Genomic DNA, 57,671 nt, shown 5'->3' with positions numbered 1-57,671 from the left:
AGCGCGTCGCGGCCGAGCTGTCGCGGCAGAGCGCGAAGCTCCGCGCGACCCTCGGCATACCGCGCTACCGCTCCCTGACGGGCGACGCCCGCGAGCTTGCCCGCGACCTGGTGACCGACGCGGCCCGCAAGAAGCTGGTCCAGCCGGCCTGCGCGCCCATGGGCGTGGAGGACCTCACCGGCGTCTCGCAGTCGAGCTTCACGGCCAACGGGTTCCAGGGGAGCTTCACGTTTCAGAACCCGAGCGGCACGGCCTACTTCGACCGCTCGACGCTCGCCGCGCTCAAGAGGCTGCTCGGGTGCGGCCAGCGCATCGGCACCGTGTGCCCGAGCTACGGGGGCAGGCCGTGATCGGCGAGGAGGTGACGGTGCTGTCGAGCACGGAGACGGGCAGGGACGCCATGGGCGAGCCTGTCGTCGAGTGGGAGGCCACCGTCGTCACGGGGTGCCTCGTGCGGCCCCTGGCGGGCTCTGATGTGGGGGATGCCGTCCGGCCTGACGGCATCGAGGCGAGCTACTCCATCGCGTTCCCCAAGACGTACGCGGGGCCGCCGCTGGCGCGCTGCCGCATCGCCCTGACGGGGCGCGGCATGCCAGCCGACCCCGACACCGCGCTGCTGGTCGTCGGTTCCCCCGACATCACGAACCCCTGTCCCACGGCGTGGAACATGACGGCGACGGCGGGGAGGGTCCATGGCTGACAAGATCAAGTTCGGGCGCTTCGTCCACAGCGACGCGGGAGTCATCGCCGTCACGAAGGGCGCGGGCGTCCGCGCCTGGGTGGCGACCGAGACTGCCCGCCTCGCGGCGAGGGCCAACGCCGAGGCCGCATCACACCACGTGCCGTCAGGCTACCGCAGGTCCCTCGAGAAGAAATACCCGGGGACATTCGACAGCGCCCCCTACGCGGGCGTCGTCAAGTCGGGCTCCTGCGACACCTTCGGCGTCGTAAGCGCCGCGACCCCGGCAGGCGCCTACGACCAGAACCGCAACCACACGCTCGATCACCTGCTCTAAGGAGGAAACGTGCCGAGACTCAACGTGATGGGCGAGCTCAGGGCGATTCTCGAGTCCGTCCTGGGCGGCGTGCCCGTTCAGGTCGGCCTGCCCGGGGAACGGCCGGGGACCGTCGTGGTGGTCCGCCGGTGCGGGGGCGCGCGGCAGGACGCGCTCGTGGATTCGACGCAGGTCGAGGTCATCATGTGGGCCCCGACAGAGGCCAGGGCCGAGGAGCTCGCCGAGCTCGTGGGCGACGCGATGTCGCACCTGCCGTTCGCGCGGGGCTTCTGCGCCTGCGAGGAGCTCGAGATGCGGACCGACTACGACTACCTCGCCCGGTCCCCGCGCTGGTACGCGCTGTACCGACTGAAGACATACCAACCGAAAGAAGGATAAATGGCATCCAACAACGAAGAGGCCAAGATTGCCCTCGCGTCAGAGGACGCGACCCCCGCGGCCGATATCGACCCCTCGCTCGTAACCACCGGCTCACCCGTCGAGGGCGGCTGCGTGTACACGAGCTTCAAGGCCAAGCCGACGCTCCCGGCCGACGCCATGACCAAGATCTCCACGCTCACCGACCTCGTGTCGCTGGGCGACCTGTCGCCCGACGGCTTCACGGCCTCCAAGGGCGTGACGGTCAACGAGTTCAAGGGCTGGCACCAGTCCATCGTGCTCACCAAGGTCTCCGAGGAGAAGCACCAGTACAAGATGGTCTTCATCGAGTCCGTCCGCTCCTCCGTCGCCAAGCTGCGCTACGGCGCCGACAACGTCGAGACGAACGAGGACGGAACGTTCAGCCACATCAAGTCCGTCGCCAACTCCGACGTGCGCGTCCCGCTCGTCATCGACGAGCTCGAGGACACTGGCAACCTCCGCCGCACCGTCATCCCGCGCGTCTCCATCGACTCCTACGACGACGTCGAGCACAAGCCCGGCGGACTGGTCCAGTACGGCTTCACCTTCACGGTCCTCAAGACCGCGGACAAGCCGCTGTTCGACATCTACCGCGCTAAGCCCGCCGCGTAGACAGGGCCATAACGAAAACGCCGCCCCGGTTTTGCCGGGGCGGCCCTTTATCTGGGAGGAAAGATGAACAAGGACTACCTGGCAATGATGGACGAGGGCGAGCTCGAGGCATACGCCAAGGTCCTCGGCTTCACGACCGCCGCCGCGCAGACGGCGGCCGACAAGGCGAAGCTCATCGAGCAGAAGCGAGGACGCTGCGCCGAGCTGACCGTTCTCGGCATCGCCATGAGCATTCCCGTCAAGCGAGCGCACGACCGCCGCTTCATCGACGCCATGAACAAGGAGGACCGCACGACCGAGGAGCTCGACGGGGCGTTCCGCTTCCTCCTCGGCGACGAGCAGTACGCGAGCCTCATGGAGGCCGTGACCGAGGACGACGGCACGCAGGACGACGATGCGCTGGGCTACGCCTACAACAAGCTGCTCTACTCGGCCGAACTAAAAAACTTCTAGAGCTCGCCGACCTTGAGGAACGCCACCTGCCCCTGCTCAGGCACGACTTCAGGGTCTTCTACGGCTGTTGCTACGACGAGGTCGGCGCCGCCGAGGCGTACGACCTCGTGAGGACGCTGCCGGACGGGTCGCTCACCGTGGCGGCCCTCCACCCGGAGCGCAGCTGGACCCAGGAGCAGCACCTGACGGCGGACGTCGTGGACAGCGTCTACGCGGCGGCGACCGCGCTGTGCGGCGGCAAGGCATCGGAAGCCCCGAGGGTGCCCCGCCCGCGGGACGTGGCCGCCGCCGGCGCCGCGGTAGAGCGCGCGGCGTCGGTTCGTGCCCGCATCGAGAACACCGAGTGGGTGGAGGTGACGGATGGCTGAGATCGGACGCGCGGACCTGCTGATCGTCCCCAGGTTCGACAACCTTACCAAGTCGGTCGAGTCCGCGCTCGGCAAGTGCGAGGGGCAGGCGAGCAAGTCCGGCTCCAGCCTCGGCAAGAGCACGGGCTTCGGGTTCGGGAAGGGGCTGGCCGGCTCCGGCGCGATGATAGGCGCCTTCTCGACGCTCACGTCGAAGGCCATGGACTCCATCTCGTCCCATGTCGGGTCGGCGATCAGCCGCTTCGACACGCTTAACAACTACCCGAAGGTCATGCGGTCCCTCGGGTACTCCGCCGATTCCGCCAACGCGTCTATCGGCAAGATGTCCGACCGCCTGTCGACCCTGCCCACCAGGCTCGACGACATGGTCTCGGTCGTCCAGGGCATCACCGCCACGGTCGGCGACCTCGACAAGGCCACCGACGTCGGACTCGCGCTCAACGACATGCTCATCGCCTCGGGCAGCTCGACCCAGCTGTGCGCGGCGGCGATGGAGCAGTTCCGCCAGATCCTCTCCAAGGGCAAGCCCGAGATGGAGGACTGGCGCTCGCTTACGACGGCCGCGCCTGGCCAGATGGACCAGCTGGCGAAATCCATGCTCGGCCCCACGGCAAACGCCAACGACCTGTACGCAGCGCTCGGTGGCAGGGGCAAGGACCCGACCATCACGCTCGACCAGCTCATGGACAAGATGGTCGAGCTCGATACGCAGGGCGGCGCGAGCTTCGCGTCCTTCAAGGACCAGGCCGAGACCGCGGCCGGCGGCGTCCAGACGAGCATCCAGAACATGTCGAACTCCGTGACCAAGGGCGTCACCGGGACGTTCGAGGCGATCGGCAGAAACAACATCGCCGGGGTGCTCGACGACGCGAAGGGCGCCGTGAACGGCTTCTTCAAGGTCGTCAACGGCGGAGTCTCCGCATCGATGCCCCTGGTCAAGCAGCTCTACGGCGGGTTCAAGGGCCTGGCGCCCGAGATCGTCTCGGGCGCGGCGGGCATCGCGGCGTGGCAGAAGGCGGTGCCCGTCCTCTCCGGCGTCGCGAGCGGCGTGGGCAAGGCCACCGAGGCGTTCAAACTCGCTCGCGGGGGCGCCGGAACATTCGCCGAGTCGCTCGAGGCGGTGGGCATCGGCTTCAATCCGGTCGCGATCGGCTGCACCGTCGCGGCCGCCGGCATCGGCATACTCATCGAGAAACAGGTCGAGTGGCAGGCCCGCACGGACGCGCTCAACAAGGCCACGACCGGCCTGGTCGACGCGGCCTCAAACACCGTGGCGCTCGATTCCTACGCCGGCAGGGTCGAGAATGTAGGCAAGAAGTCCAGCTTATCCGCCATGTCCGTCGACGAGCTCGCCGAGTCGATCGGCAAGCACGTCGACGCCATGAACGAGAACACGAGGGCCGCCGAGTCGCAGATCGCGCAGCTCAACACCGCGCAGCAGATCATCGACAACTATGCCGGCAAGACCGACCTGTCCACCGACGCCCAGGGCAGGCTCACGTGGGCGCTGCAGCTGCTCAACGACCAGCTCGGGCTCAACATCTCGGCGCAGGACGTGGCGAACGGGCAGTACGTCGACGCGGACGGCAACGTCAAGAACCTCAAGCAGTCCATCGACGAGCTCGTCGCATCCAAGAAGAAAGACGCCGAGGTGAGCGCCCTCACGGCGAACCTCACCGAGGCGTACCAGGCGCAGTCCGAGGCGGCAAACACGCTCGCCTCCAAGACGAAGCCCTACCAGGACCGCCTGAAGGAACTCGCCAAGACCTACCCGGAGCTCACCAAGGGCGAGCTCGAGGCGCTCGCCTGCACCGAAAAGGTCGGCAGGGAGTACAACGAGGCGAAGAAGCAGTTCGACTCCGCCTCGGAGAGCATCGACGTGCTCAACGGCAAGCTCGGAGACGCCGCGCTGACCTCGCAGGAGGCCGGCAGCACCTTCGAGCACTTCGCCCAGGCGCAGCTGACGCTCTTCCAGGCGCAGCTCTCGGCCAACGGCGAGACCCTGTCCGCCGTCTCCGGCTCTCTCACGCAGCTCGGCGTCGACACCGAGCAACTGGCGAGCCTCAGCGACGACCAGCTCGCCAAGCTGGCTCAGGACTACGACGGTACCGCCCGCTCCATCGTCGACGACCTCGACGGGTGGGGCGTATCGATGGACGAGGGCGCCGCCTCGACGGTCCGCGCCGCGAGCCAGATCCAGGCCGCGCTCGAGGACATGGGCGGCAAGTTCAAGAAGGCGTTCTCGAAGGAGAACATCGACTTCGGCGCGTTCTCGGACGCCTGCGCCGCCGCCGGCGTGTCGACCGAGACGCTCAACAGCATCGGCTCCGCCAACCTCGCCGCGCTCGCCGGCAACTTCAACGGCAACATCGACCAGATGGTGTGGGCCGTCCAGAACTACAACGCGCAGCCCATCGTCGACAAGAACGGCAACGTTACCGTCAACCAGGCCCAGCTCATGGACGCCCAGGGCAACGTTTACACCTGGAACGGCTCGCAGCTGATGGACAAGAACGGCGTCGTCGACGTGAGCGTCGGCGACCTGCGCGACGCCCAGGGCAACCTCGTGACTTGGAACGGCACGGCTCTCCAGTCCAAGAGCGCCAAGACAAAGGTCGACAAGAAGGAAGTCGACAGGGCGCAGACCTCGGTGGACAAGCTCAACGGCACCAAGCTCAAGAGCAAGGAGATGACCGCCAAGGCGAGCTACGGGACGCTGCCGAAGTGCCAGTCTGCGATGCAGGCGGTGATGAACGAGCCGTTCCACTCAAGGTCGGCGACGATCACCACGACCTACGTGACCGTCAACAGGACGCGCAACGAGAAGGCCGCAGGCGGCATACGGCACGCCGATGGCGGCATCCGCATGCACGCGCACGGAGCCATCGTCGACGCGCCGGTGACCGGCTACCCGCTCGACTGGGTGGGCGAGGACGGCGCCGAGGCAATCGTGCCGCTCACCAACCGAAAGTACTCGGAGCCGTTCGCGGCGACCATCGCCGAGCAGATGGCAAAGCTCGGGGGCCAGCGCGGCGACGTCTACAACATCTACCTCGACGGGTCGGCCCTCGAGGTCGACGAGCGCGTCGCGGAGGCGCTCAGGGCGCTGGTCTCCGAACTCAAGAGGACCGTCAGGACCGGAAGGGGGTAGCAGATGGCATCAGCGCAGACGACCAGGGGAGGCGTGACGTACTACACCGTCAACCTCTCCACGTCCGTGTCGAACGTGAACGACACCACGGCCCGCATCTACTGGACCGCCACCGTCGACTTCGGAGACTGGTACTACTACGGCGTGCGCCTGCACGTCAAGGTCGGCGGCGTCTGGCGCGCGTCGGGCGACGGCTACACGACCTCCTCCTGGAAGCGCGCCGTCACCGTCAGTGGGTACACCGACGCGGAACGCAAGGACAACGACTACGACGTCTGGGTCGAGGCGTACACCGAGTCCGTGGCAGTCAACGGCTACGGCGGGGTCGGCGCGACGACCTCCTGCGGCGAGGGCGCCAGGATCGGCAAGGTCCCGGCATACGAGCCCGCGGCCCCGACCGACCTCAGGGTCACGCGCTCGACCGACGGGACAACCGAGCTCGAGTGGGTCAACCACCCGGACGACGATGCTAGGAAGTACTACGACGGCATCAACGTCTACCGCCATACCAACGGCGGCGACACCGAGAACCCCTACAACAGCGTCACGATCTCCAACTGGCGCGACACGTCGACATCGGCAAACAATTACTACGACTACGACGTAAGGGCGCGCTGGCGAGGCGGCACGTCGGAGAGAACGAGCTCCGTGCGCGTCTACAAGACGCCCTCCCCACCGGCATCGGTCTCGCTATCGCGCTCCGGCGACGGCGAGGTCTCGCTGGTCGTTAGGGGTCCCGATATCCCGTTCTGGATTAGCGGCTTCGATGTCCGCGCGACCTCCGACGGCGGCAGGACCTACAAGCCCCGCGCCCTTACCGCCGACAGACAGGAGCCGGGCGTCTGGACCATGACCGACCCGTCTGCCGTGGCGGGAGAGAAGGTCGTCTACGAGGTCCGCACCTACCGCGAGGAGCCCGTGGCGGGCGCGGGGGACACCGTCTTCTCCGCGTGGACGGCATCCAACGCAGTGGCGACGATCTGCCCGCCGTACGCGCCCGCCGTCTCCGGGGTCGACCCCGCCTACCCGACTGGGTCGACGGCGACCATCGGCTGGACGCGGAACCACCCCGACGGGACAGCCCAGACGGCGGCGCAGATTGAGCTGGTCGGGCCCGATGGCAAGACCGTCCCGCACCACATCACCGGGCCCGCGTCGACGACATCCCTGACCCTGTCCGCGAAGGGCACCTACCGGCTACGCGTCCGCACCAAGGGCGCCGACCCCTCATGGGGAGCGTGGTCGGAGTACGCGGTGTTCAGGGTCGCCGACCCGCCGCAGGCGTTCTTCACGACCCCCGCGGAGGACGGCGAGGCCGTCGTCGAGCTCCCGCTGCGCGCCGCCTGGACCGCTGTCGACGAGACCGGCATCACCTACCAGCGCCTGAGGCTGCTGCGCGGCGGCTCCGCGGTCATCGACACATCGGTCGCCGCGGGCGCGCGGTCGCACGAGATCGCCTCCGGCCTGGAGAACAGGTCCGCGTACGTCCTCGAGCTCACCGTCCGCGGCGGCTCGAGCCTGTCCACGACCGTCACCCGCTCGTTCTCGACCGACTGGCTCGTGCCCGCCACGCCCATCGTCAACGTCTCCTACAGCGACGCGCTCGCAGCCGTCGTCACGGTGCGCGACGGCATCTCGGAGTTCTCCGTCAGGGACCACAAGCTGCGCGGCCCCATGGCCATGACGCCCGAGGGCAACATCCGCATCAGGGGCGGCATGTCCATAAAGGGGACGCGCGCAACCGTCCACAGCCTCCCGCCGTGCGCCTCGTTCGATATCGAGCGCGTGCTCGCGGACGGCTCGAGGCTCCTGCTCGCGAGCGGCCTCAAGTCCGGGCAGAGCGTCATCGACCGCCTGCCGCCGCTCAACGTCGGGTTCTCCTACGTCGCGCGCGGCTACGCGGCCTCCGGAACCACCTCGACGACCGAGGTGGGGACCGTGTGCCCGTGCGACGGGTTCGCCCTCAACTTCGGGCCGGACGCCTCCGAGGTCGTCGTGGGCGACAGGAACATGGGCGGCCCGCCGCAGTACTCGGCGAGCCCCGAGCGCGAGCGCGACCAGTTCCACTTCGTCGGCGGCGGCCTGCCCATGGGGTTCGAGAGCGGCAACCTCTCGATGAAGGAGTCGATGGAGTTCACGATCGAGGAGGACGACTACCTGCGCGTCCGCGGCCTGTTCGGCCGCTACGGAAGCGCCTGGGTGCGACCCCATCTGGGCGACCGCGGCTTCGCCGCCGTCACGGGGACGCTCACCAGGTGCGCGCCTGAGGACTACAGGGTGTCCGTATCGACGAAGAGGGAGCGATGGAGGGAGCCCAACGGTGTCGGATGATATCTGGCTCGCGTCGTTCAGGACCTCCTACCGGTACGCCCGCGTTTCGCGGTCGACCGGCCTGGAGGCCGGCGCCATCGAGTGCTTCACCGGCGGGAGCATCAGCCGCAACCAGGACACGGACACCTATGAGTCCGCATCGCTGGACTACGTCGGCAGGCTCGACATGGGCAACGACTTCGTGCGCATCTACCTCGACGCGGAGGACCCGATCTCGGGCGCGTCGCGCACCGTGTGCCTGGGGACCTTCGAGTGCTCGACGCCGTCCCGCACGGTGAGCGGCGAGGTGGCGACCGGCATCGCGACGCTCTACGGCAGACTCCACGACCTCGCGAAGGACGACTTCGACGAGCCGTACACCGTGCCGGCCGGCGCAAACGCGGTCTCCGCGGCCAAGGCGATCGCGGAGGGGTGCGGGCTCGAGGTGATCGCGGAGCCGAGCGACTACACGCTGTCGACGGCATGGGTCTTCGGGATCGCCGCCACGGCGGACACGCCGGACAACAAGCTGGGCGCGGTCAATAGGCTGCTCTCCGCTGCAGGATTCAGGAGCGCGTCGACCGATGCCTACGGGCGCGTGCTGTTCAGGCGTTACCTGGAACCGGCGGCGAGGCCGATCGACCACACCTTCTCAGAGGGCGAGGACTGCCGGGTGCTTCCCGACCTCACCGACGAGCAGGACGACTTCGACGCGGTGAACGTGGTGCACGTCGACTTCGCTACCCAGGGCGAGAGCGTCAGGGGAACGGCCTCGGACGACAGCCCGCAGAGCGAGTGGTCGACCGTCTCCACGGGCCGCCGCATCGTGAAGCGGTACCAGTACAGCGACCTCCCGTCAGGGGAGAGCGTCATCGCCGGCGGCTCCTACCCGCTCGCCGGAGACGGCACCCACGACAGCGCGACCTTCAGGTGCAGCGGCGGCGGGGGGACCATCGAGACCGTCGGCGTTTCCGGGTGCCCGATCGGCGGCATCAGCCAGGCGATCCGCATCACGAAGGGGTCGGGCTCCGGCGAGATCGGCATCGCCCAGGACAAGATATTCCTCAAGAAGGGCCAGCCGTACACCGAGTCCGTTTACCTCTACGCGTCGCAGAGGGTGCAGGTGAGGGTCCAGCCAATCTGGCGCGAGGACGACGGGGGAGAGACCGCGACGGTCGCCATCGGGCCAGGCTGGACGAGGCTGTCGCTCACGGCCACCCCGGCCAAGTCCGAGGAATACAGCGCGGGCTACATCTACCTTGCCGCTAGCGCGCCGACCGGATCGTACATCGACGTAGCGCAGGTCAAGGTCGAGGAGGGCGTTGTGGCAACGCAGTTCGCGGTCGAGGCTGCGAACGAGAAGGCGGCGAGCCTGCTCGCCACCGAGTGCTCGGTCATCCGCCGCCCGATCATCACGGCGATCTTCAACACGTCGGCGGACGTCTACTCGGCGTGCGCCATCAGGCTGCCGTCTGTCGGGATCGAGCTCGCCCGCGCCTGCATCCGGAAGATGGACCTCGAGCTCTCGATGGGATGCCCCATGAGGATCGAGCTCCGCATGTACATGAGGGGTGATGCCTCGTGAGCGCCATGCCGTCCCTGGCCGCGGACCTTGCCGATATCGTCGCCGGCCCTTCGGCGCCCGGCGTCTCGATCGCCTACGGCACCGTCGTCGCGGCGGACTCCAGGACCGTCGACGTGCGCATCGGGGGCTCGGTTGTCGCCGGCATCTGCATGACGACGTCCTGTCGGGGCGCGGCGCCCGGTCAGCGCGCCATCCTCATCGGGTCGCCGCCGCTCTGGACGGCGATCGGGATCATCGCTTGATTATCGTGCGGGCGCAGGCCCGCGGAAGGGAAGCCGCATGGCCAACAACAGCGACGGGTCCGCCGTCTACGAGGTGAAGGTCGGGGAGGACGACTATATCGACGGCCTCGACGTGACGGAGAGCGACGGTAGCATCACCACCTACCTGTTCCGCCCGGCAAACTACGACGAAGTCGAGGCGGCGCGAAAGAGGGCCGAGAGCGCCGCGTTGCTGGCGAGCAGCGCCGCAGGCACCGCAAAGACTCAGGCATATGACGCCAACGTCGCCGCCGGAGCTGCCAGAACGGCCGCCGCGAAGTGCTCGACTGCCACCGAGAACGCCAACGCCGCCGTTCAGAAGGCGAATGCCGCGAACGATACCGCAAGCGCCTCGACTGCGCTGGCGAGCAATGCGGCCGCCGCGGCCAACGGCGCGGCGTCTCATGCCGAGGCCGCCGCGAACCAGGCGCTGCAGATCGCGAACTCGGTGGCGCAGGGCGCCGGCGGCGAATCCGATATCGCGGAGCTGCGCCGTCAGAACGGCCAGCTCGCGACGATGCTCGCCGACGCGACGGGGAAGTTCATCTACATGGACGGGACCGTCTACTGCCCGGCATCCAAGGCGTCGGTGTCCGGCGACACGGTGTCGTTCGGCGGCACGTGCTCGGTCTCGGGCAGCACGGTAACCCTTGCCTAAGGAGGATAAATGGCAAATGCAAAGACACTGGTCGTCGGCGGCCAGTCGCTCAACGTCATCGACGATACCGCGCGCAGCAACGCGCAGACGGCGCTCAACAACGCCGAGTACAACCGCCAGGGCCAAATCGGCAAGTACGGCGGGCAGAACATCGCCACCATCTTGGCGGGAGAGATCGGCAGCGGCAGCGTGTACGACGCGCTGCACAAGCGAGCGGCGGTCGGCAACTTCGCGGGCCTTCGCGTCGGGGACTACATCGACGTGCCCCTCGTGAGCGCATCCGCCGTCGCGGCCCAGCAGTCCGTGCGCTTCCTGCTGGCCCACATCGACCCGTATCTTTATTGCGGCGACAACAGCAAGGGCCACCACATCGCCTTCGTGGCCTCCGCGCCCATCGCCGTGGCCAAGACCGTGACCGGCGTTGCCAACGACAGCTTCCTGATGTGGAACACGACCAACACGAACCAGGGCACCGCCGACCAGAAATGCCCCTACCCCAACAGCAACCTCAAGGCGTGGGAGACGGCCTTCGAGGCGTGCCTGCCCGAGAGCCTGACCAAGTACCTGCTGACCCAGCGCGTCCTGCTTGAGGAGCGTTACAGCGCCAGCGGCGCGCTCAACGACTCCAACTCGTGGAGCTGGCAGGATATCGGCAAGGTGTTCTCGCTGTCCGAGATGGAGGTGTACGGCTGCCCGGTGTGGGGCACCAAGGGCTACAGCGTCGGCTTCGACTGCCAGTTCGACCTGTTCCGCGACACGGCGCACCGTCTCAACGGAAATCGGTGCGGTTGGTGGCTGCGTTCCGTCATGGGTGGCTCGTCGTCCTACGTGTGCTGCGTCTACAACGACGGCGATGCCGACTGCGCCTCCGCGACGTACGTCTGGGTTCGCCCCCGCCCCGGCTTCCTCGTCGGCTAGCCAGCCGAGTGCTCTATACTCTGCTTTTAGGCGACCGCCTTGCGCGGTCGCCTCTCGCCCGCGAAGCGGGCCGGTTTTTTCGCCAGTTTCCCCAGGAGGTGCACGTGAGCGGCGTCTACCAGCGAAACCGCGAGGTTTCAGAGTACAAGTTCTTCACGCAGGCCATCGCCATCCGCGTGGAGGTCAACAAGCTGATGGCCTCCTCCTCGGTGGTGCCCAAGGCGTACCGCCTGCTCAACGCGGTGCCGACCGTCGAGACGGCGCGCAGCATCGTGTACAACGTCAACCGCGCCGACTGCTTCTACCCAAACAGCTCGTTCAACGCGCTGGAGCGCAAGCGGTACCTGACGCTGGCCATAGCCGACTGCGAGCAGCTGATGCTCGACATGCAGTGTCTCATGGACATTGGGCTGCCCGTGAACGCGAACCGCTTCGAGCAGCTGGCGAACATGGTCGAGGAGGAGATAAGGCTGCTCAAGGGCGCGCGCAAGAACGTGCGCGTGACCGGGAAGAAATCGACCGAGGAGCGCATAGCGGAGGCCGAGGCCGAGCTTGAGCGCCTTCGTTCGCTATAATGGGCGGCGGTCGCGCCTTGTATATCGGTACAATTGGTGGCTGCGTTCCGTCATGGGTGGCTCGTCGTCCAACGTGTGCTACGTCAACAACAACGGCAATGCCAACTACAACTCCGCGACGAACGTCTGGGTTCGCCCCCGCCCCGGATTCCCTTATTGCCAGACCGAGTAGGCCCCAGAGCCGAAAGCAGAGCGCGGAGAGGAAGGAAGGCGCGACCGTCGGGCATGCGCCCGTAAATACGCACCCCGCGAGGGTGGCCGGACGCTGCTTGCATGGCGCGGCGCTCCGTGGCTTCGCCGCGTTTCATGGCCATACCTCAAGCGGCTGCCAGAGCCACACTGAGAGCCGTGCGGGGTGCCTTCTGTGAATTCCGAACAAAGGCGGGCGGCGCGCCGAAAGCGCCGCGAGGAGAAGCGCGCGAGGGCCAAGGCCGAGCGCGTGAAGGCGTGCACGCTTGAGTCCGTGGCCGACCTCAACAGCCTGTGCAGGGCGTCGAAGCAGGCTGCGCGCGGCGTGATGTGGAAGTCGTCGACGCAGCGGTACATGAAGGACTACCTGCGAAACGCCGTCAAGTCACGCCGCGACCTACTGGAGGGCCGCGACATATGCCGAGGCTTCATCCGCTTCGACCTGTGGGAGCGCGGCAAGCTGCGCCACATCAGCGCCGTGCACTTCCCAGAGCGAGTGATTCAGAAGTCGCTTTCTCAGAACGCCCTCGTACCCGCGATAGTCCCGACACTCATAACGGCCAACTCCGCCAACATCAAGGGGCGCGGCACCGACTACGCCCTGAAGCTGCTCAAGCGCCACCTGGCCGACCACTGGCGGCGGCACAGGCGCGAGGGATACATCCTTTTGGGCGACTTCTCAGATTACTTCGCCCGCATAGCCCACGCGCCCGTCAAGCGGCAAGTGGCCGACGCGCTGCTGGACCCGCGAGTGGTCGCCCTCGAGCACCGCCTGATAGACGTCCAGGGCGAGGTGGGCCTGGGTCTGGGCAGCGAGCCGAACCAGATATGCGCGGTGGCGCACCCCAACCGCATCGACCACTACGTGGTCGAGATGCTGCGCCCCGAGGCCTACGGGCGCTATATGGACGACTTCTACCTGATCCACGAGAGCAAGGAGTACCTGCAGGTGTGCCTGCTGCTGATAGGGCGCAAGTGCGCCGAGCTGGGCATAGAGCTGAACCCGCGCAAGACGCGCGTGGTGAAGCTGTCGCGCGGGTTCACGTGGCTGAAGAAGCGCATCTTCTACACGGAGACGGGCCGCATAGTCGTGAAGCCGTGCCGAGACTCCATAACGCGGGAGCGCCGCAAGCTCAAGAAGATGGCCCGCATGGTCGCCGATGGCATCATGACCCCCGAGCAGGTTGAGCGGAGCTACCAGAACTGGCGCGGCGGCATGAAGCGGCTGGACGCGCACCGCAGCGTGCGGGCCATGGACGCGCTGTACCGCAGCCTGTTCGAAAATCTCGCGCGGGAGGGGGGGGGGGGGCTCAATGCAGGCCAACCCGAGGGACGATTCAAGCGGAGGCAAGCCCTCGCAATAGCGGAGAACCGGCAACTCAAAGCAGCGGCCTAAGCGAAGCGGCCGCGAAATAACAGAAGCATCGAAGGCGTGCCGCGGCGCGCCTTCTTTCTTTGCGCCCATCGAAGCGGCCCGGCAATCTCACGGCGCCAATACGATGGCGACACATTCCCCGACAAGAGAGGAGTCCGCATGGACACTGAGGAAGACATGCCGCGCCCCAACGAGCTTCAAGACGGCACCATGGCCAAGGTCAACGCCCTGCGCGATCTGCTGTCGCAGATCGGCGACCCCGACGCGGCGCACGACGCGGGCGTTATCGACGATGACGAGTACGTTGAGCGGAAGGCGCGAAAGCTCGCCTACACCGCGGCCGTCGCCGCCTACGGAAAGGGTGAGGCCCCGGACGTGGACAAGCTGCTTGAGCAGATGCGCGAGAAGGTCGCCGAGCCCAGCCAAACCGAGACCAACACGGCAAACATCGACTACCTGATGATGACGGTCGGGGGTGAACAGTAATGGCGGTACGCGTCAAGGCTGCAACCACGGTGGCGCACTCGAAGAACTATGACAAGGTGAGGCGCTACTACGAGCGCGGCCTCTGGACCAAGGCCATGGTGCATCGAGCCGTGGACTGCAAGTGGATCACATGCGACGAATATGAGGAGATCGTCGGAGAAGAGTACGCGGAGGAGGTTTAGGGTGCCGGCGCTGAGCATCGGGGAGGCAACGTCGGTCCTCTCGGCCGCCGTTGTGATTGTCACGTTCTTCATCGGGCGCGTCTCCGTATCCAAAACATCGTCTGCCAAGGAGCAGCGGACCGAAGACAAGCTCGACAGCCTTTGCGGCGACACGAGCGAGATCAAGGACGGCGTCAAGGAGATCAACCGCAAGCTCGACGACCACGGCGAGCGCCTCACGAAAGTCGAGCAACAGGTCATCACCTTGTTCAACCGGCTCGACCGCGTCGAGAAGAATTACGACCTGCATCACGGTATCGGCGGGTCAGATTAGGAGCTGAAAAATGAAAATCAACTGGGCCCTTCGCTTCAAGAATAAGCAGACGCTCGCGGCATTGGCCGCCACCGTAATCAGCGCAGCCTATCAGGTGCTCGGAATCCTCGGAGTCGTGGCGCCTATCTCTCAGGGGTCGCTCATCCAGCTCGTCGGAATCATCCTGACCGTTCTCGCCGGCTTCGGCGTGATCGTCGATCCGACCACCAAGGGCGCGTCGGACTCGAAGCGTGCCATGTCGTACAGCGAGCCCCATGCCGCATATGACGCCAAGGCGGTTGAGTAGGCCATGGCCATCACACAGCGCGAGGCCTTCGCGCAGGTCATGGAACACCTCGTCTCCCATGATGGGGGCGGCGGTCACGGATACTCGCAGGCCAACCGCATGGGGGACGGAACGACCGAGACGATTTGTCTGTCCGACGGCACCACCGTCACTATTGCCGGTGGCGATCGCGACTGTTCCTCGGCCGTAGTGACCGCCCTCCGCGCGGTCGGCGTCAATACCTTCGGAGCCTCGTATACCGGAAACATGCGGGAGCAGCTGCTCAAGACGGGTCTTTTCGGCTGGCGTAAGATGGGCGTCAAGTCCGCCCAGCGTGGAGACATCTACCTCAACGAGAAGTGCCACACCGCCGTGTGCGTCTCTCCCTATGGATCAGCTCGCGGCGACCTCTTGGCCCAATTCTCCATTTCTGAAAAGGGGACCGTCACCGGCACCAAGGGCGACCAGACCGGGCGCGAGTCCAACATCAAGGCGTACTACAGCTACCCATGGGACGGCACGCTCTACTGGCTTGGCGACGGCAAGACACTGAATGGGTCAAATACGGAAGTCGCGGACAATACGGTCCCGAGCCTCGGAGACACGCGATATTTCGGCCCGAAGATGGCCAAGGAGCTGCAACGCCAGCTCGGCACGACTGCCGATGGCGTGATCTCCGGTCAATGGCCGGCGAATGAGCGATACCTTTGGGCATGCGACCGCGGCGTAATCGAGTACGTCAAGGGCGGGGTTGGCTCGAATGCCGTCCGCGCCCTGCAGGACAAGGTCGGATGCAAAGTCTATCCCGTGGTCGGCGGTGTTCAGGCGCGACAGATGGGTTCGGGAACGGTCTTCAAACACCAGCAGTGGCTTATCGCTCAAGGTATCTCGTGCGGATCATCGGGTGCGGACGGATACCAGGGCCGCGACACCAACGTCGCCATCGGCCAAGCGCTCGTCAAGCAACTCTATCGATAGGTGTGCATATGAATCCGTTTGATATCTGTTTTATTGTCGGCGCTGCTGCAGGACTGCTGACCGGTCTTCTCGGATGGGCAATCGTGCGCGTCGGCAGCCAAAAAGACTTTAGAAATTGATAGATGCAGCCCCTCCCCGGCATGAACTGACGGGGAGGGGCTTTATGCATTGCCGGGTATCCGTCAATATCCGTTCTGCAATGCAGTTTCAGTGCGGTGAGAGAGTGTGGAAACATAACTACCTGCGATTTTGCTGCTACAAGGCACTCCATAACATCACGTTCAAGACTCTTAATCCCAAGGTCCAGGGTTCGACCCCCTGACGGCCCACCAAAGATTGTTAAGACGGTCAACTTCGGTTGGCCGTCTTTTTTATTAACCTCGCATGAGGCTGAACCCGTAAGGGCACAGACGCTTTACAAGTCGAGCCTGCCCTGGGGGTCGGTGAATCCGTCTGTACCCTCCTTGAGCTTTTTCTCGTCTGCTTTCACGCGACGTTCGAGCTTCTTTGTATCTTCGGCAGGCGGTAGGTTCTCGGGTACAATTCCGCGGTCGATGAGGCTGCCACGCACGCTTGTGTTGTTCTCGACGTGCTCTTGCTTGATCTTGTCCAGACCGTACAGGTCGTGTTCCTCGGCGTTGAAGGCCGTCATCGAGTTCGTAAGGTCCTTTGCTTTGATGAGGACATCGGCTAACCTGTCCGCCAATGCCGCGCTCTTGGGTATGCCGAGCTGCTGCTTCATTTCCGCCGTGCTTCTGCCGCCGAATAACGCTTCATCGCCCTTCGACTTGATGATCGCGAATCCTTTGGAGTCCACGCCGCGTTTGAATGCAATACCCGAGAGCTGTTTCTCTGAATCGGATAGCGAGTGGCGCGCCTGTAAGCGCTGAATCTCTGCGAAGCGCTGCTCTATGAGCTCTTGGCGGCGCGTCTGCACGGCAAAGTATGCTTGGGCGAGTGCAATCTCTGGCTTGTTTGAATCTCCGTTCTGGGCGATTAAATAGCATGCATAGCGCGTAAGCTTGTAGTCTTTAACCGCACGAGCGGCGACACCGGCAGTTACCATTTTCGTGGTGTCACGAAAATGGGAATCAACTGGAGTTTTATTTGTTTCGCACGAGACTTTTGCCCTCTTAACAACTTCGGCGAAGTTCTCCCATCGAGTGTATCCCATGGGTTCCATTAAATCGCGTGCGAGCCAATACTCAACGCCGTCTTCCACATTGGCGTAGCTATCAAGTTTGACACGCCACTTCTCGATATCTCTACTGTCCATATCTCCTCCTCGCTGGTCTATTGTCTATGCAGGCTTTGCACGCTCTGTATTCGGAATAAGGATACGCTGCCGTGCGGACACGAATGGGCCCCGTGCCACTTCGAGCTCACGGGGCCCATAGATATCGATTAGTTGTGTTCTGCTTTAGATAGGTGTCCAGTTTAATTCGCTCGATAGTGCGAGCCCAGGCTTTCGGTTCGGTTGCGCATGGCTTTGACCATTTCCTGTGCTAGTTGAATCTGCGACTGTATGCGGGCGAGCGCAGCGATTTCGCTGTCGTTGGCATGCGGCTTATTTAGAGCTGTGGCATCATCTTGAATGTTTTCAAGCTCGTGTAGTGCCTCGGATAGGCCTGTTTCGGTCCTGTTGATCATGCAATAGGTGCTCATCGTGTGCCTTAGGCTGTGTGTCAGGCGTTCGGCATCTGTTGCGGCTATGCCGTACTGGGGGAGGGCGATATCCGCCTTCAGGGCTGTCTCGGGCTCTTTCTGTGCTGCTTGGGCTGCCGATGCGCCTGCGATGCGCCCGAACACGATGCCGTTGGCGCTTGACAAGCCACCAATGCGGTCGGCGCCGTGCATGCCGCCTGTCGCCTCGCCGCAAGCGTAGAGGCCCTCAACGCCCGTTTGCGCGGTCTTATCGATCTTGATGCCGCCGTTAGCGGCGTGGGCATACATCGCAACGCGCATCTCGTCAGTCGGGGCGATGCCGTGCTCGTCTTGCAGCCAGGTGGCAAAGGTCTGCACAAACTCTGGGACATCCTCGCGGGGAAAGTCGTAGTGGAGTGCCAGGCCTTCGACACCTGCCTGATCGATGACGAGATCGATGGCGCTGGAAGCCAGGCGCGAAGTGAAGGGACCGTATCCGGAGCGTTGCTCAAGCAGGTCGTCCAGCTTGTCGTCGGCAATATCTACCGGCTGGTCTACATGTACGTAGCGCCAGGTTTTCTCGTTGAAGACCAGGTTGCGCTTGGGCTCGATGAAACCGGGCATCATCTGCATGAACTCTATATTAGTAAGTGTTGCGCCGTGCGCCAGCGCGATGGCCTGCGAGGAGCTGAGCACATCAGCCGACGTAAGGCTGCGCTCGAACAGGCCGCCTGTGCCACCGGTTGCGATGATCGTGGCCTTGGCAGCAAAGGGCACGATTCGATTTTCGGTGAGGTCGTAGAGCACGGTTCCGGTTATTCTACCGTTCGTGTCCTCAACAAGGTCGATAAGCTCATAGCGGGGGAGCAGGCGAATGCCGAGTGACTCGATTCGGGTCGTCAGAGCGTCCTCAAGGGGCTTGCGGGTGAGGCCGCGCCACATGCGCGTCTTGTGGTCAAAGCAGGGGATAAACTGCTTTTGCTGGGCGCTCTCGGCATTTTGTGGGCGTTGAAGTTCAACACCCAGATCCCGTTCGAGCCATGTAATTGCCTGGGGAATGCCGCGGACAAACGTCTGGACAAGCTCGGGGTCGGCGACGCCGCCACCAACGGTCTGGATGGTGTCGATGAGGTCTTGTTCGTCGTCTTCGTTAACGGGTCCGATAAGCCCCAGGCCCCAGGTTCCGGGGAAGAAGCTCGATCCACTCATAGTCTTGCCGGCGCTTGCCACAGTGACGGTTGCACCCGTGCGTGCCGCTTCGATGGCGGCGCAAAGTCCCGCAATGCCAGATCCAATTACCAGTACATCAGTCGATTCCATCGGATTCCTTTCTCGTCCGGCGCATTGTCGCACGGGTGATCGGCAATGGGGCCGCAAAGACTCGGCAAATCGGTAAAGGGCACATATGGCAGGTGGGCGTCATGGGCGTTCTGATGCTCCATTTCATCACATCTCGTATATCGCCCCAACTGATATATTGGCGTTAGCCACCCTGCAGCAGCGCAAACAAAAAGAGCCGCTACCTCGAAAGGTAGCGGCTCCAAAGCTCAACTATATGAGCATCGCACGGGCGCGATTAGGCTTTGAGGGCCTCCTCGACGGCGACAGCGCAGGCGACGGTGGCACCGACCATGGGGTTGTTGCCCATGCCGATGAGACCCATCATGTCGACGTGCGCAGGCACGGAGGAAGAACCGGCGAACTGGGCGTCGGAGTGCATGCGGCCCATGGTGTCGGTCATGCCGTAAGAGGCAGGGCCGGCGCCCATGTTGTCCGGGTGCAGGGTACGGCCAGTGCCGCCACCAGAAGCGACGGAGAAGTACTTCTTGCCAGCCTCGAGGCGCTCCTTCTTGTAGGTGCCAGCGACGGGGTGCTGGAAGCGCGTGGGGTTGGTGGAGTTACCGGTGATCGAGATGTCGACGTTCTCGTGCCACATGATGGCAACGCCCTCGCGGACGTCGTCGGAGCCGTAGCAGTTAACGGCAGCGCGGGGACCATCGGAGTAAGGGATGGTCTCGACGACCTTGAGCTCGCCCGTGTAGTAGTCGAACTGGGTCTTCACGTAGGTGAAGCCGTTGATGCGGGCGATGATCTGGGCGGCGTCCTTGCCCAGACCGTTCAGGATAACGCGCAGCGGCTTCTTGCGAGCCTTGTTGGCGTTCAGAGCCAGGCCGATAGCACCCTCAGCGGCAGCGAAGGACTCGTGGCCGGCCAGGAAGGCGAAGCACTCGGTGTCGTCGGAGAGCAGCATAGCGCCCAGGTTGCCGTGGCCCAGACCGACCTTGCGGTCCTCGGCGACGGAGCCGGGAACGGTGAAGGCCTGGATGCCCTCGCCGATGATGGCGGCAGCCTCAGAAGCAGTCTTGGCGCCACGCTTGACAGCGAGAGCGCAGCCGAGGGTGTAGGCCCACTCGGCGTTCTGGAAGGCGATGGACTGGGTGTTGTTGACGATCTCACGCGGGTTGAAGCCCTTGTCGGTGCAGATCTGCAGAGCTTCCTCGAGGGAGGCGATGTCGTTGTCGGCGAGGCACTTGTTGATCTTGTCAGCGCGGCGCTCGTAACCTTCGAACGTAACAGTCATAGTTATTTCCCTCCCTTTCTACTCGTGAACCGGGAACACGCTGGCGACGGAGTGAGTCTCCTCGTCGGTGCGCGGGTCGATGTACTTGGCAGCGTTCTCCCACTGACCATAGTGGCCCATAGCGCCAGCGATGGCCTCCTCGGGGGTCTTGCCGGCCTTGACGGCGTCGGTGAACTTGCCGAGGTTCAGGAACTCGAAAGCGATGATCTCGTTCTTGTCGTTGAGAGCCATGCGGGTGACGTAGCCCTGAGCGAGCTCGAGGTAACGAGCGCCCTTGGCCTTGGTGCCGAACATGGTGCCGACCTGAGAGCGAAGGCCCTTGCCGAGGTCGTCGAGGGAGGCGCCCACGGGCAGGCCGCCCTCGGAGAACGCGGTCTGGCTGCGGCCGTAAACGATCTGCAGGAAGATCTCGCGCATAGCAACGTTGATGGCGTCGCAGACGAGGTCGGTGTTGAGGGCCTCGAGGATGGTCTTACCGGGAAGGATCTCGGAAGCCATGGCAGCAGAGTGGGTCATGCCCGAGCAGCCGATGGTCTCAACGAGGGCCTCCTCGATGATGCCGTCCTTGACGTTCAGCGTGAGCTTGCAGGCGCCCTGCTGAGGTGCGCACCAACCCACACCGTGCGTAAGACCGGAGATGTCGGAAATCTCCTTAGCCTGGACCCACTTGCCCTCCTCGGGGATGGGTGCGGGGCCGTGGTATGCACCCTTGGCAACGGGGCACATGTTCTCCACTTCCTGTGAGTACTGCATGCCTCTCCTCTCTATCGTGTTGGCGTCCCGTCTGGGGGTCGTGGCTGGCGATTGCCGGGCGACCCTTCGAAAGGGACATGACATGCAGCCCCTATAATACCGCGAAATGCACGGAATATTCGGCGAACGGCTCAGTTTTCGTAGCGAGAAGTCCGGAAGTTTTAATTGAAACGGTTTAACTATATGTTCTGTGGTCGCGAATTTCCGTAGAGGGGGTTCGTCTTGGGCAAGCTTTTGGTCAGCTCTTGTATGCGTTGCGGGGTCTGACCTGTTGCAACGGTGCCGTTCGCCGCCCGTTTACTGCCTTTGGCCGCGCGAGTGTATTGTTTTGCGTGAATGTTTTGATGGCACGCTTCAATCGTGCTGTATTGGATGGCAATCAGATCCCGGCGAAGGGAGCGCCATGCAGCGCGTTTGGAGAACGGTTACCGGCTTTTACCATGTCTGTGCCCGCGGTGTGGGCAAGCAGCTCATCTTTGAGGGCGATGAAGACCGGTGGGAGTTTTTGGAGCTGATGCGTGATTGCTGCCGCGAGGCGGGCGTGACGGTTGTAGCCTGGTGCCTTATGGGCAATCACGTGCATTTGGTGTTTGCAGATTACGAGGACGCGATGAGCGCGGCGATGCACCGGCTGCTTTTGACGTACGCGCGGCGGTTCAATAAACGCACGGGGCGCACGGGCCATCTGTTCCAGAACCGTTTTGACCGGCGCTCGCTCGATACCGACCGTTATCTGATGGCTGCCATTCGCTATGTTCACGCTAATCCGCAGGAGGCGGGTATCGCCCTGATCGAGCGTTATCCCTGGAGCAGCTTTGCCGAGTATCTTCGAGCGTATGACAACGATATGACGAGGGGATTTTCGGATCCTTCTTGTGTGCTTGAGCTCTTTGAGTCTGCCAAGGGGTTTCTGGATTATTCTCTGTCGATGCCCGATGGTTCCGATCCGGTGATTCACGATATGGATGAGACGGAGTGGGAGCGGCGTGCGTTTGCCGACAAGATGGCGAAGCGCCTGGGTGTGCCGCTCAACGAACTCAAGACCGTAGCGCCCTCGCGGCGAGACGGAATCATTTTCGCTCTGCACGATGGCGGCTACACGGTGCGCGAGATCGAACGGTATACGGGAATCAGCAAGAGTACCGTCTCTCGTATCGTGCGCGCTTATGCGCAGGTAAAGGCTCAGGCTGAGGGCTCGGAATAGAAAATGGCCGAACCACTCTTGTCAAGCGATTCGGCCAATAAAATTCTTAAGATTTGGGACAAATACTACTGATTATTTTGTCCCGTGAGCATGCCGTCGAGGGTGCGCCAGGCGAGCTCGGCGCATTTGACGCGGGCGGGCATGTGCGAGATGTCCTGGAGCTGGGCGGCTTCGTCCAGGTCTTCCAGGTCCTCCTCGGAGAGCTTCTCGCCGCGGATCATGGCGAGGAAGAGCTCTGCCAGGTGGCGAGCTTCCTCGACGGTCTCGCCGGTGATGAGGTCGGCCATGATGTCGGCACTGGCCTGGCTGATGGCGCAGCCGTGACCGGTAAAGGAGGCCTCCTCGATCACGTTGTTCTCGACACGCAGCTGCAAGGTGAGCTCGTCTCCGCAGCTAGGGTTGATGCCGTCGTGCTCGTGCGTGGGAGCATCCATCTCGTACTTATAGTCGGGGTGCGAGTTGTGCTCCATAAATGTGGTGGAGGTGTACAGATTACCCATTGAACGTGCTCCAAACGTGATGCAGGCCGGCGATGAACTTGTCGATGTCGGCCTTGTCGTTGTAGAAGGCTACGCTGGCGCGGCAGCAGGCAAGGTTCTCGACGCCCAGCCAGGTGAGCAGCGGCTGCGCGCAGTGGTGACCGGCGCGGATGCAGACGCCGTCCATGTCCATGATGCTCGCGACATCGTGCGGGTGGATGCCCTTGACATTAAAGCTCACGACGCCGTGGTGGTTATCCCAATAGATTGAGCCGATGATCTGGACAAAGTCGAGCTGCATGAGCTCGCCCATCAGGTAGTGGACGAGTGCCTGCTCGCGTGCCTGGATGTTTTCGTAGCCCACCGTGTTGACGAGGTAGTCGAGGGCGGCGCCTGTGGCGAAGATGCCGGCGGCGTCCTGCGTGCCGGCCTCGAACTTCTCGGGGACGGGAGCCCAGACGGCGTCCTGCTCAGTAACCGAGTCGATCATCTCACCGCCGGTAAGCATGGGCGGCATGGCGTTGAGCAGATCCATCTTGCCCCACAGCACGCCGATGCCCATGGGGCCCATGGCCTTGTGCGCGCTAAAGGCAAAGAAGTCGGCGCCCAGATCGGCCACATTGACTGGCATGTGCGGCAGCGACTGTGCGCCGTCGACGACCAGATAGCCGCCGTACTTGTGCACGAGCTTGCCGAGGTTCTTGACCGGATTCTCGACGCCCAGGACGTTAGAGACCTGACCCACGGCCAGGATCTTGGTCTTGGGGCCCACCTTGGCCAGAACCTCCTCGGTCGTGAGCTGGCCGGTCTTGGTGGGGTAGAGGTAGACGAGCTTGGCACCGGTCTCGCGGCAGACCTGCTGCCACGGAATCAGGTTGGAGTGGTGCTCCATGATGGTGATGACGACCTCGTCGCCCGGCTCGAGGACTGTGGGTGCAAAGCTCTTGGCGACCAGGTTGAGCGACTCGCTCGTGTTGCGGGTGAAGACGACTTCGTTGGCCTGGGGGGCGCCGATGAGGTCGGCGATCTGTTGGCGGACCTTCGCGATGGCGTCGGTGGCCTCGACGGACAGCGAGTACAGGCCGCGCAGGGGGTTGGCGTTCATGCGCTGGTAGAAATCGCGCTCGGCGTCGAGCACGCAGGCGGGACGCTGCGCGGTGGCGGCACTATCGAGGAAGGCGATCTCGGGATGCTGCTGGAACAGCGGGAACTGTGCCTTGTAGGGGTTGGTCTCGATGTCTACGGTAGGCCAGCCGCGCGAGGCCTCGTCGCTGGCGTCGAGCTCCATGGGCTCGGGGGCGGTACAGGTGTCGCATTTAACGTGCTCGGTGTCGATCATGCGAGCTCCTCTTCAAAGTTGTCGATCAGGTTGTTGCCCAAGCGGACGACGGCGGCGCGGGTACGCTCGTCGGTGGCGGAAAGCGCGGCGTCTTCCAGCTTGGCGCGGATGAACAGGTCCTCGGCGGCGTTTTGGTCAAGGCCGCGGCAGGCGAGGTAGAACAGCTGCTCGTCGCGGACGTGACCGATGGTGGCGCCGTGGTTGCCGGCGACGTCGTCCTCGTCGCAGAGGATGACGGGGACGGTCTTGTTGTCGACGCCCTTGTTGGCCAAAAGCACCGTCTCGCGCTCGGTGCCGGTTGCACCCTTGCAGCCGTGCACGAGGTCGATGGTGCCGCGGTAGACCTTCTTGGACGTGCCGGTCAGCACGCCGTTGGCGTCGATCTCGCACTCGGTCTTGCGACCGCGGTGGCGCAGCTCGTAGTTAAAGTCGCGCACCTGCTCGCAGGCGCCCAGGTAATCGGTATCGATGGTGACCTTGGCGGTATCGCCCAGCAGGTCGCCGGCAAGGCCGGTGGCGCTGGCGCCGGCGCCCAGGACAGTGTGCTGCACGTTGACGCGCGCGCCCTCGTCTAGGAACAGGCCGGTGTCGTCGAGTGCGATCCAGCTGTCGTCGAGTGTCTGCGTGCAGGTCACGTTGACGGTGGCGTACTCGTGGGCGCACACACGCAGCACGGAGCCCACGACGCCCTCGCCGGCAACGGGGGAGTCCAGGGCTAGGGCGAGGTCGAGCGTTGCCTGCGGGCGGGCGACGACGTCGATGGCGGCAATCGCAGCCGCTGCGTCGACGCCACTCACGCGCACGGTAACGGCGGCGTGCTGGTAGGCGGGAACATCGATGACGATGCGCTTGGTGGCGTGCTCGGTCAGATACGCATAGGCGGCCTCGCCCATGCCGGTCTCGAAGGCCTCGGCAGGGGAGAGCTCCTCCTCGAGCTTGATGGCGCCGGCCTGGTAAACAGAGGTGGCGGGCACGTCGAGCTCGGTCTCGGGCGTGATGCGGGCACGGTCGGCAGCGTCGCCGGGGGCGGAGGCGCGGCGCTCGGGGAAGCGCTCGGCCATGGCGTCCATGGCGGCGTCGAAGGCGTCGGCCGAGCCGGCAAGCTGCTCGTCCAAGCCCTCGACCTCAACGGCCTCGGCGGGGGCGGCGGCAAGTTCGTCCGAAAGCTCGAGCTTGGTCTGGTTCATCTTGAGCCAGCCCCAAGTTGCGGCCGGCATCGCATTAACCTGCTCGAGCGTGGTCGCAGCGGTGTTCGTGGTCTGTTTCATTATCCGATCGCTCCTTCCATCTCGAGCTTGATCAGGTTGTTCATCTCGACGGCGTACTCAAGCGGCAGCTCCTTGGAGACCGGGTTGGCAAAGCCGTTGACGATCATGGTGCGGGCCTCTTCCTCCGAGATACCGCGGCTCATCAGGTAGAACACCTTGTCGTCGCCGATGCGGCCGATGGTGGCCTCGTGGCCGATGTCGACGTTCTTGGCGCGGATGTCCATAGCGGGGATGGTATCGGAGCGGCTCTGGTCGTCGAGCATCAGCGACTGGCAGCTCACGGTTGCCTTGGAACCCTCGGCCTTGGGTGTCGCCACAATAGAGCTGCGGAACGTCTGGATGCCGCCGCTCTTGGAGATGCCCTTGGTCTCGACGGTCGCCGAGGTCTCGGGGGCGTTGAGCACGACCTTGCAGCCGGTGTCGAGATTCTGCCCGGCGCCGGCAAAGGTGATGCCGGTAAAGCTCGAGCGAGCGCGGCGGCCGTTGAGCACGCTCATGGGGTAGAGGTAGCCCACGTGGCTGCCGAAGGAGCCACTGATCCACTCGATGTCGCCGTCCTCGTCCACGCGCGCACGCTTGGTGTTGAGGTTGTACATGTTCTTGGACCAGTTCTCGATAGTTGAGTAGCGCAGGTGCGCACGCTTGCCCACAAAGAGCTCGACGGCGCCGGCGTGGAGGTTGGCCACGTTGTACTTGGGCGCGGAGCAACCCTCGATAAAGTGCAGGTCGGCATCGTCCTCGACGATGATGAGCGTGTGCTCAAACTGGCCGGCGCCCTTGGCGTTAAGGCGGAAGTAGCTCTGCAGCGGGAAGTCGAGCTTGGTGCCCTTGGGCACGTAGACAAACGAGCCGCCCGACCATACGGCGCCGTGCAGGGCCGCAAACTTGTGGTCGGTGGGCGGGATGAGCGTCATAAACTTCTCGTGGATGAGCGGCTCCCACTGCGGGTCGTGCAGGGCCTCCTCGATGCCGGAGTAGACGATGCCCATCTTGGACGCCGTATCCTGCATGTTGTGGTAGACGAGCTCGGAGTCGTACTGCGCGCCGACGCCCGCCAGGTAGCTGCGCTCGGCGTCGGGGATGCCCAAGCGCTCAAAGGTGTTCTTGATGTCGTCGGGCACCGACTCCCAGTCGTGCTTTTGGTCGGTGTTGGGCTTGACGTAGGTGACGATGTTGTCCATGTCCAGGCCCTCGATGGAGGGGCCCCACGTCGGGTCAGGGAAGCGGTTGAAGATCTCGAGGGACTTGAGGCGCAGGTCGAGCATCCACTGCGGCTCGTCCTTCTTGGCGCTGATCTCGCGCACGATGTCGGGCGTGATGCCGGCGTCGAGGCGCTCGAATCCCTCCTCGCCATAGGTGAAGTCGTAGAGGCTGCGGTCGATGTCCGCGACCTCGGTGCGGTTCTTGGTCATTGCGTCGCCCCTTTACGCCTGCTGCCCGGCAGCGGCGGCTTCGGCCTGGGCGCGCTGCTCGGCGGCCTCGCGCTCGAAGGTCTCAAAGCCGTTCTTGTCGATCCAGGGGATGAGCGAGGCGTCGTCCTCGCGCACGATATGACCCTTGACCATAACGTGGACGCGGTCGACATCCAAGTGCTCCAGGATGCGCGTGTTGTGCGTGATGATGAGCATGGAGCCGTCGCAGCTCTTGCGGTAGGCGTCCATGCCGTGGCTGACGGTGGAAAGCGCGTCGACGTCCAGGCCTGAGTCGGTCTCGTCGAGGATGGCGAGCTTGGGCTGCAGCAGCAGAAGCTGGAGCATCTCGACCTTCTTCTTCTCGCCGCCCGAGAAGCCCACGCCCAGCTCGCGGTTGAGATAGGCGGTATCCATGTTGAGCTCGGCCGCGAGCTCCTTGACGCGGCGGCGGAACTCCTTGCCCTTCATCTCCAGACCGGGGCGGCCGGCGATGCTGGCGCGCAAAAAGCTCGACAGCGGCACGCCCGGGATCTCGACCGGGGCCTGAAAGCTCAGGAACAGGCCGGCACGCGAGCGCTTGTCGGTGGTGAGCCCGGTGATGTACTGGCCGTCAAAGATGATGCGGCCGTCGTTGACGGTGTAGACGGGGTCGCCCATGACCAGGTGACCAAGGGTGGACTTACCCGCGCCGTTGGGGCCCATCAGCACGTGGGTCTCGCCGGCGGCGACGTTGAGGTTGACGTTGTGGAGGATGGTCTTCTCGTCCACGGAGGCAGTCAGACCTTCGATGGAAAGCAGCGGATTTGCGCTCATGCTGTCCCTCTCTGTATATGGTGTACTCATAGGTGTACTAAACCCTAGGAATCTTCTCGGAATAAAGTTACTATGGGTTCGGCGTTAGTCAAGGGAAAACCCGACTAATCCACTCGACTTTTCAAATTCTGGGACAAAATAACCTGTTGTGTTTGTCCCACTTACTTAAGATTTGGGACAAACAAACCTGGTTATGTTGTCCCAGATGCGATGGGAGGGTAGGTATGCTCATTTCTTCTAAGGGCCGCTATGCCCTCCGACTGATGATCTATATCGCAGCGCTGGGCGACGCCGAGGGCAAGATCGCTTTGCGCGAGGTCGCCGACCGCGAGCGTATCTCGCAAAAGTATCTGGAGCAGCTGGTTCGTCCGCTCATGAAGGCGGGCCTACTTAAGAGCGTGCGCGGCAAGGGCGGCGGCTACATGATGGCCAAGGACCCGGCCGAGGTGCGTGCCGGCGACATCCTGCGCGCCGTCGAGGGCAGCACGGCTCCGGTGGCGTGCGATGGCATCGACAACAGCTGCGCTCGCAGCGATCTCTGCTCGACCGTCAAATTCTGGCGCGGTCTGGACGACGTGATCGAAAAGTACGTCGACGGCGTGTCGTTGGCCGACCTTGCCGCCGTCCCAGAGATCAACTTTGACATTAAGCTGTAGGTTGAGCGCAATTCCTTAAGATTTCGCGGAGGGTTGTTGCCGTTTACCGAGGGGTTGTTGTGCAACAACGGGCGAGCTGCAATACTTATTTCTATCTTTGCAAACTGCACTTTAACTACACCAATGCAGGGAGGATCTTATGCAGCCCAAGCATTCTGCGATTGTCGCGGGCCTGACGCTGGCGCTTTCGTTTGGCGCCGTTTCCGTGCCGGCACCCGCCGCTGCCGAGGAGCCCACGCCGGGCGTTGCCTCGGATGCCACCGATATCGATAAGGGTCTCTACACCCAGCAGTCCTTCTCGGGCGTGCTGAGGTCGGTCCAGGGCGTTTCGTTTGTTAACGTGACCCCCGAGATGAAGTACTTTACCAAGTACGAGAGCCATGGCAACTATAACCAGGGCTTTTCGTATGGCGACGGCTATAACGCGCTGGGTTATTACCAGTTCGACCGTCGTTGGTCGCTCATTCCGTTTATGAAGCAGGTCTACAACTACAATCCCGAGAAATACAGCATGCTCAAGGATGCGATTGATCGCGGCAGCGAGATTTCTAACACGAGCAATGCCATGTACGAGAACGCCCAGCTCACTGAGCTGGGCCGTATTGCGCAGGAGGCCTTCCAGGGCGCTTATAACACCGACCCTGCTGAGTTTTCGGCTCTGCAAGATGCCTATGCGTACAACTCGTACTATGCGGTGACCGAGGCGTGGCTCAAGAGCGGCCTAGGTATTGATATTTCGGGCCGTGCCGATTGCGTTAAGGGCATGGTGTGGAGCATTACCAACATGTGCGGCACCGGTGGCTGCAGGGACTTCTTCCGTTGGGCGAATCTCTCCAACGATATGTCCGACCGCGAGTTTGTGACGGCGCTCTTCAATAGCGTGGTCGATAACGTTGCCACCAAGTTTTCGAGCCAGCCCCAGTATCATGAGGGCTGGAAGAACCGCTACCGCAACGAGCTGAAGGACTGCTTGGTTTATATCGCCGAGGACGAGGCCGCTGCCGCTGCGACGCCCGTGCAGCCCGAGCCTACGCCGGCGCCTGATTCGAATGACGACTCGCGTGACGATGCTAACGATGACAGGATGGATGCGCCCTCGACCGATGCTGACGGTGATGGCTCTGCTGGTGGCACTACCAACGACGGCTCCACCTCGAACGGCTCCGTTTCGAACGGCTCTGCTGCGGGCGATTCGTCTTCAAGCTCTGCAGGCAATACGGACAGCGACGCTTCTGGTTCGACCGGTGCTGGCACCTCTAACTCATCCACCGGCTCGAGCGATTCGTCCGTTGGCACCGGCTCTAACAACGGCTCCGGCTCTGACGCAACCCCTGGTTCCGATGCTTCCAAGGATGACTCGAATAAGGCGCCGGACGTTCCCGTTGCTTCGCCGGACAAGAAGCCTTCTTTCTCCGAGCAGCTTGGTTCTACGCTGGGCTCTTCGCTGATGGCTGGCGTCAATAACGGCTCGACCCAGAACAAGGGCAACTCTGATCAGGTTTCCACGGAAAAGATCGAAGCCGCAAAGGGCGACTCCAAGGACAAGGCTTCCGAGAAGACCGAATCCGATAAGGGTTCTAGCTCTGAGGAGAAGAGCGACAAGTCCGAACAGAAGAAGGACGAGGATAAGAAGTCTGAATCTGAGGAGAAGGACAAGAGCAAGGCCGAGGGCGAAAAGAAACAGTCCGAAGACGACGACAAGAGCGGTGCTGACAACCAGGTCCAAGAGCAAAATGACTCCAAAACGGTGACCACCACGACCACGACGACTACAACTACCAAGTCCTCGGGCGGCAACATGCCCAAGACGGGCGACTTGATTGTGATGGCGAGCCTTGCCAGTGCAAGCTTGGCCACACTGGGCGCTACGTCTATCGTAAGTGGTAAGCATAAGCTCGATCAGCAGAAGAAGGCTTCTGGGGAGGACGGCTTGGAGGAGTAATCTTCCAAATCGTTTTCTATAAGAGTTTGGGACGGGGTCCGGTGCGGCGGCATCGGGCCCCTTTTTTGTTGTGCAACGATTTGTTATGCCCCCTCGGGGGTCTGTTGCTACCGCTGCCCGAAACGTTTGCATGTCGATATTGTTGCGCTCTACCCGCTCGCTACAATGGACATCGTGCTGCGTTAGAAGGAGAGTTTACGGTGTCTGAACAGGTGAATTGTGGTTTTACTCATGCGTTCGGTGCACGGTTGCTCAATCATGCGGATAGCGCAGCTCTACCGGTTGATGCATACGACTTTTCCGATGCAATCAATCGGTGTTTGCTCGTCGATAAGACTATGTTTATTGCCGATATATTGGACAGTGAAGCACCTGTTGCGCTTTGCTGTCGGCCCAAGGGTTTTGGCAAGAGCATGAATCTATCGATGCTCAAGTGCTATTTGGAACGACCTGATCACCGGCTGCCGGATCGAAGCCTGTTCGCTGGTACCCAGATTTGGCAGGCGGGCGGCGGTCGCTATCGTGATGAGTACGCGAGTTATCCGGTCATCATGCTCGACTTTACAGCTGCCGCTTCGAGGCATGGCGCTGGTGCTGCGGCAGCAATTCGCGGAGCTGTCGTGCGCGAGTGCGCCAGATTGCTGCCGCTGCTTGCCGCGCCTGATCTGTCAAGACGTGAGGTTCGTCTTATCGAGAGGGTGGCGCGTGGGGTGGCCAGCGATAGGGAGATCGATGCGGCGCTTGGCGTGCTTATTAAACTGCTCCAGGTAGCTTTCGATGAACATGTTGTTCTTCTGATAGACGACTACGACGTGGTATGTCCAAAGCGTTTGGGCGCTAAGGACGACGGTAGCGTGGATTCCCTAGAGTCGCTCAGCCGAATGTTGTTCGACACCATTGCCGACGCCGGCGACTCGTTGCGATTGACGTGTCTTATGGGCGAGCGCCCCGGTCCTGCCGAGTTCGCGTTGTCCCAACGTGGGGTTTCCTATCGGTCGGCGACACCGCTGTCGAGCTGGTGTGATCGATGGTTCGGTTTTTCGGACGACGAAGTCCAGGTGCTGTTGGATCGCATCGGTCGCAACGGCTGTCTGGATGACGCGCGTGAGTGGCTCGAGGGCTATCTGTTTGGTGGTTTTTATTGCTCGATCCCGGAGCGCGTGGTGGACTACGCACATCGCGGTTGCGTCGCGCCCGTTCGGGCAGATCTGTATGGTTACGCCGACCGTCTGAGCGCATGCGTCGGCGACTGGAATCTCATGCGCCTGTCCGCATTGTTCGATTTGCTTGAGCCGCATGGGTTTATTGAGGCGCCAGTGCATGTGCATGCCGAGGAGGCCGATGCTGCCAAGCCCGAAGATATCTGGACAGCGCTGTATCTGTCTGGATTTCTTACGACGGACATGACGGGGCATTCGGAGGACGGCGCGTGCCTTCGTTCCCTGCGTCTGCCTAACAACGAAGTGCGTCAGGCGCTCCGTCTTGTAATTCTGGAATGGTTTGAGTGCGCCGTTGAGGACGTTGGAGTTATCGACTCGTTCCATGACGGGCTGTGTCGAGGAGACGAGGACACTGTAAAGCAAGCTTTGAGCTGTGCTATCGGCGATCTGGGCATCGATGTGGGCCAATCAGATATGCCGACAGCCTATCATCTGGCGCTTCAGGGGCTCTGCTTTGGACTGCCCGGCTATTGCAATCCCAGCTCCAAGCGAAGTGGCGTCTCGGATCGCTGGGATATCCAGGTGATTCCCACCGGTCGGGTGTTTGACGTGGCCGACACGCTCGGCATGCTGGACGAGCGCCCGCTGATAACGATCAACATGATGTACGACCCTGGCGTCGATGCCCTGGGCCTGGAACTGTTGGCGGTTCAGGCGCTGCTCGAAATCGAGCGCAACGGCATCGATGATATTCGCGTGCCACGCCCTGCCGTCGGGCGTATGCGCTGGGGCTTTGGCTTTGACGGGCAGCGCGTGTCCGTGGTGTGCCAGCGGTTATAGGGGATGGCGAAAGCCCTTTGCTACTCGGCGTCCTTCAGGGGCGGCATGGGCTTCCAGTTGGGGTCCTTGATGATCTTGCGGGCGTCCTTCATGCCACGGCGCAGCGCCGGAATACCGGTCTTAAAGCACTTGTCAACGGCGGCCAGACGAATGAACTCCTTGCAGAAGGTCGCGGCGTTGCCCAGACGGAACAGCATGGGGTGATAGTCGCCATAGATCTGCATGTAGCGGGCCAGATAGCCGCGGTTGCGCATGATGTAATAGCGGTTGGTGTCGCTCGTGGAGTTGAGTTGGCGCTTACCGGCGATGTCCCAGTTGGAGACGGCGCGGGCGCGCTTGAGCACCACGTCGGCAACCACGGCGGCGGGGAAGTGCTGGCTGGCCACGTAGCCGTAGCAGGCATCGTCGCCGTAGATAAAGAAGCGTGCGTCGGGCAGGCCAATCTTGTTGACCACGCGGCGCGAGAACATGCCGCCCTCAAAGCACAGTTGGTTCATGGTGCGGTAGCCCTCGGGTCCCAAGTCCCACTTGGCGACAGGGTTGGGAATGCCGAGCGAAAGGATGAGTTGGTATTGCCAAAAGAAGGCGCCGCCGTCAAAGTCCAGGCGCGAACCCTGGATGACATCGTAGCGGTCGGTCCACTTGGCAAGACGCTCGATGCCTTCGGGGATGACGAGCACGTCGTCGTCCATCACCCAGAACCACTGGGCCCCCAGATCGTAGGCGCATTTAGTGCCAGCGGAGAAGCCGCCCGCACCGCCGCCGTTTTCGAGCTGCGGGGCGTAGATGACACGGTCGGTGCCGCCCTGCGCGTCGGGCTGCTCGGTGTCGATACCCCACAGGTTGGCCAGACGCTCGTTAAATGCGGCGCACATGGCCTCGGTCTCGCGCGAATTCTCGTTATCGACAATCACGATGCGCCAGGGCGTTGCCGTGAGCTCGGTCATGGAGTCGAACAAGTTGGCCAGGAGTTCCTGGCGCTTGTACGTAACGACGACGATGGCGAGCTTATCGATGGGAGCGGGAAGGGTTGAAGGCATGGGGCAATATATCCTTTCACGCGCGGCGCGCATGCGCTGCGCGGAAGCTATCGAATACGTCCTTGGGACTGTCCTATTGTAAAGGCTCGGCGCACCTTGACGGCAAGCTTTGAATAAAACGCAGGAACCTGCCATGGGCCCGCCGCATGATGTGGGGCTGCTTTGCCCGCAAGAGGCTCCATAGATTATATAAACGCCCGCTGGCGCGCTGACCCTTTGATACCATGAAACGACAGGTATTTCCTAAGGAGCACATTTGTCTACTAACGTCTCTGGCAGCCCTGTTCTGTCGCTGCTTATTCCCATTTACAATGTTCAGCGCTACCTGCGCGAGTGTCTCGATTCCGCCCTGGCACAGACGCTCAAGGATATTGAGATCATCTGCATTAACGACGGGTCGACCGACAACTCGCCGGCGATTATTCGCGAGTATATGGAGCGCGATAGGCGCGTCAAGATGATCGACAAGGCCAACAGCGGCTACGGCGACTCGATGAACCACGGTCTGGAGATGGCGCGTGGCAAGTACGTTGGCATCTTGGAGTCCGATGACTTTATGGCGTCCGACGCACTCGAAAAGCTTGTCTCGGCCGCCGATAGCAATAATGCCGACTTTGCGAAGGCGAACTTTGATTTCTACTGGTCTAAGTCCGAGGAACGCCGTTCGCTGCACGAGATGTTTAGACCTCAGGATTGTGGCAAGCCAGTGCATCCGAGCGATACGACGCAGTTCTTTAAGCAAAAGCCATCGATTTGGTCGGCCGTGTACCGTCGCGATTTTCTTGAGCGCAACGGCATTACGTTCCTGCCGACTCCGGGGGCATCCTTTCAGGACACGTCATTCGCCTTTAAGGTGATCGCGTGCGCCGATAAGGCTGTTTACCTGCACGATGCCGTGCTGTCGTATCGCCAGGACAACGAGAATTCCTCGGTCAATTCTTCGGCTAAGGTCTTTTGCGTCAATACCGAGTATGCCGAGATCGAGCGTTGGATTCGACAGGATTATGCCCGTGACCACGCAAGTGATGACGTCGCGCGCATGCTCAAGTTCAATCAGCTCATTAAGTACGATTCGTATATGTGGAACTACGTGCGCTTGGCGCCTAAGTTCTATAAGGAGTTCCTGGTTCAGATGGCCAAGGAGTTCCAAGCGGCCTTGGACGCGGGGGAGTTTTCGCTTGACGACCTCAAGCCGTGGAAGCGCGCAAATCTCGCTGCCATCCTCAAAGATCCTGAGGGCTGGGTTGACGAGCATCCGAGTTTTGCGACGGATGGTGCCTTGGGGCGTGCTAAGTATTACGCCTCGGTTGGAGGCCCAGGCGTGGTTGCTGCCTTCCTCATCGAATCGCTGAGGGGGTAGGTCGACATGGGAGAGACTTTGACCCCCAAAGCGACCATTGTCGTCCCCGTTTACAACTCTGCGCGCTCCATTCAGCGATGCCTCGATTCGCTGTTGGCTCAGTCCGAACGCTCGATTCAGGTTGTCTGCGTCAACGACGGTTCGACTGATGATTCGTTGAACGTGTTGCGCCAGGTCGCGCAGGCCGACGATCGCGTACTGGTGATTGACCAGGAAAATGCGGGTGTCTCGTGTGCTCGAAATGCCGGTATCGATGCCGCCGAGGGCGAGACCGTCTTTTTTGTGGACGCCGACGATTATATCGATGCCCAGACGGTCGAGCGCGTACTGCATGCCATGGAGTCTGCAGATGCCGAGGCCGCCGTTTTTGGCGGCGTCTGTGAACCAGCCGATGCTGCCCCCAAACGCGTCCATCAACTCATGAGCCCCAAAGCCGGTACCTTCGACGCCCGTGATCCCCAACTTCTGTTCCATTCGAATGCGCAGCCCTATGCCTGCCGCGTGGCTTTTTCGCGCGAGCTGCTCAATCGCGAAGGCATTCGCTTCGCCCCCGGTTTGGCTTTGGGCGAGGACGTCGTCTTCCAATTTGCGGCTTATGCGCTTGCCCGCAAGACCGTCGTCATGCCGGACAAGTTCTACCACTACGTGATGGAGAGCGAATCGGCGACGCACGAGTTCAACAGTGCCGAGGCTCGCGCCAAAAAGCTTGACGCCCACATGAGAATGCTCGAGGAGGTCTTGGAGGGCTGGGCGGCCTACGGTCTTTTGGACCTGTGCCCCGGCGAGCTGATCACCTGGTTCCTGGACCTCATTGTGTTCGACCTGGCGCGCTTGGATGCCGATGACTTCCATCGCGTGGCGGCTCGCGTCAACATGGACCTCACGACGTTTTTGGGAACGGAGTGGGCGGATATGCCTGCTAAGGGCGCCGTTCGCCGTGTTGCCCACAAGCTCGTTGCGGCGACCTCGGGCGTTTCGATGGCAGATGCCGCGCTGTTCTATCTTTCGACTCGCGGTCTCAAAGCCTGCCTGGAGCGTTTTATCTAATTCCAAGCGCTGCCGCCCGCCGCAACTCGGCTGCTAAAATAACCCTGTTACACGCTATTCAACAGGAGGTTCTCTTGCAGAACTCTGATACCCCTAAAGTTTCGCTTCTTGTTCCCATCTGCAATGTTGAGCGCTACCTGCGTGAGTGCCTCGATTCCGCCGTGGCGCAGACGCTCGAGGACATCGAGATCATCTGCATCAACGACGGCTCCACCGATAGCTCGCCAGATATCATCCGCGAGTACATGGAGCGCGACCCCCGTGTAAAGATGATCGACAAGGCCAACAGCGGCTACGGCGACTCGATGAACCGCGGCCTGGAGATGGCGCGCGGCGAGTACGTGGGCATCCTTGAGTCCGACGACTTTATGTTTGAGGATTCACTCCAAAAGCTGGTCGCCAAGGCCGATGCCGAGCATGCCGATGTGGTAAAGGGCGACTTTTACCTGTATTGGTCCACGCCCAGCGAGCGGCGTGAGCTGTTTGGGATCATCGACGAGCATATGACGGGCGCCGCGTATCGCCCCGTCGATCGCCCGGGCATCTTCTACCGCAAACCTTCCATTTGGTCGGCTATCTACCGGCGCGAGTTCCTCAACGACAATCAGATTCGGTTTCTTCCCACGCCAGGTGCTTCGTATCAGGATGCGGGTTTTAACTTTAAGGTCTGGGCATGCGCCGAGCGTGCTGCGTTTATCGCGGACCCCATTTTGTGCTATCGCCAAGATAACGAGAAGAGCTCCGTTAATTCTCCTAACAAGGTGTTTTGCGTGTGCGACGAATATACCGAGATGCAGCGCTTTTTGGATGAACGCCCCGAGCTTAAGGCTCAGCTTCAGGGTATTTTAATGCGCATGAAGGTCGATACGTACCGTTGGAATGATGAGCGCCTGGTCGATGAATTGCGCGAGCAGTTTTGGGAGAAGGCATCTCCCGAGCTCAAGGCCGATTGGGATGCCGGTCGCTTTGACCTGTCTCTCTTCGACCCGCGTGGCGAGACCGACTTGCGACTGATGGTCAAGTCGCCCCGCGCCTATATCGATTCGCGCTTTGATTTTAAGAAGCCGGGCAAGCTCAATACGTTTAAACACTACTTTAAGATCGGCGGCCTGCCGCTGGTCTGGCGCGTGCTGACGTATCAGCGCGCCTACGGCGACAACCCGCACCCCGATGACGTTCCGGTCGCACAGTAGGAGCACTTGACTATGGCTACCCCCAAGATTTCCGTTGTCGTTCCTATCTATAACGTGGAGGAGTGCCTGGCCTGGTGCCTGGACTCCCTGCTTGCGCAGGACATGCCCGATTGGGAAGGCGTGCTGGTCAACGATGGCTCGCCGGACGGTTCGCGCGATATTGCGGCTGCCTATTGCGAAAAGGACGCGCGCTTTACGCTGGTCGATAAGCCCAACGGCGGCCTGTCGAGCGCCCGCAATGCGGGTATCGCTGCGTCCACGGCGCCTATTGTTGCTTTTTTGGATTCCGACGACCGCTTTACGCCCGATGCATGCCGCGTGATCGTCGATGCCTTTGAACGCGAGGATTGCGACGTGTTGACCTTTGGCGCGAATCCGTATCCGCTGGAGGCGGGGTATCCGTGGCTTAACTATGTGCTGAGCCCGCGCGATGTGTCGTTTGAAGGCTATAGCTCTGACCTGCTGTTTAAGGAAGCGTCTCGCCCCTTTGCATGGCGCACCGCCTGCAAGCGTGAGTTTTTGCTGGGCAACGGGATCGTGTTTGACGAAACCGTTAAGTATGGCGAGGACCAGGTCTTCGATTTTGCCGTGTACGGTCGTTCGCGTAAGACCGCGCTTATCTCGAACAAGCTGTATGACTACCGCGTGGCGCGCAAGGGCTCGCTTATGGACACCATGCGCTATGACGACGAGACGCGACTGCTGGAGCACGTGAAGATTTACTCCGCGGTGCTGGCTGACTGGCAACGCGACGGTCTCGATGTCCAGTATGCCGATGACCTGGCGTACTTCCTATGCGATCTGGTGCTGTACGATGCGCTCAGGTTGCTGGGTTCGGACTGCGGCAAGGTGTTTGCCGCCGTTGCCGCGGCGCTTGCCGGTTCTGCCGTGGGCAGCGATGCTGCGCTCGCACAATGCGCTCCTTCTGTTGCCGCTATGGTGCGTGCGGCGCTTACCAGCAAGGCCCCCAATGCCCGTGAGTGCAAAAAGCTCATGTTCGATTACGACGTCTTGAGGTTTGGACGCCTGGGTGCCTGCAAACGTATGGCAGCGAACGCCCTGGGAAAGCGAGAAGTGTAGATGAGTATCAAGCGTTTGGCACTTTGCCGCAGTCAGGGCCGTCTGTTTGTGCTGCTTCGTTTTGCCGGTCAGGATGTCGCCGCGCTTATTGAACGGGAGGGTTCTCAAGCGTTTGCCCATGCGACGACGAGCGGTTCTTGTGTGCCGTCGCTGGTGCTCCCGGTCGATCATGGCCGTGTGCTGGCGCTTTGCCCTTCCGTTTCCGATTACGAGCGCGAGCTCGCCGTCTTGGTGCTTCCCTTTTTGGACGGCTCTACGATTGACGTCGCATTTGCGTCCGATGGCCAAAAGCTTGGCTCCATTCGCCCCGATAGCCGCGTGGCCAAGCTGGAATCCAAGGTTAACTACAAAGCAAAGCCTGCGCTGTGCGCGCTTATCCGCGATGCGCAGCGTGGCGAATGCTGCGGTCGCTACGAGATCGATGCCATTCGCTATTTGCCGGCAGACGCCGGCGCGGTGTGGCGCTATGAGGTTACCTGGGCGGGAGACCCCCAGTGCACCCCTGAGTTCCAGATCTTCGATACACATATGAACGCCATCGATGTTACCGTGCATGTTTTTGAATCGCAGGTTGACGTGCCGCAGCAGAACGGATGCCGCGTCAATAAAACGTATCTGAGCGTAGAGATGCCTCAGGATATACGGGATTTTGTCGCGATTGCGGCTGATCCCACGGGCCTAATCCAGAGCGGGTTTTGCGCTATGGATGGTCGCCTGTACAACGGCATGGTCGACGATAGCTGGAACCGCATGAAGGATGCGCGTGCAGACGACGCAGCTTATCGGCGTTGGTTTGAGCAACATCGCGCAAAGCCGGCCGATTTGGTGTGCCAGCGTGTCGCTTCGGCGGCCTTTGCCTATAGGCCGCTTGTGAGCATTGTGGTGCCGTGCTACAAGACTGATCGGGTCTACCTGCGCGAGCTGCTGGACTCGGTGCTAGCCCAGAGCTATGACAACTGGGAATTGCTCCTTATGGACGCCTCGCCCGAATGGGACGCGGTGGCCGCCCTTGCGGCAGGCGCTCACGACGAGCGCGTTCGTCGCATCGAGCTTCCCGGCAACGGCGGCATTGTGCTCAACACCAACGCTGGTATTGAGCAAGCGACGGGCGACTACATCGCGTTCTTGGACCACGATGACATCCTGGAACCGGACGCGTTATTCCACTATGTTGCCGCGCTGAACAAGGTTGCCGAGGGCGAGCGTCCCCAGGTCCTGTTCTGCGACGAGGACATGTTCCAGAAAACGGGGGAGTGGGGCCAGCCGGTCTTTAAGACGCGGCTCAACGTCGACCTGCTCTATAGCCATAACTGCGTGACGCATTTTCTGATGGTGGAGAAGGCACTTATCGATCGCATTGGCATGTCTCCGGAAGATGTTGCGGGTGCCCAGGACTACGACCTGACGCTCCGCTGCCTTGCGGCGGGCGCACGGTTTGAACATGTTGCGCACGTGCTGTATCACTGGCGCGTGCTTCCGGGATCGACCGCCGATGGTTCTGCCGATAGCAAGCCGTATGCCATCGAGGCCGGGCGCCTTGCGCTGCAGCGCCACTTTGATTCGTTGGGCGTTCACGGGACGGTCGAGGAGACCGAGACGCCGTTTGTCTACCGCATGCGCTATGCGCTGCCGGAGCCTGCGCCGCTGGTGAGCATTGTGATTCCCACCAAGGATCACATTGAGACGCTCGACGCCTGTGTAATGTCGATCGCCCAGAGAGTCACGTATGCCAATTACGAGATTGTCTTGGTGGAGAACAACAGCGAAGCCCCGGAGACGTTTGCGTATTACGAAACCCTGCCAGAGCGCGTGGCTGCAGCATCTGAAGGCAAGGGCATCGCGCGCGTTGTGTACTGGCCGGGCGAGTTCAATTACTCTCAGATCATTAATTTTGGCGTGGAGCATGCCAAGGGCGATTACCTTCTGCTGCTGAACAACGACACCGAGGTCATAAGCCCCTACTTTATCGAAGAGATGATGGGCTATATGCAGCGTCCCGATGCGGGCGTGGTGGGCGCCAAGCTCTACTTTGCCGATCATCTGGTGCAGCACGCGGGCATTGTGGTTGGCGTGCGTGGCGCACTTGCCCATGCCAACCAGGACTTCTCGGCAAAGCGCGAGGGCTATCTTGCCCGCGCTGTGCGCCCGGGCAACTTTAGCGCCGTAACGGGTGCCTGCCAGATGGTGCGACGCGACGTATTTGAGCGCGTCGGCGGCTACAACGAGGAATTCGCCGTTGGCTTTAACGACGCAGACTATTGCCTGCGCGTATGGGAGGCGGGCTACCGCACCATCTATACGCCCTATGCCGAGCTGTATCACTACGAGTTCACCTCGCGTGGCAGGGAAGAGGCCAACGAGGAAAAGCTGCGCCGTTGGAAACGCGAGCAAGCCCTGTTCATGCAGCGCTGGCCAGAGTTCTTCTTGACGGGCGATCCGTGGCTCGGACCGAACCTATCCTCCGAGAGCGAGTACTTCTCGGTCTAAAGCAATGGTTTTTAGGAAGTACTAAACTTTCTTTCGCTATGAGCTTGGAAGAAAGCAACGTTGGACTACCTACTAAGACAAATTACGAAAGCTCGATACTTCCGCGATAAGTTTATACAGACTTATGCAACACGATATAATCCGATATAGTCTACGATAAACTTATAAAGCTAAGATTGACCGATAATCGATTGTCTTGAGAGGCAAACAAGTGAGCGCCACAGCATTCCATAACCCGTTTCGTCCCACTGCCGGCGCTGAGCCTCCGCGCATAATTGGTCGTGATGATATTGCCCTTGAGTTTACTGAGAGTTTGAATGCGGGAATTGGTGCACCTGCGAGGCTCATGCGCATTGCTGGACCGAGGGGCTCCGGAAAAACTGTTTTGCTCTGCGATCTTAGGGATCGTGCTCGAGAGCTTGGATGGAAGACCGCTATTGTCTCTGCTGGCCCTAATCTATTGCTGGACTTGAGGGATCAGGTTGCTGATTCTTCCCTTGCGACTAATGCTTCGGTCGGCGTAAACGCCGGCTTTGTTTCCGCGAAAGTCGACGTTGCGCCCAAAGAGTCGAGCCTTAGAAAGTTGCTGAGTTCGGCAGCGAAGTCATCCAAGGGCCTTTTTATTGCCATCGATGAAGTTCAGGACGCCCCGATTGACGATATGCGTGCCATTGCGTCTACGGTTCAGCTTTTGATAGGGGAAAAAGTAGATATCGCACTTGCCTTTGCCGGCTTACCCGCCGGCGTTATGGATCTTATTAACGGCAAGGCGCTTACGTTCTTGCGACGTGCCCTCCCCGAAGATCTGGCGCCTATCAACCGGGTGGAGGTAGCTCTCTCTATGGGCGATAGTTTTGTCGCGACTGGTTTGACCATAGAGGACAATCTTCTGTCGAGAGCCGCTAAGGCCACTAAGGGCTATGCCTATCTGGTGCAACTGGTCGGTTATTCCATTTGGCAGCGCGCTAACTTGCATCGTGCCAAAAGTGCCATTGTGAGCGAGCGCGACGTCACCGAAGGCATTGCGCTGGCAGAGGCTCGTTTTCACGATGTTGTTCACGAGCCCGCGATTTCTGGACTGGGGCCTAACGATATCAAATACCTTTTGGCGATGTGCGAGGATAAACAACAGTCTAAATCAGCCGAGATTGCTAAGCGCATGGGTAAAAAGACCAATGAGATCAGCTCTATTAGGGCTAAATTGCTACAAAGAGAGGTTATTCAGGCGCCACAGAGAGGCTACGTGCAGTTTGCCTTGCCGGACCTAGATATTTATCTGCGAGAGAATGCCGAGGAGATTCTCGAACGCTTCTAGGTCGAGGCTTAATTAGGTTTTGATTTTACTTGGGGGCATTATGGCAAAAATACGAGATTCCCGTATCGAATTACTTCGCATTGTCCTTATGTGGACGGTAATGGCTCATCATTTTGTTGTTCACAACGCTGATTCTGTTTCCGTATTTCCTAGCTCGTTTACTAGGTTTTTCTACAATATCTTTTTCTATCCAATTGGAAGAACTGCGGTCGGCTGCTTTGTTGCCATAACAATCTGGTTTGTTGCGGGGAAAGCTGGATACTCCATTAAACAAGCTGTTAAACAGATAGCTTCAATCGAAGGCACGGTTCTCTTTTATAGTATTGCGCTGGGATTTTTCTTCATGCTTCACGGCGATATTCAAGTAAGTCCAACCAATTTGATAGATATTTTTGCACCAATTCTTACTGGTTCTAGTTGGTGGTTTGTAACCGTCTATGCTTGGCTTGTATTTTTACTGCCCTTTTTAATTCCGGCTTTGCATGCGTTGGACCAGAAACTACATCTTTATCTATCAATCTTTCTGGTCTTCGCCTTTGGATTCCTGCGTTATGTGCCGCTCTTTTGGATTCCCATCGACGGGCTACTAGTGGATTTTATTATTATTTGCGTTCTTGTTTGCTATATTCGCTGGTATGTAGATTTGTCAACAGTGAATATAAGGCACTTGGTTGCTTGCTGCATTGCTTCTTTTGTTGGAGTTGCAATCTCGTTTTATGGTCAATTCCATGTTGATGGTTTGCTGGGCTCGACCTTTGCGAATTTGTATAACGGCTTTTTTGGTTCACCGGCGTCCATTTTTTCATTAGTTATAGCCATCTCTGTCTTGTTGATCGATTTAAAAATGCCGCATTTTTCCTCCCGTTTCGTTAACACTGTCGCGAAACTATGTTTTGCTACTTATCTTATTTCTGACTATGGGCCTATCCAAAGTTGGCTCTGGAGCTCGCAGTTTCCCTTTACGCGTGTCGGCGTTGGACTGGGAATGTTGCAGGTGCTTCTGGTTCCAACAGCTGTGTTCGCGATTTGCTTAATGTTGGAAGGTCTCAGGAAGCTCTTGATTGGTTTCATCATACGTTTTATCGGCCCTTTCGATTTGTTAAATCAAGCTTTGTCGTAGAACCAAGACTTTTGACATTTTCTTCCGCATACGTGATTTGACGACGATCCCTCTATACAGGTGATGGAACGATTGGGATTTCGAACCAGCGTTCTCTGGTTGTAGCGGATTGGTCGACAACCATCTAGGAAAGCGCGTCGTGGGCACGCAAAGCCTGTTATAGGCATGGTAACGCCCACGGTTGTTGCAACTAAGACGAATATCACCGAGGCTGCTGTTAAGAAGCCGATCGAGCCGAAGACTGACGTGGTAACCGTTGCGAAGTTTTCTGAGACCGTCGATGATGACTCGGTTGGCATGCCTCTGGTGCTGGTGTTGTTGGAGGCGCTTTTAATTACTGTAGAGGCTTCGGTTTAAATCAAGGAATCGAACCGGTTTCCACATCAATAGAATGCGCTGACCGCATATGACGTATCGATATGGGCATGGTATTGCGTTTTTTAATTTGCGGCCACAAAGATGCCTTTTGCAAAGCGAAAGGGCTATCTTGCCCGCGCCGTGCGTCCGGGTAACTTTAGCGCCGTGACGGGCACCTGCCAGATGGTCCGACGCAACGTATTTGAGCGGGTCGGCGGCTATAACGAGGAATTCGCGGTTGGTTTTAACGGCGCAGACTTTTGCTTGCGCGTATGGGAGGCGAGCTACCGCACCATCTTTGCGCCCTATGCCGAGCTGTATCACTACGAGTTCACCTCGCGCGGCAGGGAAGAGGCCAACGAAGAAAAGCTGCGCCGCTGGAAGCGCGAACAGGCCCTGTTCATCCAGCGCTGGGCGGAGTTCTTCCTCGATGGCGACTCCTGGCTCGGACCAAACCCATCCTCCGACAGTGAGTACTTCTCGCTTTAGAGAGGAGTGGTGCCAAGGTTCGGTATAAGGTGCTCAAGAGCTGTGGAGGCGTTGGGCTTTGCTACACTGCTGGTGTTTGATTCGTGGAGATCGCGTCTTGCTTTGCCAAAAGCAACTGGCGAGATTATTCTGACGATGAAGCCCCAGCCGCCTCTGATGCAAGCGAAACATTGGGGCATTTTGCTGTATTTCGCGGCCGTGAGCTTAGGCGAATTACGACGAATTGCCTGCTTCAGGAATTTTTCGTGTCACAGGTGCTTGCGTTGTTTGGGGCGCTGCTTATTGATTTAAAAGCTAAAGTTTAACGCTGCGTCAATGGAAGAACGAAATAAAGCCCGCTGAGTACGCCTGCTATCTTTTATAGGAGCAGTCTCCCATCTGCTTTTATAACAATTCTCTTTTATAACTGGACTTCCGATGCGGAAGAGATTGTAAGATAATGCAACATTAGTATCATTATTTGTGATGGGGGATACGATATGAAAAAGGCATTGCGTGCCTCAGCAGCGTTTTCTTTAGCTGCTCTCTTGACGATTTCGCCCTTGATGAGTCCTGTAGCCGCTGCTTATGCTGTGAATAGCGTACGATCAGTGAATATTACATCAGATGCGGCGTCCGCAGACGGTGGCGTAGCTTCACGTGACGAGGGCCCTGCCGACGGAGACATGACTGTCGAGCAGTCGTTGCCGGTGGATGTTGACGAGGCGGCTGATGAGGATTTCGGTGCAGATGCTTCTTTGGTTGAACCGCAAGCCGAATCGACTGATTCTTCCTTCCAATATATATATATTGGCTACCCGAACCTTATCAGTGGGGCTGACCAAGTCGTCGCGTTTGCAACTCCTAATGACAGCGATACCATCGCCTCCGCAACGCTAAACTATGTGAGCGCCAACGGAGTTCAGGGAGCTGTTAATGCTTCCGCGCAGGCTGTAAATTCTGCCGCATTTACATTTGGCTCGAAGCTAGATCTCAATACATACTTTCTTACTTCAATAACCTATGTTCTGCAGGGCGACGATGCTGAACATGAGATTGATCTCTCTGACAGGGATTATTCTTTTGCGGTTGTTGAGAGCTCTGCTAATTCCGAGGGCACTTCCGTTTACTATGCAGACGGCGAAGGCAATGCTGTTGAGGCTCAATCCATCAAACAGGCGTTGGAGTGTGCCGATTCACCGGACGGCATTTCTACTTATGCTGCGCGCTCGGCTCGAAAAAACGTACGGGTAATTGCCCTTGATGCTGGCCATGGCGGCACTGATCCCGGTGCGCAAGGAAATGGAAAGAGTGAAGCGGATCTAACTTGGAAGATTGTTGCTGCTTGCAAGAATAAGCTTGAGGCGTATGGTTTTAAAGTCGTTCTTGCGCGCGAGCAAAGCGGTGGCTACTCCGGAAATGATTACCTTTATCGTGTCCAACGATGCGTGAGTCAAGGTGCGCAGGCCTTTGTTAGCTTCCATATTAATTCCGGTTCGCCTGTTGCCCATGGCGCTGAGGTATATGCCCCCACTGCCAATGAATATGATTACACGCAAGTTTCCGTCGAGCTCGCGAATAAAGTTATGAACAACCTCGCTTCTATGGGGCTCAGCTATCGCGGTGTATTCCAGATGGAAGTCGGAGATGAGTTCGCGGTCATCCGTTGTGCCCGCGAACAAGGTATTCCCGGCATCCTAATCGAGCATGGCTTTATTTCTAATGCGGGGGACGTGTTGAATTATTTTAGCGATGAGGGCTGTAGGCGTCTTGGCGAAGCCGATGCCGATGCGATCATTGCGCAATTTCCTAAGTCAACTTGGCTCGACTATTCTTCCGTATTCGATGCTAATTACTATTTGTCGCATTATCCCGACGTTGCCAAAGCTACGGCTGGAAATAGCGATTTAGCTCTAGACCATTTTATTAACTATGGCATGAGCGAAGGTAGGCGCGGCTCTGCCACTTTTGATGTACAGAGTTATTTTAATGAGTATCCAGATTTAAGAGCTGCCTTTGGCTTTGATTTAGTTAAGTACTATGAGCATTACGTTACGGCAGGAAAAGCAGAAGGAAGGCATGGGACCGGATGCTCAAAGATCGAGGGATACGCTACGACTATCAATGGTGTTGATTATTCATCCGTCTATGATCCCTCATTTTATCTATCGAATAACAAAGATATTCGCAACGCTTTTTCTAAACGAAGCCCCGCTGGCGTTGTAATGATTGACGATGCTGCCGTGCTGCGCCATTTCGTCAGCTGCGGCATGGCTGAGGGCCGGCGCGGGAGCGAGTCCTTCGACGTGCTGAGCTATTACAACAGATACCCCGACCTGCGTCGCGCGTTCGGTGCCAACCTCACCGCTCTTTATGGCCATTACCTCAGCAGCGGTCGCGCTGAGGGGAGGATCGCGACTGGATGTGATTCCCTCGCGGGCGCTGTCGTTTCGCAGGGCGGTACCGATTATTCCCCCGTTTACGATTTCCACTTCTATACCTCCAACAACGGTGACGTCCTGAACGCCTTTACAGCCGTCAAGGGCGGTTTGAGGTTCGTTGACGATGCTGCCGTGCTGCGCCATTTCGTCAGCTGCGGCATGGCTGAGGGCCGGCGCGGGAGCGAGTCCTTCGACGTCTACGGCTATCGAAATCGTTATACGGACCTGAGGAAGGCTATCGGGCTGAACCTGAAGAGCTATTACATTCACTATTTAAATTGCGGCATTAAGGAGGGGCGTAATGGCGCAAGTATGACTGGATATGAAGGCCTTATTATGTCGCCCGCCTATTCAACCTATCTAGATGCTGCCAATCAGTTCACAAAGACTGTGGGTACTAAAGGATTCCCTTCAGCCGTGTATACGGATAGGGGAGCGTCGAACATTAGAGATTTCTGCAGAATTCTATATGAAGAGGCTCAGTTGGAAGGCGTCTCACCTGAGGTTTTATATGGACAGGTGATGAAAGAAACTGGGTATCTAAAGTTTGGCAATTTGGTTCAGCCTGATCAGTGTAATTTTGGAGGCCTTGGTGCCACGGGGGCTGGTAACCCAGGCTATAGCTTCGGATCTGTTCGTGAGGGACTGCGGGCGCAGGTCCAACATCTAAAGGCGTATGGTTCTACGAAGCCCTTGGTCAATCCGTGTATTGACGCTCGCTTTAAATATGTCAGTCGTGGTTGCGCTCCGAGAACCATTGATTTAAATGGTAAATGGGCTGTTCCTGGCGTTGGATATGGTGAAAGCATTGATGCAATCGCTAAAGAGGTAATTGGTTAGGCTATTTAATAAAATCTAAAACCGATTGGGTTAATTTGACTGATAATTTAAAGAAAAACATTACATGGAATACCGTTGGCTCTATTGCATACCTTGCTTGCCAGTGGTTAACGACAGTTGCTGTAGTTCGACTATCGTCGGATTTTACCTATGCTGGTGATTTATCTTTGGCAATGACAATCAGCAATCTATTTGTTCCGATCGGTTTATATAAGATTCGATCCTTTCAAGTATCCGATCTTTCATGTGAGTATTCTTCAGGGGAATACATTGGTTTTCGTTTAAGCACAATAGTGTTGGGATTTGTTTTCGTATTACCTTATGCATTCTTTACCTGTCAGCAGTCTTCCCTTCTCCCCGTGTACCTCTATTGCATATATAGGTCAATTGAAGTTATGGTTGATGTGTTCCATGGCATTGATCAAAAAGCGGGAAATATGTTTTATTGTGGCATGTCGATGCTACTGAGAGGTATTTTGTCTCTTCTGGTGTTTTGCGCCGGAATGTATATCTCACATTCTCTTGTATTGAGTATTGTTCTGATGATCGCGGTGTCTCTCCCCGTGATGATTGTTGATGCACGTTGGGCTTCTAATTTCGACACGATCGTTCCTTCTTTCAGGTTCAAGGCGATGTCTGAACTGTTTTATAAGTGTCTTCCCGCTACGGTTGGGGTTTTTTGTTGTGCTGCGGTTACATCCGTTTCGCGTCAAGAACTTGCTACCGTACTGGGTGCCTCAATGTTGGGTGTTTATTCCTCGGTGTGTTCTCCTGCGGCAATCGTTCAGGCGGGTGCTGCTAATGCCTATGCCCCTTTGCTCGGCGTTTTTGCGAGCGCTAGTGAGTCGGGGGATAATAAAACATTTAATGCTATGTTGATGAAGGTCGTTCTTGGTGCTCTAGTTTTGTCCATTGTTATTCTGTTAGCTTGTTTTATCTGCGGCGACTACTTGTTGGGACTAATTTTTGGTGACCAAATTCATCAGTACTCTTTTTTGCTATACGGTGCGGTTATTAGCTCGCTGCTTACGGCGTTTATCGGCTTCTTTTCCGACCTGACGATTGTTAAGAGAAAGATGGCTGGTAATCTTGTTGGTAATTTAGTTGCTTTAATCGTTGCCGTCCCCCTTTCTAGCTTATTGATTCGGCTATTTGGACCTAACGGAACGAGTGCCGCAATTTCGCTTGCTTATCTTGTCGGATGTGTCGCGATGCTTCCTTGCATTATTCGGAAATAGTGCATCAGAGATTTGTTAAATACTTAGATACAAAAGTGTTTGGCTGAGACTATATATCCACCCGTAATGACTTCTTCAACGCTAATTGGGGGAGTTATCAGTTTTAGCGCAGGTATAAAAGCTTTTTAATTCTAATTTATGTGCAGCAGTCGTCTTTTCGTTTAGGATAAGAAACGTATTAGTAGGTTAAGCATCGACTAAGGTTTTTAAGATTCATTCACCTTTAGTTTATTTAATTGGAGCTTGAAATGTGCGATAGCGTATTCAAGGACAAGACCCTGATGATCACGGGCGGCACCGGCTCGTTCGGCAACACCGTGCTCAAGCACTTCATGAACACCGACCTGGCCGAGATCCGCATCTTCTCGCGCGACGAGAAGAAGCAGGACGACATGCGCCACCGCCTGCAGGAGAAGTCCCCGGAGCTCGCCTCCAAGGTGCGCTTCTTCATCGGCGACGTCCGCAACGCCCAGAGCGTGCGCGACGCCATGCACGGCGTGGACTACATCTTCCACGCCGCCGCCCTCAAGCAGGTGCCCTCCTGCGAGTTCTTCCCCATGGAGGCCGTGCGCACCAACGTCATCGGCACGGACAACGTGCTCCACGCCGCCATCGACGAGGGCGTGGACCGCGTCGTGTGCCTGTCCACCGACAAGGCGGCATACCCCATCAACGCCATGGGCAAGTCCAAGGCCATGATGGAGTCCATCATCTACGCCAACGCCCGCAACGGCGCCGGCCGCACCACCATCTGCTGCACCCGCTACGGCAACGTCATGTGCTCGCGCGGCTCGGTCATCCCGCTGTTCATCGACCGCATCCGCAAGGGCGAGCCGCTCACGGTCACCGACCCCAACATGACCCGCTTCCTCATGAACCTGGACGAGGCGGTCGACCTGGTGCAGTTCGCCTTCGAGCACGCCAACCCCGGCGACCTGTTCATCCAGAAGGCGCCGGCGTCGACCATCGGCGACCTCGCCGAGGCCGTCCAGGAGGTCTTCGGGCGCACGGGCACCCAGGTGATCGGCACCCGCCACGGCGAGAAGCTCTTCGAGACCCTCATGACCCGCGAGGAGCGCCTGCGCGCCGAGGACATGGGCGGCTACTACCGCGTGGCATGCGACTCGCGCGACCTGAACTACGACAAGTTCGTCGTGGACGGCGAGGTGGAGACCCAGGCCGACGAGTCCTACACCTCCCACAACACCGAGAGGCTCGACGTGGAGGGCACCATCGCCAAGATCAAGACCGCCGAGTACGTGCAGCTTGCCCTGGAGGGCCGCGAGCACGAGGCGGTGCAGTAGGGTGCGCGTCCTCGTCACCGGCGCGAGGGGCTTCGTGGGGAGGAACCTCTGCTGCGCGCTGAAGAACATAAGGGACGGCAAGGACCGCCGCGCGAAATACCAGGCCCTGTTGCCCCTCGAGGTCATGGAGTGCGACATCGACTCCACCGCCGACGAGCTTGACGACTTCTGTTCCCGCGCCGACTTCGTCTTCAACCTGGCCGGCGTCAACCGCCCCGAGGACCAGTCCGAGTTCATGGAGGGCAACTTCGGCTTCGCCTCCACGCTGCTCGATACCCTGGAGCGCCACGGGAACACGTGCCCCGTCATGCTCTCCAGCTCCGCGCAGGCGAGCCTGTCGGGCCGCTTCGAGGGATCGGCCTACGGTGAGTCGAAGCTCGCTGGGGAGGGCCTGTTCCGGGAGTATGGTGAGCGCACCGGCGCCCCGGTGCTCATCTACCGCTTCCCCAACCTCTACGGCAAGTGGTGCCGCCCGCGCTACAACTCCGCCGTCGCGACCTTCTGCGACGCCATCGCCAACGGCCGCCCCTACACCGTGAACGACCCCAATGTCGAGCTCGAGCTCCTCTACATCGACGACCTGGTGGACGAGATGCTGGGCGCCCTGCTCGGAAACGAGCATCGCTGCGGCTACGAGGGGCTGGAGCGCGTCGAGGGCGACGGGTTCTGCTACGTCCCGGAAACCGACGTGAGGACCCTGGGCGAGATCGTCTACCTGCTGGGCAGCTTCCGCGACAGCCGCGAGACGCTTTCGGTGCCGGACCTTTCCGAGGGCTCCTTCTCCAAGAAACTCTGGAGCACGTTCCTTTCCTACTACGAGCCGGGCCGCTTCGCCTACGGCCTTAAGCCCAACATGGATGAACGAGGCTCGTTCACCGAGTTCCTGCGCACGCCGGAGCGCGGCCAGGTCTCGATCAACGTCTCGAAGCCCGGCATCACCAAGGGCAACCACTGGCACATGAGCAAGTGGGAGAGGTTCCTGGTGGTCTCCGGCACCGCCTCCATCAAGCTGAGGAAGGTGGGCGAGGATGCCGGCGGCAACCCGTTCCCCGTCGACGAGTACATCGTCTCGGGTTCGGACATGCGCGCCGTGGAGATGGTCCCCGGCTACACGCACTCCATCACCAACCTGTCCGGCACCGAGGACCTCGTGACGGTCATGTGGGCCAACGAGCCCTTCGACCCCGAGGACCCCGACACTTACTACGAGGAAGTCTAGAGGTTTTGACCAGATACGCTCATATTAATAGCGTTCCAAATGGATCCACTGGGCGCATTATGATGAAGGAGCATCTTGCTCTTATTGATCAGGGACACGAATCGCTTGCTTGCTGGGGCAGAAGAAGGCCTGCGAGCAGTGTCAGTGAATACTGTTTTGGGTCACCGGCTAATTTTATACTTGACGTTGGTCTTACTCTCCTTGACGGTAAGGCGGGCTTTCATTCGGTGAGGCAAACCGACGCGTTGATTCATCGTCTTGATGAGTTCGGTCCTGACGTGGTTCACTTGCACAACCTCCATGGTTACTATTTGAATATTGATAAACTGTTTAAATGGTTGATTAGATCTGATTGTCGTGTTGTATGGACTTTGCACGACTGCTGGGCTTTTACCGGCCATTGCCCTTATTTCACCTATTCTTGCTGCAATCAATGGAAAACTGGATGTGGCGCCAAGAGGTGCCCTCAACTTATGGGATATCCTCCAACTATTAATTCTGCATCATGTAAATGGAGCTACGAGGCCAAACGTTCGATTTTCACTTCGCTGCCTTCCAATCGAATGACTATCATTACCCCTTCTAAATGGCTGGCTGGACTGGTCGCTTGTAGCTATTTATCAAAGTATCCGATTGAGGTTGTACACAATACGATTGATCTCAACGTTTTTAAGCCACGATCCAATAGTGAGGTTTTTAGCGTTAAGGAGAAATACGGCCTTGATTCGAGGAAAATTATTTTAGGGGTTGCCTCTCCATGGTCCAAGCGTAAGGGTCTTTCAGACTTTTTTGCCCTTGCGGATAAGCTTGACAAGTCCGAGTATTCTATTGTTTTGGTTGGACTGAGTGCTAAGCAGATGAGGCAACTACCTCCGGGGGTGGTTGGTATTCCGCGAACCGACTCTCAGATAGAGTTGGCCTCACTATATAGTTCTGCCTCCGTTTTATTCAATCCAACATACGAAGATAATTATCCTACGGTCAATCTTGAGGCTGAGGCTTGTGGGGTTCCGGTCGTTTGTTACGATGTCGGTGGATGCTCCGAGACCTTGCATAGGGACGATTCAAAACTTGTTGAATGTGGTGACGTGTTGTCCGCCTCATTATTGTTGGCTAAATACTAGACTCGGCTTTTAGGGAAAACTATGACTTCCAATATTTCTTTTAATAACGACGGCCGCCTAAAGCTGTTGATCATCGTGGGCACCCGCCCCGAGGTCATCCGCCTGTCCGAGGTCATCAAGAAGTGCCGCCGCCACTTCGACTGCCTGCTGGCGCACACCGGGCAGAACTACGACTACACGCTCAACGGCATCTTCTTCCGCGACTTGTCGTTGGAAGACCCCGACGTCTACCTGGACGCCGTGGGCGCCGACTTGGGCGAGACCGTGGGCAACATCATCGCCGCGAGCTATAAGCTCATGGTTGAGGTGAAGCCCGACGCGCTGCTGATCCTGGGCGACACCAACAGCTGCCTGTCGGCAATCGCGGCCAAGAGGCTCCACATCCCCATCTTCCACATGGAGGCGGGCAACCGCTGCAAGGACGAGTGCCTGCCCGAGGAGACCAACCGCCGCATCGTCGACGTGATCTCCGACGTCAACCTGGCCTACTCCGAGCACGCCCGCCGCTACCTCAAGGACACCGGCTGCGCCCCCGAGCGCACCTACGTCACGGGCTCGCCCATGGCGGAGGTTCTGCGCGCAAATCTGGATAAGATCAAGACCTCCGACATCCTCACCGAGCTCGGCCTGGAGCCCAAGCACTACATGCTGCTGTCCGCCCACCGCGAGGAGAACATCGACACCGAGGCGAACTTCGCGAGCCTGTTCACCGCCATCAACGCGCTTGCGGAGAAATACGACATGCCGATCCTGTACTCCTGCCACCCGCGCTCCCGCAAGCGCCTGGAGGCCACCGGCTTCAAGCTGGACCCGCGCGTGCGCATGCACGAGCCCATGGGCTTCCACGACTACAACTGCCTGCAGATGAACGCCTTTGCGGTGGTGTCGGACTCCGGCACCCTGCCCGAGGAGTCCAGCTTCTTCGCGAGCGTCGGCCGCCCGTTCCCGGCGGTGTGCATCCGTACCTCCACCGAGCGCCCCGAGGCGCTGGACAAGGCGTGCTTCACGCTCGCCGGCATCTCCGAGAAGGGTCTTCTGCAGGCCGTCCACACTGCCGTCGAGCTCGATGCGGAGGGGTCGCTGCCCGAGGCGACCGTTCCCGACTACGCCGACGAGACCGTGTCCACCAAGGTTGTCAAGATCATCCAGAGCTACACCGGCATCGTGGACAAGATGGTGTGGAGGAAGAGCATTTAATGACTAGCTCATGCGCTGGTAAAAAAATACTTGTCGTAACGCAGCATTTTTATCCGGAGACTTTTCGAGTCAACGACATCGTCGAAGGCTTTATTGAAGACGGTGCAAGCGTTGATGTCCTTTGCGGTATTCCAAATTATCCTTCAGGTGAATGGGCTGAAGGATATGGTTATTGTGGCCATCGTTGCGATGATTACCATGGTGCGTCTGTCTTTCGGTCTGGTGAAATACGCCGAAAGGGTAATACTTCGGCCCGCATTTTCCTGAACTATATTAGCTGGCCGATTACTGCATCTTTCAAGGCGTTAAGGCTCAAAAACAATTACGACGTTGTATTTTGCTATAATACAAGTCCTATTTTGATGATAATTCCAGCAAGGTTTGCTGCATTGCGAAGTAAATGTCCTCTTGTCACCTATGTCTTGGATATTTGGCCTGAAAATTTGTACACCGTTTTAAATGTCCAAAATAGCTTTCTGAGAGCTTTTGCCAAATCGTTTTGCGACAAGCAGTATGCTGCCTGTAATAAGCTGATTGCCTTGAGTGACTCTTTGGCCGACAACTTATTTCATAGGATTAAACCTTTGAATCCGGATGTTTCGATAAGTGTAATACCTCAGCACTGTGAGGAGGTTTACGAACAAAAGAGTATTTCACAGGAGCTGAGATCGCAATTTGGAAGTCAGTGCGTTTTCCTTTTTGCCGGATCAATAACTCCCGCACAGGGTCTTGACACAGTTGTTGAGGCATTCTCGTATGCAATCAAAAATAGTTCTGTTGAGATGAAGCTGCTAATTCTTGGCGATGGCATGTCCAGAGCGGAATTGCAGAAGACCGTTGCAAATAAGGGACTAAGCGAGTCCATTTTGTTTATAGGGCGCGTAGATCCTGAAGTTGTGCCCACGTATTCAGATATTGCAACGGCAATGATTGCACCATTTGCTGACAATCCTGAGTTAGAGCTTACTATTCCGGCGAAAATTTCAAGTTGCATGGCGTCTTCGAAACCAATACTTGCTGTAATGCGCGGCGAAGGCGCCAATGCGGTTCGTTCTGCTAGGTGCGGATTCGTCTCCAATCCCTCAGATGCTAGCGCACTTGCTAGCAACATGGTGAAAATTGCTTCAATGAATAAAGACGCCATTGAAGCGTTGGGATCCAATGGCTTCAATTATTATCGTGAGCATTTCTCGAGATTGGTTTGTTTGGATAAAATTAAGCAAGTTCTATTTTCAATATAGGTCCGATGTGGATCGTTGGGGTTTTAATGGATGACATGTTGCGGGTGTTGGTAATCATTCCTGCCTATAATGAGCAAGCCAATATTGTTCAGACTGTTTCGTCGGTTGTTGAAGCTGGTTATGATTATGTTGTTGTAAATGATGGTTCAACCGATAAAACTCTATCTATCTGTCGTCAGCATGGATTTAATGTCCTCGACCTTCCGCAGAATTTAGGCATCGGTGGTGCCGTTCAGGCCGGTCATAAATATGCGCTCAGACATGGCTATGACATTGATGTCCAGGTTGATGGTGACGGTCAGCATGATCCTTCTTATATCGGGAATTTAATCGAGCCGATTATTGATGGTGCCGATTTAACCATCGGTTCCAGATTTGCCGTGCCCACGGAAGGCTTTCAGTCTACATTTTTAAGGAGAGTGGGTATCCGATGGCTTTCTGGTTGGTTGAGGTTATTTACCGGAAAGACGATTAAAGATCCTACTTCTGGATTTCGCGCGTGCGGAAAAAAGGCTATAGACCTGTTCTGTAGGGACTACCCAGACGATTACCCTGAGCCTGAATCTATTGCCGCAGCATTAAAAACTGGTCTTTCAGTGGTTGAGGTTCCCGTACTTATGCGCGAGAGACAGGGCGGAGTGTCATCAATTTCTGGCTTTTCTTCAATTTATTACATGATTAAAGTTTCGCTTGCAATTTCCATGGCCTGTTTTGTTTATAGAAAGGCGGCTCACTAATGAGTATGATAATTCGTGTGGGCGCTGGCGTAATTTTTAGTGGCCTTTTCTTTTATGTCGTCTCCTTAGTCGGCAAAGGAAAGCTACTTTTAAAGTACTCGTTACTATGGCTCTGCCTGTGCGTGGTGGCGCTATTAAGCGTTTGCTTTCCGGAGTTGATTTATCGAATCTCAGGCTGTATCGGGTTTATTAGTCCTTCGAATTTTGCGTTTCTCGTCGCCGTGGTACTTTTATTGATGATTTCTCTATCTCTCAGTATTGCGATCAGCAGACTCGTTACGGCTTGCAAGAACTTAACTCAACGTATTGCGATACTTGAAAATGAGAATGATGTTTTGCGGAATCAGCAGAGTTAATTAAAGACGGAGTTTAGATTAACTGTATGAACAACTATTTAGCAGCGGAAGCTCGAAACCATCGCGTTTGCGGCGGCTTGTATCGCCTTTACCATGTCGGTATTTTTGTCCTGCCGTTATCTTTTGCACTGATATATCTGTCTTTGTTTGTTAATTACATTGATGCTTTCTATGGCACGGTTGGCTTTACAATTGCCAACCCGATGCTTAATGACGATAGGGCAGTTCTATTTGTTGCTGGATTGACTATTATATTTGTCATTTCTGTAATCAAATTGGTTGAGTATAAAAGCGAGTTTTTGTATAAATATCGATGGTTAATCGGTATGACTGTAGCGTTGCTTGCCGTTGCTTTTAAAATCAGCGGTTCATCGCTTGGCATGTGGAGCATTATGCTCCCTGAAAACGCTGATACTCCGTTTTGGGGTATACCGAGGTCCCTTCGAAGTGATGAGTTCTCAGTTGGAACCCTGTTTCAATTATCTCAATCCCATAATGGCTATGCTCCAATTTCGGAAATCCTGAGAGGAGATTTAACGGATGTCCGGATGGTTTATGGCGCTGCCTGCTGGAGCGTAATCACGTTATTTAGACCAGTGCTTTGGGGTTATTTGCTATTTGGTTTTGAATTCGGCCTAGCGTTTGCCTGGTCCGCGAAACTATGTCTAATGGTTCTTGTCTCTTTTGATTGTGCCTTTCTCATTATTAAGTCAAAGCCGCTCAGCTTTCTCTTTTCATGCTTGCTTTGTTTTTCGCCATTAATTCAATGGTGGGGCACGGGCGAGGTGATTCTTTATGGCCAAGCCCTTGTCTTGTTGTTGGATAGGGCGCTCTTTACTCAAAAAAGAAATATCAGGATTATTGCGCTAGCTGCTGTAGCATGGCTATGTGGTTGTTACATAATGCTCATGTACCCTGCTTGGATGGTCCCATTTTTCTTCATTTTTGCCTTGATGGGTGTATTTAGAACAACAGAGTATTGTCAAACTTTAAAATCTAACAATCAACATTCAGTTCTTGCATGGTCACTAATTGATACTTTTGTTTTAGTATCCTGCCTGTTGATTTCAGCGGGACTAATATTCCTTTCCTTCTTCCAGTCCTCCGAAGCAATGACATCTGTTATGAATACCGTTTATCCTGGTGCGCGCTTTGAAACAGGTGGAAGCGGACTTCCTGAACTTTTTTCTTATGCAATTTCACTCTTTTACGCCTTTGATTCACCACTGGTTTCAAATGAATGCGAAATTGCAACCATTCTTTGCTTCTTCCCTCTTGGAACGCTTGCATCTCTGCTCTGTTTTATTAAAAGGCGGGATTGGCAGCTATTTTTGCTTACGGCACTTCAATTGTTTTTCCTGGCCTTTGCATTTATTGGTTTTCCGTCATTTCTATCTCGAATGACCTTAATGTATAACGTCCCCGTTCTGCGACTGTTGTTTCCTATTGGTTACCTGGAACTTCTCCTATTTTTGATTTCTGTCGAAAAGGCTAAAGAATCCCAAGGGAATAATAGCTCCATTGGTTATTTGTCAATTATCTTAATAATCGGTCTTATTCTGAGTTCAGCATTCCAGATTTTCATCCTTCTTTCTGCGAAATATCTTGTTGCAAGGATGCTGTATTTGTTGATGTTTATATTGTTCTGTCTTTTTTCGTGCCTTTCGTTTCGCTCCTATATTCTTGGTAAAAAATGTACCGGTTTATTTGTTGCTTTCGCGATTTGCTTCGGCGTAATTCCAGGGCTCTGTATCAATCCAGTTCAAATCGGTGCGGCTCCAATTACAGATACGAATTTAGAGGCTCTCGTTAATCAGTTTGTCGAAGAGAGTGATTATTCAGATAAATGGGTTGTCGATGGTTCTTGGACAGTTGCCAATCTTTGCGCTGCATATGGAGCGCCTGTAATTAACTCTACCAATGCTTATCCTGATCTGGCGCGTTGGAATTCTATCGATGAAAATAACGAGAACGAGTGCGCATACAACAGGTATGCTCATGTCATTGCTAATGTATTCGCCCCGTCTACGTCATTTAATTCCACTCAGGATGATCTCTTCACAGTGAATTTGACTGAAGATGATTTGAGGCAGCTTTATGTGAAGTACGTTATGTCTAGTAGGGATTTGACGGAGTTTTCATCTGATAAATTACAAATTAGGCAATTAGGTTCAGCAAACGGGTTTGTTCTATATGAATTGACCTATTAGGAAGAAGGGGCTGCTGGTTAAACCGGCAGCCCCTTCTTCTTTTTTACGTGTTTATGATATAAGCATCGGTACCGTCAAGATTCTTTCGCAAATTGATCGAGGCGGCCTCGGCC

At 58.4% G+C, this 57,671-nt stretch carries 55 protein-coding genes (1 of these 55 running past the window's edge); 45 read left to right on the top strand and 10 right to left on the bottom strand.

From position 1 onward, the window contains the following. The 21 genes from DXD24_RS05345 to DXD24_RS05250 form a co-directional block, all read left to right on the top strand. Positions 1-350 carry the 3' portion of a hypothetical protein gene (locus DXD24_RS05345; RefSeq protein ID WP_117563923.1) on the top strand. 70 nt of this gene lie to the left of the window's left edge, so the window shows 350 of its 420 coding nt (coding positions 71-420); its start codon lies beyond the left edge, outside the window; it ends in the stop codon at positions 348-350. Further along, positions 347-700, top strand: a complete 354-nt coding sequence (locus DXD24_RS05340) for a hypothetical protein (protein WP_117563922.1) — start codon at positions 347-349, stop codon at positions 698-700. The genes DXD24_RS05345 and DXD24_RS05340 overlap by 4 nt, the downstream gene beginning before the upstream one ends. Continuing rightward, positions 693-1,016 carry a hypothetical protein gene (locus DXD24_RS05335; RefSeq protein WP_117563921.1) on the top strand — a complete coding sequence of 108 codons (324 nt, stop codon included), beginning with the start codon at positions 693-695 and terminating at the stop codon, positions 1,014-1,016. The genes DXD24_RS05340 and DXD24_RS05335 overlap by 8 nt, the downstream gene beginning before the upstream one ends. A gap of 9 nt (positions 1,017-1,025) precedes the next feature. After that, positions 1,026-1,394 carry a hypothetical protein gene (locus tag DXD24_RS05330; RefSeq protein WP_117646349.1) on the top strand — a complete coding sequence of 123 codons (369 nt, stop codon included), beginning with the start codon at positions 1,026-1,028 and terminating at the stop codon, positions 1,392-1,394. Then, positions 1,395-2,027, top strand: a complete 633-nt coding sequence (locus DXD24_RS05325) for a hypothetical protein (protein WP_117646348.1) — start codon at positions 1,395-1,397, stop codon at positions 2,025-2,027. It begins immediately after the preceding gene. 63 nt (positions 2,028-2,090) lie between these two features. Continuing rightward, complete coding sequence (locus DXD24_RS05320; RefSeq protein WP_117563918.1) at positions 2,091-2,480, top strand: hypothetical protein; 390 nt, start codon at positions 2,091-2,093, stop codon at positions 2,478-2,480. Between the two features lie 107 nt (positions 2,481-2,587). Beyond that, positions 2,588-2,848: a hypothetical protein gene (locus DXD24_RS05315; protein ID WP_117563917.1), complete on the top strand. Its 261-nt coding sequence runs from the start codon at positions 2,588-2,590 to the stop codon at positions 2,846-2,848. Beyond that, positions 2,841-5,999, top strand: a complete 3,159-nt coding sequence (locus DXD24_RS05310; protein WP_117646347.1) for a tape measure protein — start codon at positions 2,841-2,843, stop codon at positions 5,997-5,999. The genes DXD24_RS05315 and DXD24_RS05310 overlap by 8 nt, the downstream gene beginning before the upstream one ends. Before the next feature lie 3 nt (positions 6,000-6,002). Beyond that, positions 6,003-8,330 (top strand): fibronectin type III domain-containing protein, encoded by a 2,328-nt coding sequence (locus tag DXD24_RS05305; RefSeq protein WP_117563915.1) that lies wholly within the window; start codon positions 6,003-6,005, stop codon positions 8,328-8,330. Beyond that, complete coding sequence (locus DXD24_RS05300; RefSeq protein WP_117646346.1) at positions 8,320-9,894, top strand: hypothetical protein; 1,575 nt, start codon at positions 8,320-8,322, stop codon at positions 9,892-9,894. The genes DXD24_RS05305 and DXD24_RS05300 overlap by 11 nt, the downstream gene beginning before the upstream one ends. Next, entirely contained in the window at positions 9,891-10,136 is a 246-nt protein-coding gene (locus DXD24_RS05295; RefSeq protein WP_040359421.1) for a hypothetical protein, read from the top strand. The genes DXD24_RS05300 and DXD24_RS05295 overlap by 4 nt, the downstream gene beginning before the upstream one ends. A gap of 37 nt (positions 10,137-10,173) precedes the next feature. Next, positions 10,174-10,812: a hypothetical protein gene (locus DXD24_RS05290; protein WP_117563913.1), complete on the top strand. Its 639-nt coding sequence runs from the start codon at positions 10,174-10,176 to the stop codon at positions 10,810-10,812. Positions 10,813-10,821: 9 nt separating this feature from the next. After that, on the top strand, positions 10,822-11,730 hold the full coding sequence (locus tag DXD24_RS05285) for a DUF6273 domain-containing protein (RefSeq protein ID WP_117646345.1): 909 nt from the start codon (positions 10,822-10,824) through the stop codon (positions 11,728-11,730). A 104-nt stretch (positions 11,731-11,834) separates the two neighbouring features. Then, on the top strand, positions 11,835-12,305 hold the full coding sequence (locus tag DXD24_RS05280; RefSeq protein WP_233502338.1) for a hypothetical protein: 471 nt from the start codon (positions 11,835-11,837) through the stop codon (positions 12,303-12,305). Continuing rightward, positions 12,283-12,477, top strand: a complete 195-nt coding sequence (locus DXD24_RS10340) for a DUF6273 domain-containing protein (RefSeq protein WP_370446240.1) — start codon at positions 12,283-12,285, stop codon at positions 12,475-12,477. The genes DXD24_RS05280 and DXD24_RS10340 overlap by 23 nt, the downstream gene beginning before the upstream one ends. A 192-nt stretch (positions 12,478-12,669) precedes the next feature. Continuing rightward, a complete protein-coding gene (locus DXD24_RS05275) occupies positions 12,670-13,890 on the top strand; it encodes an RNA-directed DNA polymerase (RefSeq protein ID WP_117646344.1) in 1,221 nt (406 codons plus the stop codon). A gap of 138 nt (positions 13,891-14,028) precedes the next feature. Continuing rightward, positions 14,029-14,355, top strand: coding sequence for a hypothetical protein (locus DXD24_RS05270; RefSeq protein ID WP_117563910.1), 327 nt, complete (start codon positions 14,029-14,031; stop codon positions 14,353-14,355). Further along, positions 14,355-14,537, top strand: coding sequence for an XkdX family protein (locus DXD24_RS05265; protein WP_117563909.1), 183 nt, complete (start codon positions 14,355-14,357; stop codon positions 14,535-14,537). Before DXD24_RS05270 ends, DXD24_RS05265 begins: the two co-directional genes overlap by 1 nt. A gap of 1 nt (position 14,538) precedes the next feature. Further along, a complete protein-coding gene (locus DXD24_RS05260; RefSeq protein WP_117563908.1) occupies positions 14,539-14,850 on the top strand; it encodes a hypothetical protein in 312 nt (103 codons plus the stop codon). Between the two features lie 10 nt (positions 14,851-14,860). Further along, positions 14,861-15,136 carry a phage holin gene (locus DXD24_RS05255; RefSeq protein WP_006235548.1) on the top strand — a complete coding sequence of 92 codons (276 nt, stop codon included), beginning with the start codon at positions 14,861-14,863 and terminating at the stop codon, positions 15,134-15,136. Between the two features lie 3 nt (positions 15,137-15,139). After that, positions 15,140-16,093: a hypothetical protein gene (locus DXD24_RS05250; RefSeq protein ID WP_006235549.1), complete on the top strand. Its 954-nt coding sequence runs from the start codon at positions 15,140-15,142 to the stop codon at positions 16,091-16,093. 415 nt (positions 16,094-16,508) lie between these two features. Here the strand turns inward: DXD24_RS05250 and dinD are convergent, their stop codons facing one another. The 4 genes from dinD to DXD24_RS05230 all read right to left on the bottom strand — a co-directional run bounded on the left by dinD (position 16,509) and on the right by DXD24_RS05230 (position 21,071). Next, positions 16,509-17,369, bottom strand: a complete 861-nt coding sequence (dinD, locus tag DXD24_RS05245) for a DNA damage-inducible protein D (protein WP_089572018.1) — start codon at positions 17,367-17,369, stop codon at positions 16,509-16,511. Between the two features lie 161 nt (positions 17,370-17,530). Continuing rightward, positions 17,531-19,057 (bottom strand): FAD-dependent oxidoreductase, encoded by a 1,527-nt coding sequence (locus DXD24_RS05240; RefSeq protein WP_117563907.1) that lies wholly within the window; start codon positions 19,055-19,057, stop codon positions 17,531-17,533. 256 nt (positions 19,058-19,313) lie between these two features. Continuing rightward, positions 19,314-20,318, bottom strand: a complete 1,005-nt coding sequence (locus DXD24_RS05235; protein ID WP_117563906.1) for a GGGtGRT protein — start codon at positions 20,316-20,318, stop codon at positions 19,314-19,316. 18 nt (positions 20,319-20,336) lie between these two features. Then, a complete protein-coding gene (locus DXD24_RS05230; RefSeq protein ID WP_006235554.1) occupies positions 20,337-21,071 on the bottom strand; it encodes an iron-sulfur cluster assembly scaffold protein in 735 nt (244 codons plus the stop codon). Positions 21,072-21,474: 403 nt separating this feature from the next. Here DXD24_RS05230 and DXD24_RS05225 point away from each other — a divergent pair, with 403 nt between their 5' ends. Further along, a complete protein-coding gene (locus tag DXD24_RS05225; RefSeq protein WP_117563905.1) occupies positions 21,475-22,275 on the top strand; it encodes a transposase in 801 nt (266 codons plus the stop codon). 65 nt (positions 22,276-22,340) lie between these two features. On the opposite strand, the gene sufU is transcribed toward DXD24_RS05225, so the two are convergent. The 5 genes from sufU to sufC are packed head-to-tail and all read right to left on the bottom strand — an operon-like array spanning position 22,341 to position 27,586. Continuing rightward, complete coding sequence (gene sufU / locus DXD24_RS05220) at positions 22,341-22,775, bottom strand: Fe-S cluster assembly sulfur transfer protein SufU (RefSeq protein WP_117563904.1); 435 nt, start codon at positions 22,773-22,775, stop codon at positions 22,341-22,343. After that, on the bottom strand, positions 22,768-24,093 hold the full coding sequence (locus DXD24_RS05215) for an aminotransferase class V-fold PLP-dependent enzyme (protein WP_199407881.1): 1,326 nt from the start codon (positions 24,091-24,093) through the stop codon (positions 22,768-22,770). The genes sufU and DXD24_RS05215 overlap by 8 nt, the downstream gene beginning before the upstream one ends. Continuing rightward, positions 24,090-25,361 carry a SufD family Fe-S cluster assembly protein gene (locus tag DXD24_RS05210; RefSeq protein ID WP_117563903.1) on the bottom strand — a complete coding sequence of 424 codons (1,272 nt, stop codon included), beginning with the start codon at positions 25,359-25,361 and terminating at the stop codon, positions 24,090-24,092. Before DXD24_RS05210 ends, DXD24_RS05215 begins: the two co-directional genes overlap by 4 nt. Then, positions 25,361-26,773, bottom strand: a complete 1,413-nt coding sequence (gene sufB, locus DXD24_RS05205) for a Fe-S cluster assembly protein SufB (RefSeq protein ID WP_055252286.1) — start codon at positions 26,771-26,773, stop codon at positions 25,361-25,363. The genes DXD24_RS05210 and sufB overlap by 1 nt, the downstream gene beginning before the upstream one ends. Before the next feature lie 12 nt (positions 26,774-26,785). Continuing rightward, on the bottom strand, positions 26,786-27,586 hold the full coding sequence (sufC, locus tag DXD24_RS05200) for a Fe-S cluster assembly ATPase SufC (protein WP_117563902.1): 801 nt from the start codon (positions 27,584-27,586) through the stop codon (positions 26,786-26,788). 224 nt (positions 27,587-27,810) lie between these two features. On the opposite strand from sufC, the gene DXD24_RS05195 reads away from it, so the two are divergent. From DXD24_RS05195 to DXD24_RS05185, 3 genes are all read left to right on the top strand, one after another. Next, a complete protein-coding gene (locus tag DXD24_RS05195; protein WP_117563901.1) occupies positions 27,811-28,242 on the top strand; it encodes an Rrf2 family transcriptional regulator in 432 nt (143 codons plus the stop codon). A 139-nt stretch (positions 28,243-28,381) separates the two neighbouring features. Beyond that, positions 28,382-30,184, top strand: a complete 1,803-nt coding sequence (locus DXD24_RS10090; protein ID WP_158548913.1) for a hypothetical protein — start codon at positions 28,382-28,384, stop codon at positions 30,182-30,184. 41 nt (positions 30,185-30,225) lie between these two features. Then, positions 30,226-32,184 (top strand): AAA family ATPase, encoded by a 1,959-nt coding sequence (locus DXD24_RS05185; protein WP_370446239.1) that lies wholly within the window; start codon positions 30,226-30,228, stop codon positions 32,182-32,184. 20 nt (positions 32,185-32,204) lie between these two features. Here DXD24_RS05185 and DXD24_RS05180 read toward each other — a convergent pair whose 3' ends face one another. Beyond that, on the bottom strand, positions 32,205-33,224 hold the full coding sequence (locus tag DXD24_RS05180) for a glycosyltransferase (RefSeq protein ID WP_117563898.1): 1,020 nt from the start codon (positions 33,222-33,224) through the stop codon (positions 32,205-32,207). A gap of 256 nt (positions 33,225-33,480) precedes the next feature. Here DXD24_RS05180 and DXD24_RS05175 point away from each other — a divergent pair, with 256 nt between their 5' ends. The 20 genes from DXD24_RS05175 (at position 33,481) to DXD24_RS05085 (ending at position 57,558) form a co-directional block, all read left to right on the top strand. Continuing rightward, complete coding sequence (locus tag DXD24_RS05175; RefSeq protein ID WP_117646342.1) at positions 33,481-34,584, top strand: glycosyltransferase; 1,104 nt, start codon at positions 33,481-33,483, stop codon at positions 34,582-34,584. 6 nt (positions 34,585-34,590) lie between these two features. Next, positions 34,591-35,631: a glycosyltransferase gene (locus tag DXD24_RS05170; protein WP_117563896.1), complete on the top strand. Its 1,041-nt coding sequence runs from the start codon at positions 34,591-34,593 to the stop codon at positions 35,629-35,631. Positions 35,632-35,705: 74 nt separating this feature from the next. Beyond that, entirely contained in the window at positions 35,706-36,824 is a 1,119-nt protein-coding gene (locus DXD24_RS05165; protein WP_158548912.1) for a glycosyltransferase family 2 protein, read from the top strand. A 12-nt stretch (positions 36,825-36,836) separates the two neighbouring features. After that, the gene (locus tag DXD24_RS05160) at positions 36,837-37,904 is read left to right on the top strand and encodes a glycosyltransferase family 2 protein (RefSeq protein ID WP_117646341.1); all 1,068 of its coding nucleotides are present in this window, start codon (positions 36,837-36,839) and stop codon (positions 37,902-37,904) included. After that, positions 37,905-40,391 carry a glycosyltransferase family 2 protein gene (locus DXD24_RS05155; RefSeq protein WP_117563893.1) on the top strand — a complete coding sequence of 829 codons (2,487 nt, stop codon included), beginning with the start codon at positions 37,905-37,907 and terminating at the stop codon, positions 40,389-40,391. Positions 40,392-40,602: 211 nt separating this feature from the next. Then, positions 40,603-41,706 (top strand): ATP-binding protein, encoded by a 1,104-nt coding sequence (locus tag DXD24_RS05150; protein WP_233502337.1) that lies wholly within the window; start codon positions 40,603-40,605, stop codon positions 41,704-41,706. 40 nt (positions 41,707-41,746) lie between these two features. Then, positions 41,747-42,826: an acyltransferase family protein gene (locus DXD24_RS05145; RefSeq protein ID WP_117563892.1), complete on the top strand. Its 1,080-nt coding sequence runs from the start codon at positions 41,747-41,749 to the stop codon at positions 42,824-42,826. Positions 42,827-42,991: 165 nt separating this feature from the next. Continuing rightward, positions 42,992-43,183, top strand: a complete 192-nt coding sequence (locus DXD24_RS05140) for a hypothetical protein (protein ID WP_117563891.1) — start codon at positions 42,992-42,994, stop codon at positions 43,181-43,183. Between the two features lie 102 nt (positions 43,184-43,285). Then, positions 43,286-43,672 (top strand): glycosyltransferase family 2 protein, encoded by a 387-nt coding sequence (locus DXD24_RS05135; RefSeq protein ID WP_117646340.1) that lies wholly within the window; start codon positions 43,286-43,288, stop codon positions 43,670-43,672. Between the two features lie 83 nt (positions 43,673-43,755). Further along, positions 43,756-43,977 (top strand): hypothetical protein, encoded by a 222-nt coding sequence (locus DXD24_RS10020; protein WP_147324135.1) that lies wholly within the window; start codon positions 43,756-43,758, stop codon positions 43,975-43,977. 174 nt (positions 43,978-44,151) lie between these two features. Further along, the gene (locus tag DXD24_RS05130) at positions 44,152-46,932 is read left to right on the top strand and encodes an N-acetylmuramoyl-L-alanine amidase (protein ID WP_117646339.1); all 2,781 of its coding nucleotides are present in this window, start codon (positions 44,152-44,154) and stop codon (positions 46,930-46,932) included. A gap of 35 nt (positions 46,933-46,967) precedes the next feature. Beyond that, on the top strand, positions 46,968-48,170 hold the full coding sequence (locus DXD24_RS05125; protein ID WP_147326351.1) for a lipopolysaccharide biosynthesis protein: 1,203 nt from the start codon (positions 46,968-46,970) through the stop codon (positions 48,168-48,170). A 248-nt stretch (positions 48,171-48,418) separates the two neighbouring features. Next, positions 48,419-49,474, top strand: coding sequence for a polysaccharide biosynthesis protein (locus DXD24_RS05120; RefSeq protein ID WP_117563887.1), 1,056 nt, complete (start codon positions 48,419-48,421; stop codon positions 49,472-49,474). A 1-nt stretch (position 49,475) separates the two neighbouring features. Further along, positions 49,476-50,693: an NAD-dependent epimerase/dehydratase family protein gene (locus DXD24_RS05115; protein WP_117563886.1), complete on the top strand. Its 1,218-nt coding sequence runs from the start codon at positions 49,476-49,478 to the stop codon at positions 50,691-50,693. A 59-nt stretch (positions 50,694-50,752) separates the two neighbouring features. Beyond that, positions 50,753-51,817, top strand: coding sequence for a glycosyltransferase (locus tag DXD24_RS05110; protein WP_117563885.1), 1,065 nt, complete (start codon positions 50,753-50,755; stop codon positions 51,815-51,817). A 21-nt stretch (positions 51,818-51,838) separates the two neighbouring features. After that, complete coding sequence (gene wecB / locus DXD24_RS05105; protein WP_117646338.1) at positions 51,839-53,014, top strand: non-hydrolyzing UDP-N-acetylglucosamine 2-epimerase; 1,176 nt, start codon at positions 51,839-51,841, stop codon at positions 53,012-53,014. Then, positions 52,996-54,255, top strand: a complete 1,260-nt coding sequence (locus DXD24_RS05100; protein WP_147324133.1) for a glycosyltransferase family 4 protein — start codon at positions 52,996-52,998, stop codon at positions 54,253-54,255. Before wecB ends, DXD24_RS05100 begins: the two co-directional genes overlap by 19 nt. A gap of 26 nt (positions 54,256-54,281) precedes the next feature. Continuing rightward, positions 54,282-54,992, top strand: a complete 711-nt coding sequence (locus tag DXD24_RS05095; RefSeq protein ID WP_233502336.1) for a glycosyltransferase family 2 protein — start codon at positions 54,282-54,284, stop codon at positions 54,990-54,992. Next, positions 54,992-55,348, top strand: coding sequence for a DUF2304 domain-containing protein (locus tag DXD24_RS10335; RefSeq protein WP_117563882.1), 357 nt, complete (start codon positions 54,992-54,994; stop codon positions 55,346-55,348). The genes DXD24_RS05095 and DXD24_RS10335 overlap by 1 nt, the downstream gene beginning before the upstream one ends. A gap of 26 nt (positions 55,349-55,374) precedes the next feature. Next, complete coding sequence (locus tag DXD24_RS05085) at positions 55,375-57,558, top strand: hypothetical protein (protein ID WP_117646337.1); 2,184 nt, start codon at positions 55,375-55,377, stop codon at positions 57,556-57,558. Positions 57,559-57,671 lie beyond the last annotated feature (113 nt).

Source organism: Collinsella sp. TF12-2AT, from assembly GCF_003436735.1.
GTDB lineage: Bacteria > Actinomycetota > Coriobacteriia > Coriobacteriales > Coriobacteriaceae > Collinsella.
This window is presented reverse-complemented; position numbering and strand designations above follow the sequence as displayed.

Bases quoted from the DNA above. Each gene is read 5' to 3' on its own strand.
- DXD24_RS05310 (WP_117646347.1), top strand. From the start codon at position 2,841: ATGGCTGAGATCGGACGCGCGGACCTGCTGATCGTCCCCAGGTTCGAC.
- dinD (WP_089572018.1), bottom strand. From the start codon at position 17,369: ATGGACAGTAGAGATATCGAGAAGTGGCGTGTCAAACTTGATAGCTAC.
- DXD24_RS05160 (WP_117646341.1), top strand. From the start codon at position 36,837: ATGGCTACCCCCAAGATTTCCGTTGTCGTTCCTATCTATAACGTGGAG.
- DXD24_RS05225 (WP_117563905.1), top strand. From the start codon at position 21,475: ATGCAGCGCGTTTGGAGAACGGTTACCGGCTTTTACCATGTCTGTGCC.
- DXD24_RS05320 (WP_117563918.1), top strand. From the start codon at position 2,091: ATGAACAAGGACTACCTGGCAATGATGGACGAGGGCGAGCTCGAGGCA.
- DXD24_RS05180 (WP_117563898.1), bottom strand. From the start codon at position 33,224: ATGCCTTCAACCCTTCCCGCTCCCATCGATAAGCTCGCCATCGTCGTC.
- DXD24_RS05210 (WP_117563903.1), bottom strand. From the start codon at position 25,361: ATGAAACAGACCACGAACACCGCTGCGACCACGCTCGAGCAGGTTAAT.
- DXD24_RS05215 (WP_199407881.1), bottom strand. From the start codon at position 24,093: ATGATCGACACCGAGCACGTTAAATGCGACACCTGTACCGCCCCCGAG.
- DXD24_RS05135 (WP_117646340.1), top strand. From the start codon at position 43,286: ATGCCTTTTGCAAAGCGAAAGGGCTATCTTGCCCGCGCCGTGCGTCCG.
- DXD24_RS05110 (WP_117563885.1), top strand. From the start codon at position 50,753: ATGATGAAGGAGCATCTTGCTCTTATTGATCAGGGACACGAATCGCTT.
- DXD24_RS05235 (WP_117563906.1), bottom strand. From the start codon at position 20,318: ATGACTGTTACGTTCGAAGGTTACGAGCGCCGCGCTGACAAGATCAAC.
- DXD24_RS05335 (WP_117563921.1), top strand. From the start codon at position 693: ATGGCTGACAAGATCAAGTTCGGGCGCTTCGTCCACAGCGACGCGGGA.
- DXD24_RS05095 (WP_233502336.1), top strand. From the start codon at position 54,282: ATGGATGACATGTTGCGGGTGTTGGTAATCATTCCTGCCTATAATGAG.
- DXD24_RS05325 (WP_117646348.1), top strand. From the start codon at position 1,395: ATGGCATCCAACAACGAAGAGGCCAAGATTGCCCTCGCGTCAGAGGAC.
- sufC (WP_117563902.1), bottom strand. From the start codon at position 27,586: ATGAGCGCAAATCCGCTGCTTTCCATCGAAGGTCTGACTGCCTCCGTG.
- DXD24_RS05230 (WP_006235554.1), bottom strand. From the start codon at position 21,071: ATGCAGTACTCACAGGAAGTGGAGAACATGTGCCCCGTTGCCAAGGGT.
- sufU (WP_117563904.1), bottom strand. From the start codon at position 22,775: ATGGGTAATCTGTACACCTCCACCACATTTATGGAGCACAACTCGCAC.
- DXD24_RS05130 (WP_117646339.1), top strand. From the start codon at position 44,152: ATGAAAAAGGCATTGCGTGCCTCAGCAGCGTTTTCTTTAGCTGCTCTC.
- DXD24_RS05120 (WP_117563887.1), top strand. From the start codon at position 48,419: ATGTGCGATAGCGTATTCAAGGACAAGACCCTGATGATCACGGGCGGC.
- DXD24_RS05155 (WP_117563893.1), top strand. From the start codon at position 37,905: ATGAGTATCAAGCGTTTGGCACTTTGCCGCAGTCAGGGCCGTCTGTTT.
- DXD24_RS05250 (WP_006235549.1), top strand. From the start codon at position 15,140: ATGGCCATCACACAGCGCGAGGCCTTCGCGCAGGTCATGGAACACCTC.
- DXD24_RS05240 (WP_117563907.1), bottom strand. From the start codon at position 19,057: ATGGAATCGACTGATGTACTGGTAATTGGATCTGGCATTGCGGGACTT.
- DXD24_RS05285 (WP_117646345.1), top strand. From the start codon at position 10,822: ATGGCAAATGCAAAGACACTGGTCGTCGGCGGCCAGTCGCTCAACGTC.
- wecB (WP_117646338.1), top strand. From the start codon at position 51,839: ATGACTTCCAATATTTCTTTTAATAACGACGGCCGCCTAAAGCTGTTG.
- DXD24_RS10335 (WP_117563882.1), top strand. From the start codon at position 54,992: ATGAGTATGATAATTCGTGTGGGCGCTGGCGTAATTTTTAGTGGCCTT.
- DXD24_RS05270 (WP_117563910.1), top strand. From the start codon at position 14,029: ATGGACACTGAGGAAGACATGCCGCGCCCCAACGAGCTTCAAGACGGC.
- DXD24_RS05145 (WP_117563892.1), top strand. From the start codon at position 41,747: ATGGCAAAAATACGAGATTCCCGTATCGAATTACTTCGCATTGTCCTT.
- DXD24_RS10090 (WP_158548913.1), top strand. From the start codon at position 28,382: ATGCAGCCCAAGCATTCTGCGATTGTCGCGGGCCTGACGCTGGCGCTT.
- DXD24_RS05305 (WP_117563915.1), top strand. From the start codon at position 6,003: ATGGCATCAGCGCAGACGACCAGGGGAGGCGTGACGTACTACACCGTC.
- DXD24_RS05265 (WP_117563909.1), top strand. From the start codon at position 14,355: ATGGCGGTACGCGTCAAGGCTGCAACCACGGTGGCGCACTCGAAGAAC.
- DXD24_RS05195 (WP_117563901.1), top strand. From the start codon at position 27,811: ATGCTCATTTCTTCTAAGGGCCGCTATGCCCTCCGACTGATGATCTAT.
- DXD24_RS05290 (WP_117563913.1), top strand. From the start codon at position 10,174: ATGGCCAACAACAGCGACGGGTCCGCCGTCTACGAGGTGAAGGTCGGG.
- sufB (WP_055252286.1), bottom strand. From the start codon at position 26,773: ATGACCAAGAACCGCACCGAGGTCGCGGACATCGACCGCAGCCTCTAC.
- DXD24_RS05255 (WP_006235548.1), top strand. From the start codon at position 14,861: ATGAAAATCAACTGGGCCCTTCGCTTCAAGAATAAGCAGACGCTCGCG.
- DXD24_RS05170 (WP_117563896.1), top strand. From the start codon at position 34,591: ATGGGAGAGACTTTGACCCCCAAAGCGACCATTGTCGTCCCCGTTTAC.
- DXD24_RS05085 (WP_117646337.1), top strand. From the start codon at position 55,375: ATGAACAACTATTTAGCAGCGGAAGCTCGAAACCATCGCGTTTGCGGC.
- DXD24_RS05140 (WP_117563891.1), top strand. From the start codon at position 42,992: ATGGTAACGCCCACGGTTGTTGCAACTAAGACGAATATCACCGAGGCT.